General features: G+C 66.3%; 49 protein-coding genes and 1 pseudogene (1 of these 50 running past the window's edge). 31 read left to right on the forward strand and 19 right to left on the reverse strand.

Features of this window, described 5'->3' with window-relative positions; genetic code table 11:
• A protein-coding gene (ppk2, locus tag LGM89_RS27300) for a polyphosphate kinase 2 (protein ID WP_089427680.1) crosses the window boundary here: on the forward strand, positions 1 to 455 show its end. Its footprint begins 496 nt before the window's first position; 455 of the gene's 951 nt are visible here — the last part of the coding sequence; the start codon falls outside the window, past its left edge; the stop codon is at positions 453 to 455.
• A 55-nt stretch (positions 456 to 510) separates the two neighbouring features.
• Here ppk2 and LGM89_RS27305 read toward each other — a convergent pair whose 3' ends face one another.
• Together LGM89_RS27305 and LGM89_RS27310 are read right to left on the reverse strand one after the other, a co-directional pair.
• On the reverse strand, positions 511 to 801 hold the full coding sequence (locus tag LGM89_RS27305; protein WP_089497150.1) for an H-NS family nucleoid-associated regulatory protein: 291 nt from the start codon (positions 799 to 801) through the stop codon (positions 511 to 513).
• Between the two features lie 266 nt (positions 802 to 1,067).
• A complete protein-coding gene (locus LGM89_RS27310; protein ID WP_089497149.1) occupies positions 1,068 to 1,655 on the reverse strand; it encodes an IMPACT family protein in 588 nt (195 codons plus the stop codon).
• Between the two features lie 559 nt (positions 1,656 to 2,214).
• On the opposite strand from LGM89_RS27310, the gene LGM89_RS27315 reads away from it, so the two are divergent.
• From LGM89_RS27315 to LGM89_RS27400, 18 genes are read left to right on the forward strand one after another with little or no spacing between them, the layout of a single operon-like run.
• On the forward strand, positions 2,215 to 2,907 hold the full coding sequence (locus LGM89_RS27315; RefSeq protein WP_089497148.1) for a beta-ketoacyl synthase chain length factor: 693 nt from the start codon (positions 2,215 to 2,217) through the stop codon (positions 2,905 to 2,907).
• The gene (locus tag LGM89_RS27320; RefSeq protein ID WP_089497147.1) at positions 2,891 to 3,685 is read left to right on the forward strand and encodes a lysophospholipid acyltransferase family protein; all 795 of its coding nucleotides are present in this window, start codon (positions 2,891 to 2,893) and stop codon (positions 3,683 to 3,685) included. The genes LGM89_RS27315 and LGM89_RS27320 overlap by 17 nt, the downstream gene beginning before the upstream one ends.
• Positions 3,660 to 3,962: a phosphopantetheine-binding protein gene (locus LGM89_RS27325; RefSeq protein WP_089497146.1), complete on the forward strand. Its 303-nt coding sequence runs from the start codon at positions 3,660 to 3,662 to the stop codon at positions 3,960 to 3,962. The genes LGM89_RS27320 and LGM89_RS27325 overlap by 26 nt, the downstream gene beginning before the upstream one ends.
• Before the next feature lie 3 nt (positions 3,963 to 3,965).
• A complete protein-coding gene (locus LGM89_RS27330; protein ID WP_226274559.1) occupies positions 3,966 to 4,214 on the forward strand; it encodes an acyl carrier protein in 249 nt (82 codons plus the stop codon).
• Between the two features lie 16 nt (positions 4,215 to 4,230).
• Entirely contained in the window at positions 4,231 to 4,848 is a 618-nt protein-coding gene (locus tag LGM89_RS27335) for a hypothetical protein (RefSeq protein WP_179254906.1), read from the forward strand.
• Positions 4,845 to 6,530 carry an AMP-binding protein gene (locus tag LGM89_RS27340; RefSeq protein ID WP_226274560.1) on the forward strand — a complete coding sequence of 562 codons (1,686 nt, stop codon included), beginning with the start codon at positions 4,845 to 4,847 and terminating at the stop codon, positions 6,528 to 6,530. The genes LGM89_RS27335 and LGM89_RS27340 overlap by 4 nt, the downstream gene beginning before the upstream one ends.
• On the forward strand, positions 6,527 to 8,230 hold the full coding sequence (locus LGM89_RS27345) for a glycosyltransferase family 2 protein (RefSeq protein ID WP_089497144.1): 1,704 nt from the start codon (positions 6,527 to 6,529) through the stop codon (positions 8,228 to 8,230). The genes LGM89_RS27340 and LGM89_RS27345 overlap by 4 nt, the downstream gene beginning before the upstream one ends.
• Positions 8,217 to 9,812 carry an HAL/PAL/TAL family ammonia-lyase gene (locus LGM89_RS27350; protein WP_089497143.1) on the forward strand — a complete coding sequence of 532 codons (1,596 nt, stop codon included), beginning with the start codon at positions 8,217 to 8,219 and terminating at the stop codon, positions 9,810 to 9,812. The genes LGM89_RS27345 and LGM89_RS27350 overlap by 14 nt, the downstream gene beginning before the upstream one ends.
• Positions 9,809 to 10,237 (forward strand): acyl-CoA thioesterase, encoded by a 429-nt coding sequence (locus tag LGM89_RS27355; RefSeq protein ID WP_089498147.1) that lies wholly within the window; start codon positions 9,809 to 9,811, stop codon positions 10,235 to 10,237. The genes LGM89_RS27350 and LGM89_RS27355 overlap by 4 nt, the downstream gene beginning before the upstream one ends.
• A complete protein-coding gene (locus LGM89_RS27360) occupies positions 10,228 to 10,878 on the forward strand; it encodes a LolA family protein (RefSeq protein ID WP_226203633.1) in 651 nt (216 codons plus the stop codon). Before LGM89_RS27355 ends, LGM89_RS27360 begins: the two co-directional genes overlap by 10 nt.
• Positions 10,878 to 13,286 (forward strand): MMPL family transporter, encoded by a 2,409-nt coding sequence (locus LGM89_RS27365; protein WP_226274722.1) that lies wholly within the window; start codon positions 10,878 to 10,880, stop codon positions 13,284 to 13,286. Before LGM89_RS27360 ends, LGM89_RS27365 begins: the two co-directional genes overlap by 1 nt.
• A complete protein-coding gene (locus tag LGM89_RS27370) occupies positions 13,283 to 14,470 on the forward strand; it encodes a beta-ketoacyl-[acyl-carrier-protein] synthase family protein (RefSeq protein ID WP_226274561.1) in 1,188 nt (395 codons plus the stop codon). Before LGM89_RS27365 ends, LGM89_RS27370 begins: the two co-directional genes overlap by 4 nt.
• 1 nt (position 14,471) lies before the next feature.
• The gene (locus LGM89_RS27375) at positions 14,472 to 14,975 is read left to right on the forward strand and encodes a hotdog family protein (protein WP_226274562.1); all 504 of its coding nucleotides are present in this window, start codon (positions 14,472 to 14,474) and stop codon (positions 14,973 to 14,975) included.
• On the forward strand, positions 14,972 to 15,697 hold the full coding sequence (locus LGM89_RS27380) for a 3-ketoacyl-ACP reductase FabG2 (protein WP_089497139.1): 726 nt from the start codon (positions 14,972 to 14,974) through the stop codon (positions 15,695 to 15,697). The genes LGM89_RS27375 and LGM89_RS27380 overlap by 4 nt, the downstream gene beginning before the upstream one ends.
• Positions 15,697 to 16,926, forward strand: a complete 1,230-nt coding sequence (locus LGM89_RS27385; protein WP_089497138.1) for a beta-ketoacyl-ACP synthase — start codon at positions 15,697 to 15,699, stop codon at positions 16,924 to 16,926. The genes LGM89_RS27380 and LGM89_RS27385 overlap by 1 nt, the downstream gene beginning before the upstream one ends.
• Entirely contained in the window at positions 16,923 to 18,161 is a 1,239-nt protein-coding gene (locus LGM89_RS27390) for a beta-ketoacyl-[acyl-carrier-protein] synthase family protein (RefSeq protein ID WP_089497137.1), read from the forward strand. The genes LGM89_RS27385 and LGM89_RS27390 overlap by 4 nt, the downstream gene beginning before the upstream one ends.
• Positions 18,162 to 18,193: 32 nt before the next feature.
• On the forward strand, positions 18,194 to 18,616 hold the full coding sequence (locus LGM89_RS27395) for a signal peptidase (RefSeq protein WP_089497136.1): 423 nt from the start codon (positions 18,194 to 18,196) through the stop codon (positions 18,614 to 18,616).
• A 12-nt stretch (positions 18,617 to 18,628) separates the two neighbouring features.
• On the forward strand, positions 18,629 to 19,063 hold the full coding sequence (locus LGM89_RS27400) for an excinuclease ABC subunit A (RefSeq protein ID WP_413226755.1): 435 nt from the start codon (positions 18,629 to 18,631) through the stop codon (positions 19,061 to 19,063).
• A gap of 50 nt (positions 19,064 to 19,113) precedes the next feature.
• Here LGM89_RS27400 and LGM89_RS27405 read toward each other — a convergent pair whose 3' ends face one another.
• The gene (locus tag LGM89_RS27405) at positions 19,114 to 19,833 is read right to left on the reverse strand and encodes a class I SAM-dependent methyltransferase (RefSeq protein WP_226274563.1); all 720 of its coding nucleotides are present in this window, start codon (positions 19,831 to 19,833) and stop codon (positions 19,114 to 19,116) included.
• Positions 19,834 to 19,941: 108 nt separating this feature from the next.
• Here LGM89_RS27405 and LGM89_RS27410 point away from each other — a divergent pair, with 108 nt between their 5' ends.
• On the forward strand, positions 19,942 to 21,189 hold the full coding sequence (locus tag LGM89_RS27410; RefSeq protein WP_226274564.1) for an NAD(P)/FAD-dependent oxidoreductase: 1,248 nt from the start codon (positions 19,942 to 19,944) through the stop codon (positions 21,187 to 21,189).
• A gap of 68 nt (positions 21,190 to 21,257) precedes the next feature.
• Here the strand turns inward: LGM89_RS27410 and LGM89_RS27415 are convergent.
• Together LGM89_RS27415 and LGM89_RS27420 are read right to left on the reverse strand one after the other, a co-directional pair.
• Positions 21,258 to 21,910 (reverse strand): annotated as a pseudogene (locus LGM89_RS27415) (DUF2625 family protein).
• A 29-nt stretch (positions 21,911 to 21,939) separates the two neighbouring features.
• On the reverse strand, positions 21,940 to 22,797 hold the full coding sequence (locus LGM89_RS27420; protein ID WP_089463556.1) for a LysR family transcriptional regulator: 858 nt from the start codon (positions 22,795 to 22,797) through the stop codon (positions 21,940 to 21,942).
• A gap of 127 nt (positions 22,798 to 22,924) precedes the next feature.
• Here LGM89_RS27420 and LGM89_RS27425 point away from each other — a divergent pair, with 127 nt between their 5' ends.
• Positions 22,925 to 23,503, forward strand: coding sequence for a DUF4865 family protein (locus LGM89_RS27425; protein ID WP_179254905.1), 579 nt, complete (start codon positions 22,925 to 22,927; stop codon positions 23,501 to 23,503).
• Positions 23,503 to 23,673, forward strand: a complete 171-nt coding sequence (locus LGM89_RS27430) for a hypothetical protein (protein ID WP_179254904.1) — start codon at positions 23,503 to 23,505, stop codon at positions 23,671 to 23,673. Before LGM89_RS27425 ends, LGM89_RS27430 begins: the two co-directional genes overlap by 1 nt.
• Positions 23,674 to 23,749: 76 nt before the next feature.
• On the opposite strand, the gene LGM89_RS27435 is transcribed toward LGM89_RS27430, so the two are convergent.
• Positions 23,750 to 25,951: a glycoside hydrolase family 3 C-terminal domain-containing protein gene (locus tag LGM89_RS27435; protein WP_226274565.1), complete on the reverse strand. Its 2,202-nt coding sequence runs from the start codon at positions 25,949 to 25,951 to the stop codon at positions 23,750 to 23,752.
• A 472-nt stretch (positions 25,952 to 26,423) separates the two neighbouring features.
• Positions 26,424 to 27,683, reverse strand: coding sequence for an oligosaccharide flippase family protein (locus LGM89_RS27440; RefSeq protein WP_089497130.1), 1,260 nt, complete (start codon positions 27,681 to 27,683; stop codon positions 26,424 to 26,426).
• Between the two features lie 584 nt (positions 27,684 to 28,267).
• On the opposite strand from LGM89_RS27440, the gene LGM89_RS27445 reads away from it, so the two are divergent.
• Complete coding sequence (locus tag LGM89_RS27445; protein WP_226274566.1) at positions 28,268 to 30,124, forward strand: serine aminopeptidase domain-containing protein; 1,857 nt, start codon at positions 28,268 to 28,270, stop codon at positions 30,122 to 30,124.
• 169 nt (positions 30,125 to 30,293) lie between these two features.
• Here LGM89_RS27445 and LGM89_RS27450 read toward each other — a convergent pair whose 3' ends face one another.
• Positions 30,294 to 30,713 (reverse strand): hypothetical protein, encoded by a 420-nt coding sequence (locus tag LGM89_RS27450; protein WP_226274567.1) that lies wholly within the window; start codon positions 30,711 to 30,713, stop codon positions 30,294 to 30,296.
• A gap of 128 nt (positions 30,714 to 30,841) precedes the next feature.
• Between LGM89_RS27450 and LGM89_RS27455 the strand changes: the two genes are divergently transcribed.
• From LGM89_RS27455 to LGM89_RS27470, 4 genes are read left to right on the forward strand one after another with little or no spacing between them, the layout of a single operon-like run.
• On the forward strand, positions 30,842 to 32,068 hold the full coding sequence (locus tag LGM89_RS27455; protein WP_226274568.1) for a polysaccharide biosynthesis/export family protein: 1,227 nt from the start codon (positions 30,842 to 30,844) through the stop codon (positions 32,066 to 32,068).
• A gap of 59 nt (positions 32,069 to 32,127) precedes the next feature.
• Positions 32,128 to 34,401 carry a polysaccharide biosynthesis tyrosine autokinase gene (locus LGM89_RS27460; protein WP_226274569.1) on the forward strand — a complete coding sequence of 758 codons (2,274 nt, stop codon included), beginning with the start codon at positions 32,128 to 32,130 and terminating at the stop codon, positions 34,399 to 34,401.
• Positions 34,398 to 35,741 (forward strand): oligosaccharide repeat unit polymerase, encoded by a 1,344-nt coding sequence (locus tag LGM89_RS27465; RefSeq protein ID WP_089497125.1) that lies wholly within the window; start codon positions 34,398 to 34,400, stop codon positions 35,739 to 35,741. Before LGM89_RS27460 ends, LGM89_RS27465 begins: the two co-directional genes overlap by 4 nt.
• A gap of 26 nt (positions 35,742 to 35,767) precedes the next feature.
• On the forward strand, positions 35,768 to 36,937 hold the full coding sequence (locus LGM89_RS27470; protein ID WP_226274570.1) for an acyltransferase family protein: 1,170 nt from the start codon (positions 35,768 to 35,770) through the stop codon (positions 36,935 to 36,937).
• Positions 36,938 to 36,995: 58 nt separating this feature from the next.
• Here the strand turns inward: LGM89_RS27470 and LGM89_RS27475 are convergent, their stop codons facing one another.
• From LGM89_RS27475 to LGM89_RS27485, 3 genes are all read right to left on the reverse strand, one after another.
• On the reverse strand, positions 36,996 to 38,075 hold the full coding sequence (locus tag LGM89_RS27475) for a glycosyltransferase family 4 protein (protein ID WP_089497123.1): 1,080 nt from the start codon (positions 38,073 to 38,075) through the stop codon (positions 36,996 to 36,998).
• A 27-nt stretch (positions 38,076 to 38,102) separates the two neighbouring features.
• Entirely contained in the window at positions 38,103 to 39,251 is a 1,149-nt protein-coding gene (locus LGM89_RS27480; RefSeq protein ID WP_226274723.1) for a glycosyltransferase, read from the reverse strand.
• Positions 39,252 to 39,689: 438 nt separating this feature from the next.
• Positions 39,690 to 40,739, reverse strand: a complete 1,050-nt coding sequence (locus LGM89_RS27485; RefSeq protein WP_226274571.1) for a glycosyltransferase family 2 protein — start codon at positions 40,737 to 40,739, stop codon at positions 39,690 to 39,692.
• A 355-nt stretch (positions 40,740 to 41,094) separates the two neighbouring features.
• On the opposite strand from LGM89_RS27485, the gene LGM89_RS27490 reads away from it, so the two are divergent.
• Positions 41,095 to 42,387 carry a right-handed parallel beta-helix repeat-containing protein gene (locus LGM89_RS27490; protein WP_226274724.1) on the forward strand — a complete coding sequence of 431 codons (1,293 nt, stop codon included), beginning with the start codon at positions 41,095 to 41,097 and terminating at the stop codon, positions 42,385 to 42,387.
• Between the two features lie 107 nt (positions 42,388 to 42,494).
• Here the strand turns inward: LGM89_RS27490 and LGM89_RS27495 are convergent, their stop codons facing one another.
• Both LGM89_RS27495 and LGM89_RS27500 read right to left on the reverse strand, forming a co-directional pair.
• A complete protein-coding gene (locus LGM89_RS27495) occupies positions 42,495 to 44,069 on the reverse strand; it encodes a mannose-1-phosphate guanylyltransferase/mannose-6-phosphate isomerase (RefSeq protein WP_089497119.1) in 1,575 nt (524 codons plus the stop codon).
• Complete coding sequence (locus tag LGM89_RS27500; protein WP_089498145.1) at positions 44,066 to 44,644, reverse strand: drug:proton antiporter; 579 nt, start codon at positions 44,642 to 44,644, stop codon at positions 44,066 to 44,068. The genes LGM89_RS27495 and LGM89_RS27500 overlap by 4 nt, the downstream gene beginning before the upstream one ends.
• Before the next feature lie 1,224 nt (positions 44,645 to 45,868).
• Between LGM89_RS27500 and LGM89_RS27505 the strand changes: the two genes are divergently transcribed.
• The gene (locus tag LGM89_RS27505) at positions 45,869 to 47,260 is read left to right on the forward strand and encodes a sigma-54 dependent transcriptional regulator (RefSeq protein ID WP_179243726.1); all 1,392 of its coding nucleotides are present in this window, start codon (positions 45,869 to 45,871) and stop codon (positions 47,258 to 47,260) included.
• A gap of 40 nt (positions 47,261 to 47,300) precedes the next feature.
• Here the strand turns inward: LGM89_RS27505 and LGM89_RS27510 are convergent, their stop codons facing one another.
• The 6 genes from LGM89_RS27510 to LGM89_RS27535 form a co-directional block, all read right to left on the reverse strand.
• Positions 47,301 to 49,754 (reverse strand): glycosyl hydrolase 2 galactose-binding domain-containing protein, encoded by a 2,454-nt coding sequence (locus LGM89_RS27510; RefSeq protein ID WP_264172671.1) that lies wholly within the window; start codon positions 49,752 to 49,754, stop codon positions 47,301 to 47,303.
• 29 nt (positions 49,755 to 49,783) lie between these two features.
• A complete protein-coding gene (locus LGM89_RS27515; protein ID WP_226274573.1) occupies positions 49,784 to 50,851 on the reverse strand; it encodes a DUF1839 family protein in 1,068 nt (355 codons plus the stop codon).
• Entirely contained in the window at positions 50,848 to 51,822 is a 975-nt protein-coding gene (locus LGM89_RS27520; RefSeq protein ID WP_226274574.1) for an amino acid--[acyl-carrier-protein] ligase, read from the reverse strand. Before LGM89_RS27520 ends, LGM89_RS27515 begins: the two co-directional genes overlap by 4 nt.
• The gene (locus LGM89_RS27525; RefSeq protein ID WP_089497116.1) at positions 51,819 to 53,015 is read right to left on the reverse strand and encodes an acyl-CoA dehydrogenase family protein; all 1,197 of its coding nucleotides are present in this window, start codon (positions 53,013 to 53,015) and stop codon (positions 51,819 to 51,821) included. The genes LGM89_RS27520 and LGM89_RS27525 overlap by 4 nt, the downstream gene beginning before the upstream one ends.
• Positions 53,012 to 53,263: an acyl carrier protein gene (locus LGM89_RS27530; RefSeq protein WP_089497115.1), complete on the reverse strand. Its 252-nt coding sequence runs from the start codon at positions 53,261 to 53,263 to the stop codon at positions 53,012 to 53,014. The genes LGM89_RS27525 and LGM89_RS27530 overlap by 4 nt, the downstream gene beginning before the upstream one ends.
• Before the next feature lie 179 nt (positions 53,264 to 53,442).
• Positions 53,443 to 54,225: a Crp/Fnr family transcriptional regulator gene (locus LGM89_RS27535; protein ID WP_179254903.1), complete on the reverse strand. Its 783-nt coding sequence runs from the start codon at positions 54,223 to 54,225 to the stop codon at positions 53,443 to 53,445.
• A 922-nt stretch (positions 54,226 to 55,147) separates the two neighbouring features.
• On the opposite strand from LGM89_RS27535, the gene LGM89_RS27540 reads away from it, so the two are divergent.
• Both LGM89_RS27540 and LGM89_RS27545 read left to right on the forward strand, forming a co-directional pair.
• The gene (locus LGM89_RS27540; RefSeq protein WP_089497114.1) at positions 55,148 to 55,936 is read left to right on the forward strand and encodes a Crp/Fnr family transcriptional regulator; all 789 of its coding nucleotides are present in this window, start codon (positions 55,148 to 55,150) and stop codon (positions 55,934 to 55,936) included.
• Between the two features lie 2 nt (positions 55,937 to 55,938).
• The gene (locus LGM89_RS27545; protein ID WP_226274575.1) at positions 55,939 to 57,354 is read left to right on the forward strand and encodes an undecaprenyl-phosphate glucose phosphotransferase; all 1,416 of its coding nucleotides are present in this window, start codon (positions 55,939 to 55,941) and stop codon (positions 57,352 to 57,354) included.
• Positions 57,355 to 57,671: the final 317 nt, after the last annotated feature.

Consider the following 57,671-nt stretch of genomic DNA (forward strand, 5'->3'; position numbering starts at 1 on the left):
TGATGAACTTCTGTACCGACGAGGAATACGAGGAATTTTTCCGTTCGGTGCCCGAGTTCGAGAAGATGCTGGTGCGTAGCGGGATCCAGATCGTCAAGTACTGGTTCTCGATCACCGATCACGAGCAGGAAGTGCGCTTCCAGAGCCGGATCGAGGATCCGCTCAAGCAGTGGAAGCTGAGCCCGATGGATCTCGAGAGCCGCCGCCGCTGGGAAGCCTATACCGCCGCGAAGGAAGAGATGCTGCAGCGCACGCACATTCCGGAAGCGCCGTGGTGGGTCGTGCAGGCCGTCGACAAGAAGCGCGCGCGGCTGAACTGCATTCACCACTTGCTGCAGCAGGTGCCGTATCACGAGGTGCCGCACGCACCGATCGACCTGCCGCCGCGTGAGCATCACGAGGATTACATCCGTCGACCGGTGCCGGACAACATGATCGTGCCGGACACTTACTGAACGGCAGGCGCGGATTCGATACGATGACCTGGCGCGCCGCGCAATGCGGCGCGCGTTACTCCCGGATCAGGAACGCGGTGCGGTCGCGCCCGACGATCCATGTGGGTGCACGGCCGCGGCCGCTCCATGTCGCGCCGGTTGCCGGGTCGCGATACTTCGCACCGACCGTAAACAGCTTCGCGCGATCGCTGTAACCCTGGCCGAAGATTTCCCGCGCGGTCAGCGCGTAGCCGGTGACGAGCTCGCGTACTTGCGCCAGCACCGCGCGGCGTTCGCGGCTGCGTGCCGCCTTGATGCGCCGATCGAGTTCCGCAAGCTGGGCTTGCAGTGTCTGCAGTTGATGCATGCGTCCGTTATCCCGTAGTCGAGTTTTGATTATTGGCGACGCGTGACGAACCGCACGTCGGCACGCCCGGCCTTGGCGTGCCGCCTCGGCCGGTAGCGGTTGCGTGCTGCCTGCGCCGGCCTGCGGATAAAACGTGTACGGCACGAATCGCCGGGAACTCGGTGAGATTAAGTGGCGGTGCGCGGTTTTTCTATCGGACGTATCTGATTTTTCGGCGGAATTTGCAGGCGGCGGGGTGGCGGGGCGGGGACGATAGCGGCCGCTCGTTACAGATCGGGAAAGCCTGATCGCCCTTGCGTCAGGTCGAATAACTCGGTCCGCGCGTTCGCGTCGGCGGTCTCAGGCAGCTTGATCACGAGCTTGACCGTCATCCCGTACGCGCTGTCCACCAGTTCGTAGCCCGCCTGTTCGATCCAGCGGCGCACGCGCGCCTCCTCGGGGTAGCCGATCTCGATGGCGAGCCGCGTGTAGCGGATCCGCTCGACGCGCTCGGCATCGAGCAGCGCCGACGCGATTGCATCGGTGTACGCGCGCACCAGCCCGCCCGCGCCGAGCTTCACGCCGCCGTAGTAACGGACGACCGCGCCGAGCACACCGTCGAGATCGTGATGGCGCAGCACTTCCAGGATCGGCCGGCCCGCCGTGCCGGACGGCTCGCCGTCGTCCGACATCCCCGATTGGCCGCCCGCCAGCAATGCCCAGCACACGTGCGTGGCGGCTGGATGTTCGTCGCGCAGGCGTTGGAGTGCCTGCATCGCGGCGTCGCGGTCGTCGACGGGAATCGCGTAAGCGATGAAGCGGCTCTTGCGGATCTCGAGTTCCCGGATGTAGGTGGTGGCGAGCGAGTAACTCATTGAATGAAAGGCGGAAGAATCTGCGTCGGACGCATTATGGGCCATCCCGGTACACGGGTGGAGCGACGTCCGGCGGCGATGCTCGTTTCAATGGTTCGGCGGACGCGTCCGGACGCATGTGCTTCGGTGTGGCCGGCATATTCCGCGCGAGGGGAACAATTGGCGTCGGAAGTATGCCGATTTTCGAACTTCAGACAGTCATTCTCAGTGCTTCGAGTCGCCGGGGATATGGACGACGCGGATATTTTTTCGAGCGGGATGAATGAACGTCAAATATCCTGAATTCGAGCGCCGCAAAGTTGATCTTGTGTAACATCCCTGTTACAGTTCGGCCCCACTGGGACGGTAGGAGTCGCTGGCCATTAAGTCACAGTGTTTGACAATCTGCTCGCGAATCGAGCAAGGCCGGCATTTTTTCGCTTTCCTTAATATATTCATGCGGTTGGCGGGGTGCGCTCGAGAGCGCGCATGGGGTTGGCGGAAGCGCGGCGTGACTGTCTGGTACAGGGCGGCACAATATAAAAACACCTTCAGTGAAATAACCTCAACGAGAAGAAAAATGGCTGATTTGCATTGGACCATGCCAATCGCCAGGTGGACGTCGATTTCGACCGCGGAGGTGCCGGGCGTCGAAGCCCTCGATCCGATGGTGCGCCGTCGTATGAGCCGGCTGTCGCGGCTCGCGCTTCAGGCGGCTTTCGACTGCGCCCGGGAAAAAGCCGCGTTGCGCGTGGTTTTTGCTTCTCGGCACGGTGAGCTGACCCGTACCACGACCATTCTCGACAGTATTCAAGCTGCCGAACCGGTGTCTCCAACCGCATTCAGTCTCTCGGTGCTGAATGCGGCGACAGGCATATTCGGTATCGCACGACGCGACCGGTCTGCCGCGACGGCGATCGCGGCCGGGCGTGAAACCCTGGGCTTCGCATTGCTCGAAGCCTTTTCCCAGTACGAAACGTCGCCCGAAACGCCGGTGTTGCTGGTTTATGCACATGAGCCGGCCGATTCCGTTTATGCCGCCGTCGACGACGATCCGGACAGTATCGGGTTTGCCGTTCTTGTCGATTCCGACGGGGCGGCGGGTCATCTTGCATGCGAGATGGCGGCAATCGGCCCGTTGGATCAGGGTGCGACCGAGCCGGCCGGAACGCAAAGCGCAGCGGTTCTGCGTTGCCTTTCCACGCGCGGGACCACGGTCTGGCGCGGCGACGATTCACAGTGGCGCTGGAGCTGGCATGAGTGCGCGGCTTGATTACGGCTGGCGCCTGTTCGCGACCGGCGCCAGTCTCGCTTTCTTCGCCCTGTGCGGATCGGCATTCTCGGTGCTGGCAATCGCTGCGGGCCTGTGCTGGCCGCACCGGCGTTCGCGTCAACGCGCTGTGACGCTCGTTATCCATTATTTCTTCCGCATGCTGGTTGCGGTGCTGCAGCGCGTCGGCGTGATGCGGCTGGAGGTGACCGGCGTGGAACGGCTCGGCAAAGCCGATCCGGCGATCGTCGTCGCGAATCACCCGACCTGGCTTGACGTGATGGTGTTGCTGTCACTGGCGCCGAAAGCATGCTGCGTCGTCAAGCGCGGCCATTGGGGCAACCCTTGCTTCTGGGGCATCGTTCGGGCCGCCGAATACGTGAGCAACGCCGATGCGGTGGATCTGGTCGAGGCCGGCGCGCGGCAACTGGCCGCGGGCTACACGATGATCGTTTTCCCTGAGGGGACGCGCAGCCCGGGCGGTAATCGCCTGCATGCATTTTCCCGCGGCTTCGCCCATATGGCGTTGCAGTCGCGCAGCCGGATCCAGCCGGTGCTGATCGATTGCGATCCGCCGGTATTCACCAAGACCCTGCGCTGGTATCACGTACCGCCCCGTGCATTTCGCATGCGCATCAACGTGCTTGAGCCGATGGACATGAGCGGGCTGGCTTCCGGCGTCACCTCGCCGTCGATCGCCGCTCGGAGTATTGCCCGCGAAGTGGAAGTGCACATTACCCAAGGCCTGTTTCAGCATGGATACTTTAAAACTGCAAATTAAGCGGCTTCTGATCGAGATGCTCGACCTCAACGACATGACGGTCGACGATATCGACGACGACGCACCGCTGTTTTCGACCGACGGTATCGGGCTCGACTCCGTCGATGCGCTTGAAGTCGGCATCATGCTGCGCAAGCAGTTTCACCTGACGATCGCCGCGAACGACGAGCGCACGAAGGCGCATTTCCGCTCGATCAATACGCTGGCGGCATTCATTGCAGAACAACAGGCGCATCAGGCTGCACCGCAAGAAGCCGTGCTGGAAAAGGGGGAGTGAGTTGTGACCGACGCAGAAATCCTTGAGCGCATCCGCGCCATTTTTCACGAGAATTTCGCGATCGAACCGGAGCGCGTGACGCCGGACACGCATCTGTTCGAAGAACTCGATCTGGACAGCATCGACGCGGTCGATCTGGCCATCAAGCTGCAGGAAATGACGGGCCGGCGGATCAAGCCCGAAGAGTTCAAGTCCGTGCGAACGGTCGGCGACGTGATTGCCGCGGTTCACGCGCTGCTTGCGCGCGGCTGACGTGGCGGTGATGCATATGCGAGAGACCGGCATCATCCTGCCGCGCTGGACAGGCGCCGCGCTCAGGGTGATGCTTGCGCTCGCCTATCCGCTCGTCATCCTGTTTGCGTGGCAGGGGATGACGCCGCGCTACATCGGTTGTCTGCTGATCGCGATGCTGTGGCTTCAGCGCACGGTCGGCAAGGGCGCATTGGCGAACGCGCTCAGGCGGCTGACGGTGCTCGACTGGTGCGTAGCCAGCGCATTGACCGGCTTGTCGCTCGCGATCGCGGTGACCGACAGCGAACAACTGTTTCATCTCTATCCCGCATGCGTGAGCGCCGGCTTGCTGGTCGCGTTCGGTGCGACGCTTCGGCGCGGCCCGACGATGGTCGAAAAATTCGCGCGGTCCACGCATCCCGACCCAAGCGCGGAGATCGTCCGATACATGCGTCGAGTCACTCAGGTCTGGTGTGCGTTCTTCATCGCAAACGGCGGTTTTTCGGTCTATACGGCGCTGTACTGGAGCCGTGAATCGTGGGCGCTCTACAACGGACTGATCGCATACGTGCTGATCGGCACTTTGCTGGCCGGCGAATGGCTGTGGCGCAGTCTGGTCGTATCCGGCCGGCGCGACCGTGCAGGTGCCGCATGATCGCGTTGCACGAGATTCTGTCCGCTCGCGTGGATGCCGGCACGGTCGTCTGCCGCGACGGTGGCGTCGTGCTGACGCTGGGCGATTTTCGCGCTCGCGCGGACGCCATTGCCCGGGCCGTCGAGGCGGCCGACGCGCAGCGCGTCGCGATCTCCACCGATGATCCGTACGACTTCGCCTGCGCATTCTTTGCGGTGGCGGCGGCGCAGCGGGAGATCGTGATTCCCGCCAGCAACGCACCTGGTTATCTCGACGATCTCGCCCATGCGTACGACCTGCTTCTCGATGCGCCTGCGCTGGCCGCGTGCGAGCGGGTATCCGGTGCCGAGATCGCGTCTCGCACCATCGGCGAGGCTGCCGCGATCACGCTTTATACGTCCGGCAGCAGCGGCACCGCGAAACCGGTGCGGAAATCGCTCGCGCAGTTCGATGCCGAGGTTCGCACCTTGCAGCGCGAATGGGCGGATCGCGTCGGCGCGGCGGTGACGCTATCGAGCGTACCGCATCACCATATCTACGGATTGCTCTTCAGGATCCTGTGGCCGCTGGCGGCGGGGCGTTCGTTCGACCGGGCGACGGTGATCGAGCCGCTGCAGATGCAGCAGAGGCTTGCCGCCTACGGCGCCGGAGCGGTCGTGTCCACGCCGTCGCAATTGATGCGCTGGCCCGCGTTGCCGGGTTTCCCGATGCGCGCCCCCGCGCCGTGCGTGTTCTTCTCGTCGGGCGGCCCGCTGCCTGCCGATGCCGCGACGGCTTATTCGGAAGCCTTCGGCGTGGCGCCATTCGAGATATTCGGCAGCACCGAAACCGGGGGCATCGCGTGGCGGCGCCAGGACGTCTCGTCGGCGTGGCAGCCGTTGACGGGCATCGACGTGCGATGCGACGACGATGGCGCGCTGTGCGTGCGCTCCGCGCATCTCGGCCATGACGACTGGCACCGTACCGACGACACGGCGCACTTCGATGCGTATGGCCGTTTCGAACTCGCGGGTCGGCGCGATCGCGTCGTCAAGCTCGACGGCAAGCGTGTATCGCTGCCGGAACTCGAGGCACGGATACTTCGCCACCCGTACGTCGAGCAGGCCGCGGCCGTGGTGGTCGACGGCGCGACGCGTGCGCACGTCGGCGTGGTCGCGGTATTGACCGAGGTGGGCCATGCGGCGCTTGCCGCCGACGGCCGTATCGCCGTTGCCGCGGCATTGCGACATGACCTGGCCGCGTATTTCGATGCGACCGCCTTGCCGCGACACTGGCGATTCCGGCATGCGATGCCGTTCGATGCGCGCGGCAAGTTGCCGGCTGCGGCGCTCGCCGCCGCATTCGACGTCGCGCCGGAGGGGTTCGAACTGCTCGCGTCGTGGCGCGGCGCCGATGCGCTGAACTACGAGTTGCGCGTGCCGCCTGCGCTCGCCCACTTCGAGGGCCACTTTCCCGGGCTGCCGATCCTGCCGGGCGTCGTGCAGATCGACTGGGCGGCACGCCTTGCCGCACGCGACCTTCCCACCGTGCACGAGGTCCGTTCGATCGATCACCTGAAGTTCAAGGCGCCGGTACCGCCCGGCGCGATGCTGGCGTTGCGCATCGCGTACGATCCGGCGCGCGGATGCGCGCGATTCGCGTTTCGCTGCAATGGCCGCGAATGCACGTCTGGCACGCTGGTCTATGGAGCGGCGGCGAGATGAGCGGCACCTGCATCGTCATCCCGATCTACAACCATCGCGACGCGATCGGCGACACGCTCGCGCGCCTGGTCGTGCACGGGCTGCCGATCATCGTGGTCGACGACGGCAGCGACGTGCCGACGCAACAAGTGCTGGCCGGGCTGGCGCAGCGGTACGCGGAGGCCGTGACGCTGCTGCGCTTGCCCGCTAACGGCGGCAAGGGGGCGGCGGTGATGGCCGGACTGCGCGCGGCGCGTGCGCACGGATACCGGCATGCGATTCAGATCGACGCCGATGGCCAGCACGATGCCGCCGACGTGCCGAAGTTCGTCGCTGCCGCGAAGGTCGAGCCGGATGCGGTGATCCTCGGCCGGCCCCGTTTCGACGACAGCGTGCCGAAAGCCCGCCTGTACGGCCGCTACCTTACGCACGTATGGGTATGGATCGAGACGCTGTCGATGGACATTCCCGACGCGATGTGCGGCTTTCGCCTCTACCCAGTCGACGCCGTCTGCGAACTGATCGACGCGGTATCGATACCGACGCGCATGGCGTTCGACAGTGAGATCCTCGTGCGGCTGCACTGGCGGGGGCTGACTTTCAGGACGATCCAGACGCGCGTCGTGTATCCGCCCGACGGCGTGTCGCATTTCGACGTATGGCGCGACAACCTGCGCATCAGCATGAGCCATACGCGACTCGTCGCCGGGATGCTCGCACGCGCGCCGCTGCTGCTGGCCAGACGGCTAGTCGGGCGGCGCGGTGCGGCGGCGCCCGGGCACGCTCGCGCATGGTGGCGAACGCCCGAACGCGGCAGTCTCGTCGGCATGAAATTGCTGGCGCTCAGCTGTCGCTGGTTCGGCATCGGGTTCACGTCGATCTGGCTTTATCCGATCGTCGGCTATTTCGTGTTGACGAACCGCGCCGCGCGCACCGCGTCGTACGCGTATCTCGCTCGACTGCAAGACACGGACGCGGCAGCGCCGAAGCCGGGCTGGCACAGCGCGTACCGGCACATGCTGGCGTTCGCCCAATCGGGATTCGACAAATTTGTCGCGTGGTCGGGCCGGCTCGACGCATTCGACGTGCGCTTCGACGATTCGTCCGCGTTCGACGCGCTCGCGGCGAGCGGCCGAGGGGCGCTCGTGATCGGCGCGCATCTGGGCAACCTGGAGATGACGCGAGCGCTGGCATTGCGCGACGCGCATACGAAGGTGACCGCGGTGGTGTACACCGAGCATGCGAAGCGTTTCACCGGCGTGCTTGCCGGGACGAACGACGACTTCGGCAAGCAGCTGATCGAGGTGACGGACTTCGGGCCGGACACGGCGATGATGATGCAGTCGCGTATCGATGCGGGCGAGCTGCTCGTGATCGTCGGCGATCGCGTGCCGCCTCGCGACTCGGGCAAGACGGTCGACGCCCGCTTTCTCGACGCGGCAGCGCCGTTTGCGCAGGGTCCGTATGTGCTCGCGCACGCACTTGGCTGCCCGGTCTATCTGTTCTTCTGCCTGAAGGAAAGGCGGGGCTACCGGCTCTATTTCGAACCGTTCGCCGAGCGGATCGAGCTGCCGCGCCGGGAGCGTGCCGGCCACGTTGCCGAATGGGCGCAGCGCTATGCGTTGCGTCTCGAACACTATTGCCGCAAGGCACCCTATCAGTGGTTCAATTTTTTCGATTTCTGGGCGCGGCCCGACGGAGGCCCGCGTGGCGGAGCATGATTTGAAGGACATCCCGGCCGCCGCCGGCCCGCAGACGTGCCGGGCGGCCGTCGTAGTGGGCGGCCGGCATCTGACGATCGAGGACGTCGTCGCGATCGCACGCGACGGCGTGCCGGTCGCGCTGAGCGGGGAGCCCGGCTGGCGTGCGCGCATCGAGCGCGGCGCAACCTGGCTGCGCGACTATCTCGCGAGCGGGGGCACGCTGTATGGCGTCACGACCGGATACGGCGATGCATGCGTCGTCGAGGTGCCTGCGTCGCTGGTTGAAGCGCTGCCGTTGCAGTTGACCCGTTATCACGGGTGTGGAATGGGCGACCGGTTCGATGCAACGCAAACGTTGGCGATCATCGTCGCGCGGCTCAATTCGCTCGCGTTCGGCTACTCGGGCGTCAGGCTCCTGTTGCTCGAGCGGCTGGCCGATCTGGTGAACTACCGCATCCTGCCGCGCATTCCGTCGGAAGGCTCGGTCGGCGCAAGCGGCGATCTGACGCCGCTGTCGTACGTCGCCGCTGCGCTGGTCGGGGAGCGCACAGTCGTGTTCGACGGTGGCGAACACGACGCGCGAGCGGCCTGGCAAGCGATCGCGCGTGCGCCGCTGACGCTCGCGCCGAAGGAAGGGCTTGCGCTGATGAACGGCACGGCGGTCATGACGGGGCTGGCCTGTCTTGCGTTCGCGCGTGCCGACCATTTGACGAGGATTGCCGCACGCCTGACAGCGCTGACGACCGTGGCTCTCGACGGGCGGGCGGGGCATTTCGACGCGCGGCTGTTCGACGCGAAACCGCATGCGGGGCAGGCCGAGGCGGCTGCGTGGATACGCGCCGATCTGGCCGGACGCGACGAATCGCCGGCGCGCCGGCTGCAAGATCGCTATTCGGTGCGGTGCGCGCCGCACGTGATCGGCGTGGTGCGCGACGCGTTGTCGTGGATGCGTCGCGATATCGAGAACGAGCTGAACAGCGCGAACGACAATCCGCTGATCGATCCGGACGAAGGTTGCGTCCTGCACGGCGGTAATTTCTACGGCGGACATATCGCATTCGCGATGGACGCGCTGAAGGCCGCGGTAGCCAACCTCGCGGATCTGATGGATCGCCAGCTCGCGCTGCTGGTCGACGACAAGTTCAGCAACGGGCTGCCGCGCAACCTGACGGGCGCGGCGCCCGATCGTGCCGCGATCAATCACGGCTTCAAGGCCGTGCAGATTTCGTCGTCTGCGTGGACGGCGGAGGCGCTGAAACATACGATGCCGGCAAGCGTGTTCTCGCGCTCGACCGAGTCGCACAACCAGGACAAGGTCAGCATGGGCACGATTGCCGCGCGCGATTGCCTGCGCGTGCTGACGCTGACCGAGCAGGTCGCGGCCGCGCACGTGCTGGCCTCCGTGCAGGCCGTCCGCCTGCGGCTGCGCGACGATCCGGAAACGCAGCTTTCGTCCGCGCTTCGGTCGTTCATCGACGAAGTGGGCCGCGAATCGCCACCGGTGATCGAGGACCGGCCGCTCGAAGCGGAGTTGCGCGCGCTGACTGCGCGCCTTGCCGCGTGCGACCCGATCGGTGCATGGCATGGGGAGGCGGCATGAACGAATCCCGCTCGCCGTTGACGGCGACCGCTCGCGTCGAGGTCCTGTTCCACGACGTCGACGCGATGAACGTCTGCTGGCACGGTCACTACCTGAAGTTCTTCGAAAGCAGCCGTGCCGCGTTGCTGCGCATGATCGACTACGACTATCCGGCGATGCTCGCGTCGGGCTACATGTGGCCTGTCGTCGAAGCGCATCTCAAGTACGTGCGGCCGGCCACGTATGGCCAGCAGCTCGACGCGCGCGCAACGTTGCTCGAATTCGAAAACCGGCTGAAGATCGGCTACGAGATCGTCGATGCAGGCTCGGGCGAGCGCTTGACGAAGGGCTATACGGTGCAACTGGCGATCGACGCGACGACGCGCGAGCTGCAATTCGTGTCGCCGCCGGCCTTGATCGAAAGGGTGCACGCGCAATGGGCCTGAACGTATCCCGCAGACGGTTGACCGCGATGCTGGCGGCGTGCGTGGCGCTCGCCGCCGGTCACGCGGCGGCCGCGCCGGCGTCGAGCCCGGCGAATGTCGCGCTGGTGCCGGAAATCGCGGCTCGACTTGCACGTGTCGGTGCGATTCGCGCAGATTTCCGCCAGACCCAGACACTGTCGGCGATGAAGCAGCCGCTCGTCAGCACCGGATCGATGCTGTTCGACCGTGCCTCTGGCGTCGTCTGGCGTATCGAAACGCCTTACAAGGCCACCTACGTGATTACCGATGACGGCGTGCGCGAAGTGGGTGCCGACGGGCGGCTCGTCGCACCTGGCGGCAGCCGTGGCGTGGCACAGGTAGCGCGAATGATGCGTGGCATGCTCGGCGGCGACCTGTCGGCGCTGTATGCCCAATTCGATGTCGACGCGAGCGGAACGCGCGAACGGTGGCGGATGGTCCTGCGGCCGAATCAACCGCAGCTCGCGCAGGCGATCCGCACGCTGGAGATGAGCGGTGGCGCTTATCTGGGCCGGCTCGACATGACATTCGCGAACGGCAACGTGACCGTGCTCGAATTTTCCCGGCCGACGCCGGTCGACGGCCATGCCTCGGTCGAGCGCGCGTGGCTGGAGGCGCGTTGATGAACACGACGAGCGAGGGGGGCGACGTATCCGCCGGGCGAGCCAGGCGACGCTTGTTGTGCGCCGCGTGGTTGCTCGTCGCACTGGTGGCCACCGGTTACAACCTCTGGCGGTTCAGCGGACCGTCGCCGCTACAGACGAATCTGCTCGCGCTGCTGCCGGCGACCGAAGCGAATCCCGTCGCCGAACGGGCCGTCGAGATGCTGGGCGAAGCGCTCGGCAATCGTACCGTCTATCTGGTGACCGACCGGGACGCCGCGCGCGCGAAGGCGGCCGCGAAGGCGTTCAGCGCGCGGCTTGCGGGCAGCGGCGCCTTTCGTTCGGTGACGGTCGAGGTGCCGCCGTTCGACCTGTCGCAGATCGCGGCCACGTATTTGCCGGCCCGCTTCGGCCTGCTGACGGAAGCGGACCGTGCGTCGCTCGAACGCGGCGACGCCACGCTCGCCGATCGATTGACCCGGCGGCTCTATGCGCCGCCAGTCGATGGCCTGCAGACCGGCGTGGCGGACGATCCGTTCGGCTGGCTCCAGCACTGGCTCGGGAACCTGCCGCTGACCACATCGAATCTGTCGCTCGAAGACGGCATGCTGGTCGCGCATCGCGACGAGGCGACGGGCGTGCTCGTGATGACGTCGCTGGCGGGCTCGGCCTACGAGTCGAAGGTCCAGCGCGCGGTGCGCGACGCAACGGCCGACGCGGAGTATGCGCTCGCGGCCGACTATCGCGGCGTCCGGGTCGATCGGGCCGGCGCCGTGTTCTATGCGGAGGCGGCGCGCGCCAGCGCGGAGCGCGACGTGCATCTGATCGGCGCGGTTTCGCTGGCCGGCATCGCGCTGCTGCTGATGAGCGTGTTTCGTTCGCCCCGCCTGCTGGTGCTCGCATTCGCATCGACGGCCCTCGGCATCGTTTGCGCGCTGGCCGTGACGCTCCTCGTGTTCGGCAAGCTGCATTTGCTGACGCTGGTATTTGGCGTGAGTCTCATCGGCGAGGCCGTCGACTATTCGATTCAGTATTTCGTCGCCTATCTGTCCGCAGGGCGGCAATGGGACGCGCGGCGCGGAGCGGCCGCGGTGAGGCCGGCGCTCGTGGTGGCGCTGGCAACCAGCCTGCTCGGTTACGCGATCCTGATGTGGGTGCCGTTCCCGGCGCTCAAGCAGATCGCGTGCTTTGCGATCGTCGGGATCCTGAGCGCGTTCGCTGCCGTGACCGGCTTCTTGCCGCTCATGCTGACACAGGCGCCCCGGCGCGTGCCCTCCCGCGTTTTTTCCCGCGCAGTGCGTGTGCTGCGTGGATGGCAGTCGCTGCTTGCCGGCCGGCGCGCGGTGGCGGTCGCCGTACTGGTCTCGCTCGTTGCGATCCCGGGCTGGGTCGCGTTGCGCAGCGATGACGACATTCGCTTGCTGATTCAGCGCGATACCGGTCTGGCGCGTCAGGAAAACGACATCCGCGCGGCGGTCGGGCTGGCGAATACGGCGCAGTTCTTCGTCGTTCAGGGGGCGACGCCTGAAGCGGTGCTCGAGCGCTCGGAGTCGCTGGTCGCGGCGCTCGATTCGCAACGAGTCGGCCGCGTGCAGTCGGTCGCGACGTTCGTGCCTTCGGCACAGCAGCAGGCGCGCAATCGTGCGGTGCTGGAAGCACGTGTGTTTGCCGATCCTGCTGCGTTGCGCGCGACCCTGGAACGCGCGGGGCTCCGCAACGATGTTGCGGATGCGTGGATCCAGGCCTTTTCGCGTCACGCGGCGACGACGTTGTCCGTCGACGCCTGGTTGACGGCACGCTGGTCGGCGCCGTTCCGGCATCTGTGGCTCGGTCGGGTCGACGGTGCCGCGGGGCCGGTCTACGCGGCGCTGGCTATTCCCGAGCGGGTCGATGCGGCGAATGCGGCTGCACTTGCCGCAGTAGCGCACGGCCTGCCAGGCGTGTCGTGGGTCGACAAGGCCGCCAGCGTATCGAACCTGTTCGGTGCGTATCGCGTCGATAGCGGCCTCTGGCTGGCCGGCGCGCTGATCCTGGTCGCGGCGCTGCTGATGTGGCGATATGGCGTGCGCGGCGGCATCGCGACGATACTGCCGGTCGTGTTCGCGATCGGGCTGACGCTGGCGGTGTTCGGTTACGCACGGGTGCCGCTCACGTTGTTCAACTGGCTTGCGCTGATGCTGGTGCTCGGCGTGGGCGCCAACTACGCGGTGTTCCTGCGGGAAGGGTGCATGCGGGACATGACGGATCTCGGTGCGGTGTGGACCGGCGTGCTGCTGTCCGCTGCGACGACGCTGTTGTCGTTCGGCATGCTGGGTGCCAGCGCGATGCCCGCGTTGCGCAGTTTCGGCATGACGCTGGCAATGGGCATCGTATTTTCGGTGCTGTTCGCACCGCTCGCGACGCCGTTCGGGAAGGAGAGCCGGACATGAATCCGACACGCGTGGCGGTCTATCTGTCGGCGCCCGGCATGATCAACGCGCTCGGCGCGTCGACCGACGATATCGCGGACGCGCTGCGCGCCGGCATCGCGCCCGGTATGGCTGCGTATCCGGACGCCCCTGGCGGGGGCTGGGTCGGGCGCGTACGGTCGGCGCTCGAGGTGGCGCCGCCGGCGTCGCTGGCGCATTTCGATTGCAGGAACAACCGGCTGCTGCTGGCTGCGCTCGCGCAGATCCGCGCGTCGGTCGATGCCGCCGTTGCGCGTTACGGGCCTCGCCGCATCGGCGTCGTGATCGGCACCAGTACCTCCGGAATTCAGGCCGCCGAACAGGCGTTTGCCCAGCGCGCGGCAACGGGCGCGATGCCCGACGGATTCGACTACCGGCAGATGGAGATCGGCACGGCTGCGCCGTTCGTGCGGGCCGCGCTGGGTGTCGCGGGGCCGGCCTATACGCTGTCGACGGCATGCACGTCGGGCGCGAAGGCATTTGCGGCCGCGCGCCGCCTGCTGCGGCTGAATCTGTGCGATGCGGTTGTCGTGGGCGGTGCGGATTCGCTGTGCGAGCTGACGCTGCAAGGCTTTGCGTCGCTCGAATCGGTCAGCCCGGCGCGGACCAATCCGATGAGCGTCAACCGGAGCGGCATCAATATCGGCGAAGGTGCCGCGCTGTTCGTGATGTGCCGCGACGAAGGCGCGGTGCGGTTGGCGGGTGTCGGCGAGTCGAGCGATGCGCATCATATTTCGGCGCCGGATCCGGCGGGAGACGGCGCGGAACAGGCATTGCGCGCCGCGCTCACGGACGCCGGCGTGCGGGCTGCCGACATTGGCTACCTGAATCTGCACGCGACGGCGACCCGCCTGAACGACCAGATGGAGGCAAACGTGACGGCGCGGGTGTTTCCGGACGGCGTGCCCGCGAGCGGCACCAAACCGCTGACAGGGCACATGCTCGGTGCGGCAGGCGCGACGGAGCTCGGATTCGGCTGGCTGGTGCTGGGCCGCGGGCTGGCGTTGCCGGCGCACGTGTGGGATGGCGAGCGCGACCCCACGCTGCCCGCGCTCGATCTCGTGCAGACCGAGCGACGCCTGGCCGCCGGCGTGGCTGGGCAATACGTGATGAGCAATTCGTTTGCTTTCGGCGGCAGCAATGCCAGTCTGATTCTGGGGCGCTGACATGCACACTGGTTCGTTGATCGACGCGCTGCACAGCGGCGCGGATATTCCCGCCGGCGACGTGCGGGACGTGCTGCCGCATCGCGGCACGATGTTGCTGCTCGACGCGATCGGGCGCTGTTCCGAGGCCGGCATCGAGGTGAGTGCGACTGCGCGCCGCGATGCATGGTACGCCGACGGCAACGGCGCGATGCCGGCGTGGATCGGCATCGAGTTGATGGCGCAGGCGATCGCCGCGCATGTCGGCCTGCTCGCCGCCCACGCAGGCGGTCGAGCCAAGCCGGGCGTGCTGCTCGGCGCCAACCGCTATGTCGCGCATCGTTCCTCGTTCGATGCGGATACGGTGCTGCATATCGTCGCGCGTGAACTGTTGCGCGGCGACGAGGGGCACGGTGCGTACGAGTGCGCGATTCATGCCGACGGCGTGTGCTGCGCCGAAGCGATCGTCAAGGTGTACCAACCGAACGATTTTCAATCTTTTATCGAAGGGAGCTTCAATTCATGACTCGGCGAGTACTCGTGACCGGCGCGAGCCGCGGCATCGGCCGGGCCGTGGCGCTGCGTCTCGCGTCCGATGGTTTCGCGGTGACGGTGCATTGCCGTACCGGCCGTGACGATGCGGAAGCGGTGGCAGGCGCGATTCACGCGCAAGGCGGCACGGCGAGCGTGCTGCAGTTCGACGTGCGGGACCGTGCCGCTTGCCGACGCGAGCTGGAAGCGGACGTCGAGGCAAACGGTGCGTACTACGGCATCGTCTGCAGCGCGGGCGTGACGCGAGACGGTGCGTTCCCGGCGTTGTCCGAAGAGGATTGGGACGTCGTGATCGAGACCGGGCTGGACAGTTTCTACAACGTCGTCCATCCGTTGACCATGCCGATGGTGCGCCTGCGGGGCGGCGGCCGGATCGTGACGATCGCGTCCATATCGGGCGTGATGGGCAATCGCGGCCAGGTCAACTACAGCGCGGCGAAGGCGGGCCTGATCGGCGCGACCAAGGCGTTGGCGGTCGAACTGGCGTCGCGAAAGATCACGGTCAACTGCGTCGCGCCCGGGCTGGTCGATACCGGCATGCTCGACGACGTACCGCTCGAGCACGCGTTGAAGACCGTACCGATGGGCCGCGTCGGGCAGCCCGACGAAGTCGCGGCGGTGGTCGGTTTCCTGATGTCGGACGCGGCGACCTACGTCACCCGGCAAGTGATCGGTGTCAATGGCGGGATGGTGTGATGAAGCGCGTGGTCGTAACGGGGATGGGCGGCGTGACCGCGTTCGGCGACAACTGGCCGGAAATCGAAGCGCGCCTGAAGGGCGCGAGGAACGCGGTGCGGCGCATGCCCGAATGGGACTGCTACGAAGCACTGCACACGCGGCTCGCGTGTCCGCTGCCGGGCTTCGTGCTGCCGGGCACATATCCGCGCAAGAAGACGCGTTCGATGGGGCCGGTCTCGATGTATGCGGTGCGGGCGAGCGAGCTGGCGCTGGCTGACGCGGGGCTGGCCGACGATGCGTCGATCCGGGACGGTCGCATGGGCGTTGCCTATGGGTCGTCGTCGGGGTCGGTCGAGCCGATTCGCGCGTTCGGCACGATGATCGAGACCGGATCGATGCGGGATGTGACGTCGAACAGCTATGTGCAGATGATGCCGCACACCACGGCTGTCAACGTCAGCCTGTTCTGGGATCTGAAGGGCCGGATCGTGCCGACGTCGTCGGCGTGCGCCTCCGGTAGCCAGGCGATCGGTTACGCGTACGAGGCGATTGCGACCGGGAAGCAGACGTTGATGCTCGCGGGCGGTGCGGAAGAATTGTCCGGCCCGGCGGTCGCGGTGTTCGATACGTTGTATGCGACCAGCACGCGCAACGATGCTGCGAACCTGACGCCGCGCCCGTTCGATGTCGACCGCGACGGCCTGGTGGTCGGGGAAGGCGCGGCGACGCTCGTGCTCGAGGAATACGAGCATGCGATCGCGCGTGGCGCAGTCATCCATGCGGAAATCGTCGGATTCGGCTGCAATTCCGATGGCGCGCATATCACGCAACCCACGGCGGAGACGATGGCGGTCGCCATGAGGCTCGCGCTTCGCGATGCGCGGCTCGACGCCGGGGCGATCGCCTACGTGAACGCGCACGGCACGTCGACCGATCGCGGCGACGTGGCGGAAAGCCACGCAACGGCATTGGTGTTCGACGAGCGCATGCCGATCAGTTCGTTGAAAAGCTATGTGGGCCACACGCTCGGCGCGTGCGGCGCGCTCGAAGCATGGTGGACGATCGAGATGATGAAGCGCAACTGGTACGTGCCGACCCTCAACCTCGACAACGTCGATCCGGCCTGCGCGCCGCTCGATTACATCGTCGGCGATGCGCGTGCGATCGATGCCGAATTCGTGATGAGCAACAACTTCGCGTTCGGCGGGATCAACACGTCGCTGATCTTCAGGCGGGTCGCTGCGTGAGGGCATTCGACAATGCGCGGACGCGCGTCGTCGTCACGGGGCTGGGCATCGTGTCGTGCCTCGGCAATTCGCTCGACGACGTATCGGCCGCGCTGCGCACCGGCCGTTCGGGCGTGAGCGGGGTCGATGCATGGCGCACGCGCGGCTTTCGCAGCCAGGTTGCAGGTGTCGCATCCGTGGGCTCCGCTACACCGTTCGCGCGCAAGCACGAGCGCTTCATGGGCGATACGGCGCGCTTTGCCGCGCATGCAACGGCCTGGGCGCTCGACGATGCGGGGCTTGATCCCGCGGCCCTTCGCTCGCCGCGCGCGGGTGCGATTGTAGGCTCGGGCATCGGGTCGATGGCCGATTACGACGATGCGATGGCGATCGCGTATCAGCGCGGCGTCGACAAGACGCCGCCCTACGTCGTTCCGAAGGCGATGAGCAGCACGGCATCGGCGTGCGTCGCGCAGTTGTTCGGTATCGAAGGCATTTCCTATTCACCGTCGTCGGCCTGTACGAGTTCGACCCTGGCGATCGGGCAGGCCATGCAGCTGATTCGGTCCGGTTGTCAGGACATCGTGCTGGCAGGCGGGAGCGAGGCGCTGCACGACAACATGACGCTGATGTTCGACGCGATGGGCGCGTTGTCCGGCAGCTTCAACGATACGCCTGCACAGGCGTCGCGCCCCTATGCGCTCGGCCGCGACGGTTTCGTGATCGCGTCGGGTGCGGGCATCCTCGTACTCGAATCGCTCGATCATGCGCGTTCGCGTGGTGCACGGATTTACGCGGAGTTGTCCGGCTTCGGTCAATGCACGGACAACGCGGGCATGGCGACGCCCCATGCGCCCGGAATCGCGCGCGCGATGCGCATGGCGCTGGACGGGGCGGAGCGGCGCCCGGACTACGTCAACACCCATGCACCGTCGACGCCGCTGGGCGATATCGAGGAGCTGAAGGCGCTCGACGACGTATTCGGTGGCGACCTGCCCGTGTTCTCGTCGACGAAAGGGATGACGGGGCATCCGCTCGGGGCCAGCGGCGTGCACGAGGCGATCTACACGATGCTGATGATGCGCGACGGTTTCATCGCCGGGACGGCCGTGGGCGATGCACCGGATCCGGCGGTCGCCGGCAAGCCGCTTGTGCATGCCGCGCGCGAAGCGTCGATCGAGCGTGCGCTGTCGGTGTCCTTCGGGTTTGGCGGCAGTTGCGCAAGTGTGTTGTTGGACGCCTGGAAGGGCGATTGAAGTGAACGTACTGAGATGAGAGGGCAAGAACCATGAAGCAGAAGGGATATCTGGCCGGCATGCTGGTCGTGGCATCGTTGCTGGCGGGGTGCGGGACGGTGGTTCGTTCGCTGCCGTTGCCGGCGACGGCAACCGCGCCGGACGCGAGCGGTGTCGCGATCTATTTCGGCGAACAGCCGCATCCGGAGGTCAAGACGAATCTCGGTCCGCGTTCGGAGTCGGCGCGAGTGCGGCGTGCGGAAGCCGAGCAGCCGACGTGCGACCAGGCGCTGACCGAAGCGCTGAATCGTCTGCGTACCTATGCGAAGGGGCATGGCGGCAATGCGGTCATCAACGTGACGACCCGCTTTCATGAAAAGCGCTCCAGCTCGACGACCGAATACACGTGCGGCGTAAGCGGCAGTGCCGGCGCGATTGCGGTGTCGGGCGACGTCGTGCAACTGAACGCGCAATAAGGCGGGGGCGACGTGAAATACCGCATTGCGATGGCATTGCTGGGTGCGGCGCTGGCAGTGTCGCCGGCGCATGCACGGGACACGATCGGCAATTATCCGATCGCGGACGCGTTGAAGAGCGGGGACGGCAAGCTGGGCGAAGACGTCGCGCTTTATTTCGGCGACCAGTCGCCTCCGGGCATCGCCAAGTCGTACGGCTCGTTTGCGACCAACAAGAAGACCAACGCGTTCGGCAAGAGCGACGAGGAGGCGTGCCGACACGTATTTCTGTCGGCCGTGATCGAGCTTCAGGCGCGGGCTCGGAAGGAGGGCGGTAACGCTGTCGTCGGCATCAAGAGCAACTACCGCAACGTTGCGCGGTCGAGCACGACCGAGTACACCTGCGGGGCCGGGGCAGTCGTAGCCGGCGTGGCGCTCACGGGCGAGGTCGTGATGCTGAAGCGGTAAGCGGCGGCGTGCTCGTTGGCAGGAGCCGGCCGTGCGGCCGGCTCCTTCGTTCAGGCGGGCTTGCGCGCGGCGACGTTGACGAGCGTTTCGCGACGCTTGCCGGGTTGCGGCGTATACAGGCCGATGCGCTCCAGCAGGCCGAAGTCTTTCGCACGACTCCACCACAGATACGGCAACGACACGTTGCGGGTGCCGAACACGAACCCCGCGTCGCGCAGCATGGCGAGATAGCCGTCAGCGCTTTTCTGGACCTGCATCGGGTGGCGGAACAACAGCCGGATGACCCACGACTTGATATACGCGTCGGTCGATTCCGCGAACAGCAGCAGCCCACCGGGCTTCAGCACGCGGCGAAATTCGGCCAGCGCGCGTTCTTGCTCGACCAGATGGTGAAAGGTCTGATGGCAGAACACGATGTCGACGCTCGCGTCGGCGAGCGGAATCCGTGCGCAGTCCGCATGGTGCAACTCGACCGGCACCGTGCAGCGACGTGCGGCTGCCGACGCGTGCTCGAGCGAATCATCGTGGCAATCGATGCCGATGATCTTTTCGGGCGAGAATGCCTCGTTCAACAGGCGAAACGAATTGCCCTGGCCGCATCCTGCGTCGAGGATGATCGGGGCGTCGGGCAGCGGCGCTGCGACGAGCTGTTTCAGATCGTTGATGGCCACGCGAAGCACGTGATGTTCCCAGGTATGCGTGCGAAGAAACCAGATGCCGAATGCGGTTTCGGGAATATAGGCAGGGGCTTGCGTGCGGTAAGACGTCATGGGTCCCTCGGCGGTATCTTGGATTTTGAGCGCCTATTGTAGTTTGCAACGCCGAAACGTGGCGCGAGAAACATAAGACACCCAATCAATCGGAATGAAGTGGCAGACATGAATGAAATGAAATCGAACCCGGTCGACGTCGCAATCATCGGCGCCGGGCCGGCCGGTGCCCTTGCGGCGGGATTGCTGCGCAAGGCGGGACGTTCCGTGCTCGTGCTCGAGCGCCAGCACTTTCCGCGATTTTCGATCGGGGAGAGCCTGTTGCCGCAGAGCATGCACTATCTCGAAGAGGCGGGCATGCTGCAGGCGGTCGTCGAGGCCGGTTTCCAGTTCAAGAACGGTGCGTATTTCGTTCATCGCGACCGGATGTCGTCGTTCGATTTCCGCGAGAAATTTTCCGGAGGCTGGGGGACCGCGTATCAGGTCGAGCGCGCGGCGTTCGACGACGTGCTGATCCGCTGTGCGGCCGGGCAGGGTGCTGACGTACGATTCGGCGATACGGTGCGGGCATTCGAACCCGGCGAGCGCCCGCGACTCGACGTCGTCGAGGAGTCCGGCCGCGAGTATCGCGTGGAGGCGTCATTCGTCCTCGATGCGAGCGGTTTCGGCCGTGTGCTGCCGGGGCTGCTCGGCCTCGAAGCGCCGACGGGCTTGCCGACGCGCGCGGCGATCTTTTCGCATGTCGAGGACCGGCTGCCGGCGGGCTCGACCGATCGCGACAAAATCTGCATTGCCGTGCACCCCGAGCGGTGCGACGTCTGGTACTGGATGATCCCGCTGACGAACGGGCGTTCGTCGGTCGGTTGCGTTGCCGACGCCGATTTTCTCGATGTGCCGGAAGCGCAGCGCGAGCAGCGGTTGCGCGAACTGCTGCAGAGCGAACCGACTCTCGCGCGTCTCGTCGGCAGCAAGCCGTTCGTGATGCCGGTGCGCCGCATCGCGGGCTATGCGTCCAACGTCGAGCGCCTGCATGGCCCGGGGTATGCGCTGCTCGGCAATGCGGGCGAATTCCTCGATCCCATCTTCTCGTCGGGCGTGACTATCGCGATGTGCTCGGCCCATCTGGCGGTCGCGACGCTCGAGCGCCAGATGCGCGGCGAGACGGTCGACTGGGCGCGCGACTACGATGCCGCGCTGCGCAAGGGCATCAACACCTTTCGTGCTTTCGTCGAACGCTGGTATTCGGGCGCGCTGCAGGACATCGTGTTTTACGACGACAAGGCACCGGACGTGAAGCGGATGATCTGCTCGATCCTGGCTGGCTACGCTTGGGACGAATCGAACCCGTTCGTCCGGGAACCGGTGCGCGGCCTCGACGTGCTTGCCGAAATCTGCCGTCCGGACCGACGCGCTTGAGCCGATCGCGGCGTTTGCACGGCGTTACCGCGGACGATGCAACGTCGAGGCCCGAGTCCTGGCCCGGCTCACGCACGAATCCTGGATACCTTCGCGGATCCGGGGGCGACATGGAGCGCGTATAGCTCGGATACGCTGACCGCCTTGCGGCTGCTGTGTTCGACTGATCCATCTTTTGTCCACAGGAACGGATAAAAGCTGAAGCATTGATCCGTCGTCAGATGCTGAACCTCGGCTTGCCAGCCGGGCCAGCGCGAGCTCGTATAGAAGTCATGCAGCGTCTCGCCGAGCGACCAGCGCACGAAGTCGCTGTGATTTCGAGGGGCTCCCATCCCAAGGTGTCGGGTGCAAGGTAGTACACCGAACCAGTGTCTTCGCCGAGTGCGTCGCCGTTCAATGCGAGGAAGCCGCCGACGGCATCGTCTGCGATCAACAGGAAACCGGACGATCGCCCGGTGTTCCAGCCGACGATGTCTCTGAGCAGTCTGGGATGGCGTGAGCCAAGCAGACGAAGGTAGCCTCCGTCCACCAGGATGCCGCCGGTCGAATAGGCGATTGCCCCCAGGGTCGAACGCGTGGATACCTGAAGTGCTGAGAGCACTTCGCCACGCCGATCGGATGCGGGCAGTATTTCGCAACGGTGACGGGCTGCTGCCGCCCATTCGATCAACGTCGGGAGCGCTGAATCGCGTTCGTTTACCAGTTCGTCCAGCGGGTGCATATTGTTCTGCGGGCTGTTCGAGCGAAACCTCACCGCGCGCCGACCGACGACCGCAGCGCCGCGCCCAGCGTGCGCAGCGCCTGCCGGGCCCGTGCATCGGTCAGGTTCGAGTAGAGCACCACGTCGCGCGCCGGCAACGGCGGCAGCCCGTATCGCGCGCCCACGTCGACCGTCCCGACGGGCGCCACGCGATGCCCGAGCGCGGCGACGGCCAGCCCCGCGGACACCGCCGCGCCGATCGTCGCCACGCCGCCGCCGACGAACACTTCAGTCCACGCGACACCGGCTTCGTCCAGCGCGCCGATCGCCATGTGGCGCACGCTGCACGGCTCGGCCTGCGTCGCGAGCCGCAGCGGTTGCGGCGGATGGTAGTCGAAATCGGTCGCGGCCATCCAGCCGAACGACTCCGACAGCAGGGTTTCCCCATCGAGCCGCCGGCTGCCGTGCTGTAGCGCGACGGCGGCGTCGAGCTGGCCGCGATCGAACGCATCGAGCACGTCGCGCGACGCGGCGACCCGGATCTCCAGCACGAGCCCCGGTTCCGCTTCGCTCATGCGCCGAAGCAGCATCGGCAGATCGGCGCCGACGGCATGATGGCTCACGCCGATCACCAGCCGCCGCTGGCCGGCGCCGAACGCGCCGACCGCACCCTGGTGAGCCGCTACGAGCTCGCGCGCGGGTTCCAGGAACGCGGTGCCGTCGGCCGACAGGCGAACCTGCCGCGGCGTGCGTTCCAGCAAACGGCGGCCGAGGCCGTCTTCAAGTCGCTTGATCTTCAGGCTCACCGCGGACTGCGTCGTGTCCATCGCCTCGGCGGCCCGCGTGAAGCTCTTGAGGTCGGCGGTCAGCACGAACGCCTGCACGGCTTCGATGTCGAGCGTTTTCATCACGCACTCATCCATTGAGAAAATGAATCATTGAAATATTCTGCCATCGTCTTTTCAAATGATTCAAGGTCTTCTACGCTGTTCTCGAGCCGTTCGGAATCTACCTTGTCAATCCCAGGAGTCGATCATGCTGACCGCGTACTACGTGCACCGCCTGCCGGCGGACTACGACCTCGACATCATCCGCAATCGCGTGCGCGAGCGCGGCAGGCTCTGGGACGACACGCCGGATCTCGTGTTCAAGGCGTTTCTGCTGCGCGAGGCGGGCCGCTACGGTGCGACGGAAAACGGCTATGCGTCGCTTTATCTTTGGCGCAATGAACAGGCGTTCGCCCGGTTCGTCACGGACGGCCGCTATCGGGTCGTGACGGACAGTTTCGGGCGCGCGCCGATCGATGTGCAGGTCGCGCTCGATGCGCGCAAGGGCAGCGCGTCGACGGGACGCTTCGTGCGGCTGGAGGCCGTCGATATTCCGGCGGACGCCGACCTCGATGCGACGCTGGCACGGGAAGTCGAGCGCAATCGCGATGTAGCGGCGCGGCAGGGTACGGTTGCGGCCGCCGTCAGCCTCGATCCGCTGCGCTGGCGGCTGACGCGCGTGCTCGTATCGGAGCAGGAGCCGGACGACGGCGGCGCAGGTCCGGTGTATCAGGTCCTGCATCTGGCCAGGCCGTTGCTCGATACGCTCGAAGGGAGTGGGGTGTGATGGCCGGCGCTGTGTTCCGATCGCGGGCCGGGTCGGCGGGTGAGCCCTGCGGCTCGGCATCCGCGCGATTGCCGGCCGGCCTGGTGGTCGTCGCGCATCTCGCCGGGCTGGCGGCGGGGATCGCCGCGATTGCCGCGCTCGCGACGGTGCTGGCGCTGTTGTTCCGGTAAGGTGCGCGTTTGCGGATGAGTGAATACGGAAGCGCCGCGCACGACGCACGCGGCGCTTCTGTCGGGTGATGACCGCTCAGTGCCCCTGCAACCGGATATCCCGCGACGACGCACCGATGTACACCGTCCCACCCGGCACCACGCGCCAGCCGTTACGCGACGTATCCCACACGCTCTGCATCCGCGGTGACACGGTCACGTGCACACGCCGCGCCTCGCCCGGATTCAGCCGGATCTTCTCCCAGCCGACCAGCCGCTTCGGCGGCTCGTCCTTGTACGGCACGCCGAGATAGACCTGCGGCGTTTCCGCGCCGGCGACGCGCCCGTCGTTGCGCACCGTGAACGCGACGCTCAGGGCACCGTCCCATTGCTTCGACACCGACAGCCCCGAATACGCGAAGTGCGTGTACGACAGCCCGTAGCCGAACTCGAACATCGGCTTGATGTTGTGCGCGTCATACCAGCGATAGCCCATGTTCAGCTTTTCCGCATAGACGGGATCGTTGTCGAACGCGCCGTTTTGCCCCCACGTCGGCGAATCCTGATCGCGCGCGGGGAACGTGACGGGCAGTTTGCCGGACGGATTGACCGCACCGAACAGCACGTTCGCGATCGCCTTGCCGCCGGCTTCGCCCGGATACCACGCCTCCACGATGGCCGACACGTTGTCCTTCCACGGCATCAGCACCGGGTTGCCGCTCTGGACGACGACGATCGTGTGCGGATTCGCGCGCGCGACGGCTTCGACGAGTGCATCCTGGTTCGAGGGGTTCGCGAGTTTCAGGCTCTGGAGATCGCCGAAATCCTCGCCGGCCGGCTGCGCGACCACGACGATCGCGACGTCCGAGCGGCCCGCGAGTGCCGCGGCCTGGTCGATCTCCTGCTGCGTGTACGCGCGGAACGGCGACTGCTGATCGCTGTTGCCGGCATACGTGACCTGCGCGGCCGGCGCGAGCGCACGGATCGCCGCGACGATCGGCACGTCCACCTTCAGCCACGGATTGCGCCACCAGCTGCACCCGGTCGATGACCCGAACGTCAGGCCGCCGCAGCCCGCGAACGATCCCGATACGGGGTCGCGCGTGTTGCCCGAGCCGCCGCCCGACAGCACGGCCGCATCGGCATGGCCGCCGATCACGGCGATCCGCGACAGCGCCGACGCGGCGAGCGGCAACTGGTTGCCGTCGTTCTTCAGCAGAACGATCGACTGCTCGGAGGCCGCCTGCGCGAACCGGTTGCCGGCCGCGAAATCGATCGTGCCGCCGCCCTTGGCCGGATCGTCCATCACGCCGACGCGGATCATCACCGCGAGCTTGCGGCGCACCATGTCGTCGAGGCGCGCGGTCGACACCGAGCCGTTCGCGATCGCCTGCTTGACTGCCGCCGGCGTCAGGTACACGCTCGGCCCGACGTCTTCTTCCTCGTCGAGCCCGGCGTCGATCGCGGCGGCGGTGCTGTGCGTCGCGCCCCAGTCGGACTGCACCTGGCCCTGGAAGCCCCATTCGTTCTTCAGCACGTCGTTCAGGAGATGGGGGTTCTCGCACGCATAGGTGCCGTTCAAGCGGTTGTAGCTGCACATCACGCTGCCGGGCCGGCCGCGCTTCGCGGCGATCTCGAACGGCAGCAGGTAAAGCTCGCGCAGCGTGCGTTCGTCGATCTGCGTGTTGCCGCCCATCCGGCCGTGCTCCTGCTCGTTGCCCGCGTAGTGCTTGATGGTCGCGATGACTTTCTGCCGCTGCGTGGCGAGCGTGCGTTCGGCGAGCAGGTCGCCGGCCAGCAGCGGATCCTCGCCGAGATACTCGAACAGGCGGCCGCCGCGCGGTTCGCGCGCGAGGTTGGTGCCGCCGGCGAGGCCCATGCCGAATCCTTGCGCGCGCAACTGGATCGCGACCTGCTTGCCATAGTCGTACGACAGGCGGCGATCCCAGCTCGCGGCGACGGCGATCGTCGCGGGGAACGTCGTGCTGGCCTGCGACGTGCTGCCGGAGCCGGTCGCCGAATCGACCATGTTCAGGTCGGGAATGCCGAGGCGCGGCACCCCCTGGATGTAGCCGGCGCCGCCGCCCGGCACCTTTGACATTTCGTATTGCGAATGAATGAATTGCAGTTTTTCGTCGAGCGTCATCTTGCGCACGAGCAGGTCAGCGCGCCGAGCCGCCGCGGCCGACGCGAATGCGTCGGTCGCGTCGGCCTGCGCGTTGAAATCGGCGTCGCCCGCGTAGGCGGTGGTGCAGAGGGTCGCTGCCAGCACGACGGCCGGCCAGAGTGTGTCCCGCATGTTGCTCTCCATGATCGTATTGCCGGTTGTTCGGATGATGTCTGGAGCTGCGCACGTCCGGTGGATTCGCACCGGACGCAATTGGCCGGCGATGCTGGGTGGTTGCGCGTCGGCATGCCGGGCCAGGCGGGGAATCGTTACGGCCGGTTGGGCCCGATCGAACCTCGAGGACGGCGACGCGGACCGCCCGGCGCTGCCGAATCGGATGTAGCGATTCTCTGCAGCGACCAATCGTACAAATGTAGTTTGACTACAGCATCGGTGTTTCTACCGATACGTGTGATCTTTATTTCGTAGGGGCGCGTAGCGGGGCGGAAAGACGGTCATCGTTCCCGATCGAGCGTGCGCGGAGGAGTAAGAAGTACCCGTGCGCGAGCGTGCGGAGGCGGCGGGCAATCAGGGGGCGTGTGGCACGGTGCGGTTCGTTGCGCTCGCATCGAACGGAACACCGTCCGATGCCGGCCACCTCGCGCTAGCCGCGTCGCGCGACCGGACTGCCGGGAAGCGGAATCCCGGCGCGATAGACGACGGTGGCGAGCGCTGCGGCGACCGCCGCCTCGGCCGTCAGCACGGCGGCGGCTGCGCCCAGCTCGGCGAAGTACTTGGCGAGCACGGGTACCAGCACGATGTTCAGAATGCCCGATGACATCAGGATGCGCGTGAATGCGGACTTCATCCCGAGCGGCAGCATCGTCTGCACACCGAACAGGTCGGTCATGCCGGCCATGAACGGAATGAAGGCCATCCAGCGCAGCACCTGGACCGTCGGTTCGTACGAAGGGCCATACAGGATGCGTACGGCGAGCGGCGCGCCGAAGAAGATCGCGAGCGAGATGCCGAGCACCATCGCAACCTGCACGACGAACAGCTTGCGCAGGAACGAGAACGCATCGTTGCGCGCGTGCCGCATCAGGTAGTTGATGCGCGGATAGGTGGCGGCCTTCAGCGGTTGCAGCATGCTGAGCGCCGCACGGATCAGCTTGTCGCCGGCGGCGAAGTAGCCTGCCGCGACGTTGCCCGATACGAAGCCGAGCAGCACGGTGTTGGTCGACGCATAGAACGCGATGGACGTCGACGCGAGGAACACCTGCCAGCCGCCTTTCAGCGATTCCGCGATGTCGGAGAACTCCACGCGAATGAAGTCGATTTCGCGCTGCGCATAAAGGTAGATGGCCAGCACGATCGCGGACAGCGTCGGGACGGCTGCGTTGACGATCATCGCGCGGTCGATGTCCGCCGGGCTGTGCACGAGCGCGAACATCGCGGGCAGGCTGAGGATGCGGCCGATGAACAGGATCACGCTCAGCGCGCGCAGTTTCTCCATGCCCTGGAAATACCAACCCGGCGTAAACGCCACGCCGGCCACCATGCCGAAACCGATCAGCAGCAGATCGCGGTCCTCGCCGAAGCGCTTGAACAGGAAAGTCAGCGCGACCAGCACGATGAAGCAGATGACGGCGATGCCGATCTGGGCGTACAACGTCGCCCAGAAGATACGGGAGCGCTCGGCGCGGTCGTCGCGGGCGAGCGCGATGCGCGGCGTGGCGGTCAGGTCGAAGCTGTAGCTCGTGCAGTTGGTCAGGTAGGCGATGACCGCGAGCGAGAACGCGAGTTGGCCGTAGCCTTCAGGCCCCAGTGCGTGCGTCAGCAGCGGTGCGATCATGAGCGGCACCGCGTACATCGAAATCTGCAACGTCAGCAGCAGCAGGAAGTTCTTCTTGAGGTTAGACATTCGCTCGGTCGGCGCCGTGGGTGTCGCGGTGCGGCGGCATGGGGCCGCGATGCGTGTGTGCATCCGGTCGGCGCTGACCCGGATTCATGGGTGGGTGGCGCGTCCGGCGTCGCCGGGCACGGCCACATCATCGTATGGCGGCCATGATACCGGCCGCACGAGACGACTGTGTTCGCGAGCCTACCGTTCGCGGATGCCGTGCGCACGTATGCGTGGATCCCGACACCGCGCACACCGCGCGCGTCGTCCGCGCGCGTCGTCGTATCGCGACAGTGATGAATCCATTTGTAAGCTGGCGCACCGAAGGACGCTCGAACCGGGTGCTTTAATCGAGCGCACAGTTTTGGCTCACGCCGCACGGGTTCCCGGCGCAAACCGTGACGGCGTGCCGGGCACGCAACATCACCTCCCGCGGGCATGCGGGCAGGGCAACGGACGAAACAGGGCGGGCCGCGCAGGGGCGCGGCTGGGGGCGCCGCCGTGTGTTCGTCGAGCAGTCGCACGATCGTGGAATCGCTCATTTCGGTGGAGCCGCCGGAACACGCGTCCGCGTCCGATAAAAATACCGATCCGAGGAGTACCGATTGAAGCCGATTACGTTCGGCAGCTGCGTGGGGTGGCTGCACGAGGGACAGACGAAACAAGGGGTGGTCCTGTGCGAGGCATTGGGCCACGAGGCATCGTGGACGCACAAGCTCATGCGGGCGATCGCCGAACGCCTTGCCGGCGACGGCGTCACGGTGCTGCGGTTCAACTATCCGTGCAGTGGTGACTCCGCGGGCGACGATCTCGATGCCGGTCGGTATGCCGCGTGCATCGACAGCATTCACGATGCGATCGACATGCTGCGCGACCAGGTCGGTGTCGCGTCGCTGACGCTCGTCGGAATCCGTGCGGGCGCGCTGTTCGCGATGCTGGCCGCCGCGGGCAACGGCCAGCGTCCGTCGCCGCGCGTCGACGCATTGGCGGCCTTCGCGCCCGTCGTGCGTGGGCGCGCGTACCTGCGCGAGATGTCGTTCGTGCATCGCCAGTGGCTCGACATCACGTCGCCGGCCATTCGTGCCGCACATCGCGACGAACCGTGCATGAACGTGCTCGGGCACCGCTTTCCCGGCGATTTCGTCGATGCGCTGAAGGCGGTCGATCTGTGCGACGTCGTGCGCGATGCAGCGACGTTGCCCGGCGCGGTGCTGCTGATCGATCCCGATCAGGGGGACGGCCCTGCGTTGCGCGATGCACTGCTCGCTCGCGGCGTCGACGTGGCCACCGACTCGTTCCGCGAATGGTCGACGACGATGCTGGACGGTACGCGCTCGCGCCTGCCGCTCGACGCGATCGACACGCTCGCCAACTGGATCGCCGAACGGGCGCCGCGCGCGGCGACAGGCATCGACCCCGCGCGGCCGCTGGATCCGGCATGGAATGGCGAGTCGGCTGTCGCGCTCGACATGACGGACATGACCGAGCAGGTCGTCGCGGTAGGGCCGGACCGGGTGGTCGGCGTGCTGTGCCGTCCCGCGGATACGGGGCCGGCAAATCCCGTCGCTCCGGCACTCGTGATCGCGAACACGTCGACGAATCCGCGCAGCGGAGAAGGGCGCTTCAGCGTGCGCCTCGCGCGCACGCTCGCACGCGCCGGCGTGACGACGCTGAGGATCGACGTGCATGGCGTGGGCGACAGCGGGGCTGCCGCGCCCGACGACCAGGCGCCGGTCGTGTATGCACCGCAGTCGAGCGACGACGTGGCGACCGCCGCGGACTGGCTGCGTGCACTCGGCTACCCAGAGGTGATCGCAACCGGCATCTGTTCGGGCGCCTATGCGGCATTGCATGCGGCCGTGAAGACGCCGTCGCTCGGCGGCGTGATCGCGATCAACCTGGCGCGTTTCGTGTGGCCGGCCGGGCTCTCGCTGGAGGCGGTGCAGAAGCAGCGGAACAATTCGGTGCGCGGCTACTGGCTATCGGTGCGCGACTGGAAAAAGTGGAAGGGCCTCGTGCGCGAACGGCGCGATTTGCGACCGATCGTGGGGGCCGTCGCCGCCAATGCGATCGCGCGGGTCAGCGTGCCGATGAAAGAGGCCGCCGCGCGCTTCGGCTGGAAGCCGCGCGCCGGTACGCCACGCGGCGTGATGCACGTGCTGGCGCAACGCAATGTCCGGACGACGCTGGTGTACGGCGCGCTCGATCCCGGCATCGACGACGTGCGGCGCCACTTCGGAGCGATCGAGCGCGCGTTCAGGCGCTCGCGTCACGTGCGACTGCATCTCGAGCCGCAGGTCGATCACGCGGTGTACGGCGCGGTCGGCACGGACATCGTGATCGGGCTTTGCATGCAGGCGCTCGGCCGTGATTCGGCGAGGCCGGTCGTGCGCGTCTCCGATCCTGCCACGCTCGAAGCGGCCACAGGATCGTACGGGAGCGTGTCGGTCGGCCGGCCGTGACGGGCGCTGTGCCGCATGCGTTGCTCGCAGTGGCGCGTCGGGGTGCGATCGCGCCCGCGTATGAAGATGGGCGTTCGGTGGGGTTGCTCACAGACGCGCCGTTTGCCGTGGTGTCCAATCCCTTATCGATGCATGCGCGGTCATGCCGAGGCATGACCGGCCGGGTGCTTCAGTCCGGATCGGCTGGCGCGTCAAAGGGTGATTTCACGTAGGGCGATGCGTACAACGTGCCACTGCCCCCTGCGTCGTCGGCCGGTGTACTGGCCACCTGCGCGCGATGCGGGCGCGCCGGGACGAGCGGCCGGCGCAACGTGCTGTGGGCGCGCGGGTCGGGCTGAACGGCGGCGCTCGCGGCGGGACGCGTGAGCGCGGGCGCGGCATTCGCGGATGCGGGCGTGGCAGGTTCGGCGGCCGCGCGTGCGACCGCCGCTTGCGCCGAACGCTGGGGCGGCACCGGGCCCGGTAGCGTCGACGACGCAAAGGACGGGGTGTCGGCGGGGCTGCTGGACAGCGTCTGCGCACCGGCGGCACAGACGAAGCCGGCCGACACGATGCAGACGAACGACGAAAGCGATGAAGAGAAGTTCATGACGAATCGTATGGAGTGACGTGCGGTGAAGAGGGCGGTGCGGCGATGCAATGCGAGCCGCGCTGGGCAAGCGTAATGCCGGAATTCGCCGCGTTCGGCGGGTTACCGCACAGTTTTGGAAGGACATCATGTCAATCACCACGCAACCGGAATCGACGCTCGGCACGCCGAGGCCAGGCCGGACCATCGCCCGTCGCGCATCGTGGCGGTCGCGCCTGGCGATCGCGGCCGCCGCGTGCGCACTGAGCGCATGCGCGCTGTCGCCCGGCATGACTTATCACCCGCCGGCCGAGCGCGACGCGAATGCGCGCGTGAGCGCCGACGCATCGGGATCGGGCGGCCTCGACGGCGTGCAGAACGTGTCGAGCGAGGATCTGATCGAGATCACGCCGGCCTTCGTCGCGCAGCATCATGCGGGGCGGCCGGCCAACGTCGACGCGGAGATCCGCCAGCTGTTCGGCAAGCCGGTGCCGTACACGATCGGCCCTGGCGATGTGCTGGGCATCATCGTCTGGGACCACCCCGAGTTGAACCTGCCGACGACGCAGACGGTCGGTGGCGGCGACGGGGTCGGCGCCAGCTCGGTCGCGACGGGCTACACGGTCGATGCGAACGGCAACGTGCAGTTCGCTTACGCGGGCCTCGTTCACGTGGCCGGGTTGACCGAGGCGCAGGCAGGCGCGCTGCTGATGAAGCGGCTCGGCGAATACGTGCGCAAGCCGCAGCTCTCGCTGCGCGTGCAGAGCTACCGCAGCAAGCGCGTCTATCTCGACGGCGAGGTGCGCACGCCGGGTCTGCAGATCGTCAACGACATGCCGATGACGCTGCCCGAGGCGATCGACCGTGCGGGCGGTTTCACCCCGACGGCAGACCGCTCGCAGGTTTCGGTGACGCGCGGCGACAAGACCGTGAACGTGAGCCTGCCCGCATTGATTTCGGCGGGCGTGAATCCGTCGAACATCCTGCTGCGCGACGGCGATCTCGTGCGCGTGCGCGCGGCGAGCGACGCGAAGGTGTTCGTGCTCGGCGAGGTGTCGCGCCCCGCGACGCTGACATTGACTGACGGCCGGATGAGCCTCGGCGAGGCGCTCGGCGACACGGGCGGCGTCAGTCAGTACACGTCCGACGCGCGCCAGGTGTTCGTCGTGCGCCGTGGCCCGGACAACCGACCGCGGGTGTACCACCTCGACGGCAGTTCGCCCGCGTCGTTCGCGCTCGCCGACCAGTTTCCGCTCGAGCGGCGCGACGTCGTGTTCGTCGATGCGTCGTCGCTCGTGCGCTGGAGCCGCGTCGTGAACCTGCTGATTCCATCGTCCGCGCAAGGTGCGCTGACGGCGAAGGCCATTTCGCCGTGATATTCGCGGCGGATTTTGTGACCGCGACGGTGCGTCGCGCCATACGGGACTGAGGCTGTATGAATACTTCGACCCTGCCTGACTCGCACAGCGGGCGCATTCCGCGGCCGTCCCATTCGGTGCGCCGCTACTGGAGCGTGCTGTATGGCGGCCGGCGCCTGATCCTTTGCACGGCGCTTGCGGGCGCGATTGCCGGAGGCCTGTATGCGCTGTGCGCGGCCCCCGTCTACCGCACCGACATCCTGTTCCAGGTCGAGCAAAGCCAGACCGACTCGAAGCAGACGTCGCCGCCTGGCGATCCATCGTCGGTGTTCGATCTGAAGACGGATGCATCGACGGAGATCGAGGTGCTGAAATCCCGCGCGGTGCTCGATCGCGCGATCGACAGCACCAACCTCGCGCTCGACGCCCGACCGCATTACCTGCCGCTGATCGGCTGGCGATTCGTGAATGCCGCCGACGGGTTGTCGTCGCCGTTGCCGGGCGGATACGTGTACGGCACCGAGCGCATCGACGTGCCGACCTTCGACGTGCCGAAACGACTGCTTGGCAAGCGCTTCGCGTTGACCGTCGGCGATGACGGCGCCTATACGCTGCAGCGCACCGGCCTGTTCGGCCGGAAAGGGCCGATGTGGCAGGGCCGTATCGGCCAGCCGTTGCACGTCGAGACGCCGGAGGGCGCGATCGACGTGTTCGTGCGCGGTGTGGCCGGCGAGCCCGGCGCACGCTTCGACCTGACGCGTTACAGCGACGAGGAGGCGTCCACGTGGCTGCAGAAGAACGCGCTGATCTCGGAGCGCGGCAAGCAGTCGAACATGGTTGGCGTGACGCTCGACGGCACCGATCCCGTGCAGGATAGCCGCGTGCTGAACGCGATCGGCGACGCGTATCTGGCGCAGAACACGCAACGCAAGTCCGAGGCGGCCGACAAGCTGATCCGCTATATGGACGGCCAGTTGCCGCAGTTGAAGGCCCAACTGGAGGCGGCGGAAAACCGCTTCAATGCATTCCGTGCATCGCACGGGACGGTCAATACGAGCGACGAAGCGCTGGCACTGCGGCAACAGGCAGTCGACATCGAGACGCGCGTGCAGACGCTGCAGCAGCGGCGTGAGGAACTGATGACGCGCTTCATGCCGAAGCATCCGGCGGTTGCCGCCGTCGATGCGCAGCTCGCCGATGCGCAGCGTTCGCTCGACACGACACGCAAGCAGATCCAGCAGCTGCCGACCGTGGAGCAGGGCGTGCTGCAACTGCAGCGCGACGTGGCCGTGGATACCGCGCTGTACACGAACTTGCTCAATACGCGCCAGCAGATGGTCCTCGCGCGTGCCAGCAAGACCGGCACCGTGCGGATCGTCGATACGGCGAAGATCGCCGAGCAGCCGATCGGTCCGCATCGCGGGGTTGCGGTGGTCGGTCTCCTGATGGTGGGCCTGCTGGCTGGCGCGGCGATCGTGATCGCCCGGCAGCGTGTCGTCGGCACGATCGGCGACGCGGAAGAAATCGAATGGGCGACGGGGCTGCCGGTGTTCGCGACCGTCCCGCACAGCGCGATCGCGGCGGCAGCGGAACTGCGGTCCAAGGCCGGCCGGCCCGGTCCGCGCACATCGATTGCGCCGGTCGGCGCGCAGGACGCCGCGCTCGAAAGCCTGCGCGGTCTGCGCGCGTCGCTGCAATTGGCGATGCCGGCCGCGTCGAATCCGGTCGTGCTGATCTCCGGGCCGACGACGGGCGTCGGCAAGTCGTTCGTCGCTGCGAATATCGCGTCGCTCGCCGGTGCCGCGAAACGGCGGGTCCTGCTGATCGACGCCGATCTGCGCAAGGGTTCGCTGCACGACCGGTTCCGCTATAGCCGTGCGCCGGGGCTGTCGGACGTGGTGGCGGGCACCCATGCGCTCGACGAGGCAATCAAGCGCGGCGTCACACCGGGCCTCGATTTCATTGCGATGGGCAGCGTCGTTCCCGATCCGGGCGAACTGCTGCTGCAGCCCGCGTTCGCCGAATTGATCGGGCAGCTCGCGTCGCGCTACGACATGGTGGTGCTCGACGGCCCGCCGCTGCTGCCGGTCGCCGATGCGCTGGTGCTGGGGCGTCTGGCGGGCACGGTGTTCCTCGTCGCGCGTAGCGGCGTGACGACGCTGACGGAGCTCGACGAAAGCGCGCGACGGCTCGAGCACGCGCATATCGATGTGCGCGGCGTGATCCTGAACGATTACCAGGGCGCGCCGGGGCGGTACGACTACGGCTACTCGGATACGAATACGCATCAGGCCGCGTCCGGATACGCCGGAGCGATGGCGCAGCGGCAAAGCGTGGAGCGCGCGTCGTGAGCGGGCGAGCGGGCAGCACGGGGGGCGGGCCGCGGGAGCGGGCGGTAACACGGCGCAGAGCGGCAAGCAGGAGCGATCACGCCGGCGGTTATACGGGCTATTGGTGGGAAGATCCGGCGCGGCTCGTGCTGATGTTCATCCTGCCGCTGTATGGCCTGCTTTCACTGAGCCTGCTCGGTGACCAGAAATCGATCGCACGGATCTATTTCGACAGCTACTACGCGTTTGTCGGCGCGTTGTTCCTGATCGCGCTGACGGCGGCGGCGTGGCTCGCGACGACCGAGGTTCGGACGCGGCGCGGGCCGCCTCCCGCCGCAGTGACGCTGTCGCCCCGCGTGCTCGATTTCGTCTTCGCGCTCGCGCTGTTCGGTTATGCGCTGTTGCTGAGCGGCATCCTGTTGCATCCGGCGCTGCTGATCGCGTTCGTGCGAGGCGAAGCGAATGCATATGACATGCTTGAACTGAAAGGGCGCATCACGGGCCTCAGCACGTTCACGCAGGCCACGGCACCGTTTGTCGTGCTGTATTTCTATGTGTTCAGGACACCGGTAAAGGGCCTGAATCGCTACAAGATCTATTTCGCCGTGCTCGCGGTGCTGACGCTGCTGCGCAGCTTCATCTTCGCGGAACGGCTTGCACTGATCGAGATGGTGATGCCGCTTGCGCTCATGGTCGTGCGGTTCCGGCTCGGCGGACGGTATGCTCGTCTGCTGACGCTCGGTCCTTATGCGGCGATTCCGTTGCTGTTCGGCCTGTTCATCGCGAACGAGTACAACCGGTCGTGGGAAGCCTATTACGTCAACATCTACGACAACCTGTTCGATTTTGCCCTCGAGCGTCTGGGCCTGTATTACTCGACTGCATTGAACAACGGCGCAGGAATCGTGAGTGTGCTGGGCTGGAACCAGGGCCACCCGATGTTCACGTTCGACTGGCTGCTGCGCTTCCCCGTCATCGGCGCGACGTTGCAGCCGTGGCTCGACTCGAGCGACAGCATCAACCTGTTCCTGAACAGCTACGCCGACCCCGAGTTCAACAATCCGTCAGGAATTTTCGTCCACTTCTACGAGTGGGGATGGTTAGGTTTGCTCGATGCGATCGTGCTCGGCTGGGCGATTGGCCGAAGCTATGCGGGCTGGCGGACCGGAAACGGGTGCTGGTGCTGCATCCATGCGGTGCTGTTCGTCTCGGTCATGGAAATCATGCGAACGCCGAACCTGTTCAGCGGGCGGAATTTCGTGCCGGTCGTCCTGTTGATCGGCGTATTCCGCTGGTTTGCCAGGGCACCGGCACGCGCGACGGGGCATGCCGCGCCGAATCGACATCATCGAGTCGCTTGATCATTTTTCGGTTGCCGCTACCGTCCATGGCTACACATAAACAGAAATTCGAAACGCTGGACGGATTGCGCGGTATCGCGGCCATCAGCGTGATGTTCATGCATTTCCTCGAGGATCTGCCGATTCCGATACTGCAGAGCGCCTATCTTTCGGTAGACGTATTTTTCATGCTGAGCGGATTCATCCTCACGTACTCTTACGGCGAAAGACTGCTTCAGGGAGCGTGGCAGGGCGCGTATCTGAAGCGACGCGTGATTCGTCTGTATCCGATGATAGGCATCGGGATGACGATAGGGCTGGTGAGTCTCGTCGTCATGCGAATTCAATCGTCGGCGGCGTTTTCGTTGGGCAACCTGGCGGCAGCCGCCGGGCAGAATTATTTTTTCGTTCCGTATTTCGGCCGTTTCCTGGTATCCGGATTTGCCGGCGCCGCGGGTCACGGCTTGCCGGCGGTAGACGATCCCGGCGCGTTTCCGCTGAATCCTCCGGCGTGGTCACTGTTCTTCGAGCTGGTGGCGAGCGTCGCGCTGATCGCCGCAATCAGGATGAGCGAGCGGCGCCTGATGAGGCTGGCATACGCGTGCTTCGGTGCTTTCGTCGTGTACGGCGTGCTCGTGGGCCTCGACAACGGCAAGGTCTCGATCATCCTCAATCAGGGTTGGTCGGCCGACAATTTCATGGGCGGATTCTTCCGGGTCGGCTACGGGTTCCTCCTGGGCGTGGCAATCGGAAAGATGTACGAGGCGAATCTCCCGGCGAAGCCGCATTGGTTCATCGCCAGGCTCGTCAAGAACGACTACATGCTGTTTGTCGCCTTCGCGCTGGTCATTGCGTTTCCGACGTCGGTCAAGGGAACGTATTCGGCGGCGATCCTGCTGTTCGTCGCCCCCGCGTTGGTCTATCGCGGTGCGACGCTCGCGCCGAGCGGCAAGACGATTGCACGGATCAGCGCGTTCCTCGGCTGGATCTCGTATCCGCTTTACTGTGTGCACTATCCGGTCGGCAGGCTGGTGTTCGCGTATGCGCCGCAGGCCGAGAGCCACATTGTCAGAACGGCGATGCTTGCCGCGTTGCTGTCGATGGCGGCCGCAGCTGTCCTCGCGAAATTCGTCGAGGAACCGATCCGGTCGTATCTGGGCACGCGCTTGTTTGCGAATGGTCGGATCGCGAACGGCAGCGCGATCAGCGCAGGATAAGCAGTACGGCCGGCCGGGCACGCCGGCGTCCGTTGCGGCGCCAGCGTGCGATGAAACGCTACAGCCCCTCGAAGATCTCCGTCATCATCTCGGCGCTTCGGCGCCAGCGATATTTCTCCGCGTGCAGGCTGCCCTTGCGTTTGAGCTCGGCCCTGAGCTCGGCCGAATCGAGCAGGGTCCGCAATTGCCGTGCGATGTCGTCCTGGGAATACGGATCGCAGTACAGTGCCGCATCGGCACAGACTTCCGGCAGCGCGGCCGATTTGCCGACGACCGCCGGACAGCCGCAGCGCATCGCCTCGAGAGGCGGTATGCCGAAGCCTTCATAGATCGACGGATACAGGAAGCACGCCGCGTTCTGATACAGCGCCTTCAATTGCTCGTCGCTGATGTAGCCGACGTACTTGACGTTCGGTTCGGCGGCCGACAGAGGATCCTGCTTGCCGAATACGGTGGCGTTCTGCATGCCGACGATGACGAGATCGACCGACGGATCGTCAATCTGCCGGAAAGCCGCGATCAGCCGCCCGAAGTTCTTGGTCGGATTCATGCTGCTGACCGCGAGCACGAAGCGGCCGGGTGTCAGCGCATGCTTGTCGAGCACGCTCGTGTCCGCTTCCAGCGCATCGAGATGATCCGCACCGAGCGGCACGACGCTGATCTTCTCCGCGGGCACGCCGCAATGATGCGCAAGGCGATCCCGTGAGAAATAGGAGTTGGTCAGCACGCATACGGAGGTTCGCGCGAGGATCCAGAACATGATCCGGTACCACACGCGAAACGGGCGTGAGAAATGTGCGGGCGTGTCGAACACCGCCGCATCGTGCATGTAGATGATCTGGTTGCCGATGAAAACGGATGCCGAATTGCTGAGATTGACGATGCGGCCTCGGCGAGCGAACAACGGGAGCACCAACTGCTCCCAGACCACGCCCTTGTAAAAGCCGACCTTGACCGTCCTCGCGCCGCTGACCTCGACGCCGGGTTGCGGAGGCACCAGCACGGTCACCGGATCCTGCGGCTGAAACTTGATCAATGCGGCAATCAGCTCGCGCGCGACGCGCTGCACCCCGGTCGTCTTCTGCGTGGTGAAGCGGCCGTTATAGACGAGTTGCTTCGGTTTATTGAAAGTGATCATGTCAACGAGAAGATATCGAATTCGGAATCAGGCTTTGACGTGATCCGGTGCGACCGGCTTGAAGTCGCGCGTGTCGACACGCGGCTCCTCGGTATCCAGTCCGTAGAGCGCATTCCACTGCCGGAAAATCGCGTTCATCGAAAACCGCTGAATCGCCCGTTTTCGGGCTGCCGCGCCCATTTGCTCGCGAAGCTGCCGGTCGTCGCGCAGCGTCGTCAGATACGTGGCCATCTCGGCGGCGTTCGACGCGACGTAGCCGGTCACGCCGTGAATCACCACGTCGCGATTGCCCACGACGTCCGTCACCACGGCCGGTATGCCGGCGACCTGCGCTTCGATCAGCGCGACCGGCATGCCTTCCCAGCGGGAAGTCTGGACGTAGATGTCCAGTTCCGATGTCAGCGCGAGCGCACGTGCGCGGGGTATCCAGCCGCTGCAGACGACGGCTCCGCGCTGGGCGGGATCCGGAATCTCGGCCGCGTTGCCGCCGATCCAGAGAAACTCGACGTCCGCGTCGTGCAGCATGTCGGCGAGTCGCACGAATGCCTGATGATTCTTCTGGTACGACGCCCGACCGCTCATCCCGATGACGACCTTGCGATCGTCGCGCATTCGACGCGGCGGGATCTCCGCCACATCGACACCGTTTTCCACCAGGACCGTCGATTTCGCGCGGACCTTTCCCCTGATCTCGGCGAGCTCGCTGCCCGAGCACGCGACGATGGTGCCGCCGATGTGCGCCGCGATGCGTTCGAAGCTCAGATAGGCGTACTGCTTCATGCGCGATACGTCGCGACGCAGGAACGAGAGTCCGTGCGGCGAGTAGAGCACCTTCGCGTTCGGGGCAGCGATCCGGGCGGCGATTCGCCCCAGCACGCCGGCCTTCGACGAGTGCAGATGAATCGCGGTCGGCTTGCAGTCGCGCAGGCTCCGGACCAGCGCACGCACGCTCCGCAGATCCTGTTTGACGCTCACCTCGCGCGCCATGTCGACGTACACGAGCTTCACGCCGGGCAAGAACAGCGTCGAAAAATCGGTCGGGGTTTCCGGTCGGATCGAGTGCAGAACCGTCACGTCGACGCCGGTCGCTGCGGCATGGTTGGCGAGATGGGTCAGCATCGAAAGCACGCCGCCACCGAATGCTTCGGCGATATGAACGATCTTTTGTTGGGTCATCTGTGGGTCCAGCGATTCGCTCGCAGATTCATCGCACGTCGTGACGATGAGTCGCCGGCGAATCTTGCGGTCTCGATATCCGGTTCGTGAAACTATGCATTCCTGATTGATAAATGCATGGCAGTCGCGGCCATTGGATCCTGCTGTCACAGTCGCTGGTTGGCGCCGACGAGGCAGCGTGACGGTTTCCGCCGATGAAATGCCGAGTCGACGTTGCCGCAGGGCGCCGGACACGATGCAGCGTGAGGAATCCATACCGCGACATACGTGCAGGCGCGATGCCTCCGAACATCGAAACCGGCGTTCGACTACGACGACTGGAGCCGGGACAACGACGAAGTCCGGTCAGTGCGCGTGAATCCACTGGTCCGGATCATTGTGCAGCGCATGCGCGACCCACTGGGTGCGATGGCTTACCGAATGCGCGATTCGGCGACGCTATCGCGCGTCGGCGTGATGGCCGGATGACTTCCGCACGCGCGCGAGCGGATTGGAGATATAGCGAATCGCGCGGTTGCTGAGCGTTGCCGACGGCAGCAAGCATGCGAGCGACAGCCCGGCTACGGCCGCTTTCTTGGCAACGCCCCAGAACGGGTTGCGCAGCACGGTTTGCCAGTAGCGTCCTGATTCGCACAGGAACCAGCGCCAGCGCCGCACGAGCGGGGCGTGATAGAGCGTGCTGGCGAAGCGGGCCTTCTCGATCGCGAAGTCGAGCGGCGCGATCGGCAATGCTTCGTGCAGCCGCGTGGCGGCGAGCATGCGCAGCGTCGCCCACCGGCGTTCGGCTTTCAGCGCGCCTGTCGCGGCGTCTTCCGAATTGGTGAGCGCAAGCGCCGGCGTGTCGACGGACGGGCGCGTCCCTGGCTGCTGGTGGACGCGATAGCCGCCGAGCGTCGCATCGATCATGTGCACGTTGCCGAGCAACGCGATACCGTAGATCGCGTAGAAATCCGCACCGTGTAGATTGTCCGGGGTGACAGGCACCGGAAAGATGCGCTTGAGCGCGTCGACCCGATACGCGTTGCCCGATGCGGGCGGCGACGGGTACAGCCAGCCCGCGCGCAACAGGCGGCCGCAATCGGTGTCGACGGCCGACTGCGGTACGCTGGCCCCGGTCACCGCACCGTCCCGCGCGATCACGTCGAGCCGGAAATGCACCTTCACGAAGTCGCCGGATGCGAACGCGGCCAGCACGCGGGCCGCGGCGTCGGCATAGAGCAGGTCGTCGGCGTCGAGCAGGATCACGTAGCGCGTCGTGAGATGCTCGATCGCGCGGTTGTATGCGGCGACCTGACCGCGATTCTCCTGGAACACCGCCGTCACGCGCTCGCCGTACGAGCGAATGATGTCGCGCGAATCGTCGGTGGAACCGTCGTCGACGACCAGCACGCGGATGCCGGGCGCGCTTTGTGCGAGCGCCGAATCGATCGCATCGCGCAGGTACGCGCCGTGGTTGTAGTTGCAGATTGCGATGGTCAGGGTGGTCATGAACGGATTCCGGACGAGCGAAGTGCGGACGATCCGGGTGTCCGGCGCGCAGGGTGCGGTGCCCCGGAGCACGGTCGCATCGCATGGCGGCCATGATACGCGTCGTCGATCGGCATTCGGTTCGCGAGCCTACCGTTCCGCGATCCGCTTCAGCGAAAGCGCGATGAAGCGTCAACGGCAAGCCGGATACCCGATACGCCGCGCGGGCAGGATGTATTGGTCTGTTGACGCACTGAAGCGCGGCGGGTTCGAATGGTCCAATCGACGGTATCGTCGGAGGACAACTCGGTCGGCACGCAGCGATTCGGATGCGCGGGCCGGCACGTTCGAAGTCATTCCAGGGAGTCGACTCGATATGCGTAGATCACGTGGCACGTTTCTCGCGCGCGCAGCGCTCGCCGCCATGTGTGCGGCAGGCGGGCTGGCGGGGCCGGGCGGTGCCGCGGCGGCATCCGGCACGTCCGCGCCTGGTGCGCTTCATGCGACTGTACCGGATGCGGTCGTTCGTCCCGCTGCGGACGCGGCCGATCAGGCCGACATGCTGCAACATGCGCTGGACGCGTTGCAGCCGGGCCAGCGACTGGTGTTCGCGCCGGGCCGGTATGTGGTCGGCCGGTCGCTGGTCGTGCGGCAGCGGCATGTGGTGTTGTCGGGCTACGGCGCGACGCTTATCGCGACCACTCCCGGCGACCAGACGATCGAGATGAGCGGGGACGGTACGACGCTCGTCGGCTTCCGGCTCACCGGAACCGGCACGACACGCCTCACGACGCCGGAGTCGTCGAAGGTCGAGGTGACGGGGCGCGGTGTGCAGGTGCTCGACAACGTCATCGACGGCGGCGCGGGAGGCGGGATCTTCGTGTTCGGCGGCGCGGACGTCGCGATCGTCGGCAACGAGGTGCTGTCGACGCTGGCGGACGGTATTCACATGACGCACGGCTCGCGCAACGTGCTGGTGCAGGGCAACGTCGTGCGCGGCACCGGCGACGACATGATCGCCGTGGTGAGTTATCAGGCGGAAGGCGTGCTGACGCGCAACGTGCTGATTACCGGCAACTCGCTGGAGGGCAATCCGTGGGGGCGGGGCATCACGGTGGTCGGCGGTGCGGAAGTCACCATCTCGAACAACGTCGTGCGCAACGTACAGGTGAGCTCCGGCATTCTGGTCGCCCAGGAAGACAGCAATCGCACTGCCGGCTCGTCCGACATCCGCATCGAGGGTAATTCGATCGCGGATATCCAGACGGCGACGGATCGGGCCGATGCTCGCCCGGTCACGCAGCAGGCGGCGATCGAGGTCAGCACGTGGTCGGGTTCGGTGTCGCGCGTGACCGTGATCGGCAATCGCGTGTCGCATGCGCGATTCGACGGCATTCGCCTGTGGGGAAACGTGTCGGGCGTGCGGCTCGCGGACAATCAACTGTCGGGGATCGGCGGAATGCCGGTCCGGATCGACCGTGCGCACGATTGCGCGGCCGGCCGGCAGGTGGGGGCATCGGCACAGCAGGCGAAGGGCACGCCATGTGCGGGCGCCGCGCTTCAGCCGCTCTCGGCGGCAGGCGGCGCGATCGGCGCGGACACGTCGGTGTTGCCGCGCGTGCGCGAGTCCCTCAGGCGGCCGCGCTGGCCGCAAGGCGGCCTCCACTGATCATGCGTTGCGTGGGCCGGCGGCGCCAGGCGAAGAACAGGCGGCCGCCCGTTGTTCGCGCGGCGGCGGGTGTTGGCGTCGCACACGCCGTCGCAATCCGCATGCACTTACCGGATGACGTCGCGTTCCGCGGCTTCCTCGTCCGGTTCGCGGGAGGCGAGCGACGGGTGCGGCGGCGCGGTCCCGACGACTGCCCGCCCGTACTGATCCTCGAACCGCACGATATCGTCCTCGCCGAGATAGTTGCCCGATTGAACCTCGATGATTTCGAGCGGAATCCGGCCGGGATTCTCGAGCCGATGCACTTCGCCGACGGCGATGTAGGTCGATTCGTTCTCGCACAGCAGGAACGTCTCGGTGCCGCGCGTCACCTTCGCGGTGCCGCGCACGACGATCCAGTGCTCGGCGCGGTGATAGTGCATCTGCAGCGACAGCTGCTTGCCGGGTTCGACCACAATCCGCTTCACCTGGAAGCGCTCGCCGAGATCGATCGAATCGTAATGGCCCCACGGCCGCTGCACCTTGCGGTGCTCGCTCACCTGCGGGCGCCGGTCGCTCTTCAGGCGCGCGACGATGTTCTTCACGCGCTGCACGTCGTGCTTGTTCGCGACCAGCACGGCATCGGCCGTCTCGATCACGACGACGTCCTTCATCCCGACGCACGCGACGAGGCGGCCTTCCGAACGCACGAGGCTGTCCTGCGTATCCTCGAAGACGATCGAGCCGCGCGCGACGTTGCCGTGATCGTCCTTCGGCATGATTTCCCAGATCGCGTCCCACGTGCCGACGTCCGACCAGCCGGCCGCGAGCGGCACCACAATGCCTTCGATGCCGAGTTCGGTGTGTTCCGCGAGGCGCTCCATCACCGCATAGTCGATCGAATCCGATGGGCACGCATCGAAGGCGGCCGCATCGACCCGGAAAAACGGATCGTCGGCGACGCCCGCGCGCCACGCGCTGTCGCAAGCGGCATGGATGTCCGGCGCGAGTGCGCCGATCGCTTTCAGCCAGACCGAGGCGCGCGTGACGAAGATTCCGCTGTTCCACCAGTAATCGCCCGATTGCAGGTAGCGCTCGGCGAGCGTCGCATCGGGTTTTTCGACGAAGCGTCCGATCGCGTAGCCGCCGTGGCTGCCGTGGCGGCCCGAGCGCGGCTCGCCGACCTGGATGTAGCCGTAGCCCGTCTCAGCGCGACGCGGCAGCACGCCAAGCGTGACGATCGCGCCTTCCTGCGCATAACGCGCCGCGCGTGCGACCGCGTCCTGGAACGCGGCGACATCCGCGATCACGTGATCGGCCGGCATCACGGCGAGGACAGGATCGTTCGCGAGCGCGTTCGCATCGAGCGCGGCCAGCGTCAGCGCGGGCGCCGTGTTGCGCGCCGTGGGCTCCAGCAGGATGCGGGCAGGCGCCGAGCGGCCGTGTACCTGCTCGGCGCTCATGAAGCGATGTTGTTCGCCGCATACGAGTAGCAGCGTGTCGCCGAGCGACGCGTTCGCGATGCCGTTCAGGCGGCGCGCCGTCGCCGACAGCGGCGACTCGTTCGAGACCAGCTCGATCAGCTGCTTCGGATACTGCTCGCGCGACAGCGGCCACAGCCGCGTGCCGGAACCGCCGGCGAGAATCACCGGCAGGATATTCGGCAGATCGGGTTCGGGAACCGGGTGAAGGGCGCGGGTCATCGGTTCGCTCCGGTATCGGCGGGCAGCCGGGTGTGAGGGCGGCCGTCGGCGCGCGTATCGTCGTCGCGCGAGAACGAAACGGCGCGCGACAGCAGGTGACGCAGCGCACCGGCCGTACGGTCGGCCGGCCGGATCAGGCCGACGAACGGCGCCCCTAGTTCGAGATACGGACCGTAGGCCTTGCGGAATCCGAACCGTTTGTAGAACGCCTGACGCGGCGCGGGGACGTGCATGCGCACCGCGGTGTCCGGCCATGCGGCCTGCGCAGCGGTGAGTGCGCGCTCGATCAAACGCTCGAGCGTCTCGTCGTCGCGGCAGCTTTCGCTCGTCAGCACCTTGTCGATCATGACGTCCGGATCGATGTCGTCGCCGGGCAGGATGCGCGCGTAGGCGGCGACTTCCGTCGTGTCGCCGTCGCTCGCGCTCGCATAGACGTGCAGCGCGCCCGCGTCCTTGCCGTCGATGTCGAGATGCGTGTGGGCGTCTTCGACCACCAGCACGGCGTTGCGCGCGCGCAGGATTGCATAGAGATCGACGGCGCTCAGATGTTCGAATTCACAACAATGCCATTCCATGATGCTGTCCTCGCGTGATGCCTTCGGCATGCCGCGCTGCACGAACGCGATCGTTCCGTACGGCGTGGCGATCTTCATCATCCGGATGCGCGCTCCGGCGGTCTGTTCGAAAGCGTACTCACGCTCCGGATTCGCAAGTCCGGCGCGCGCTATGGGGCGGTGTGCGCGACAAGCGAGCGTCGCAATGTGCGACAGCACACATCGTCGGGGCCGCTGCCTTTTCATAATTGATTCATCGTGGCGGGCTGCAATGAAGTGCGACTGGCCAGCATCGCACGCGAACGAGGCAGCGGGGCGCGGGACCGAGGATTGCGCGTGCCGCCGACGGGCCGCTCGCGTACCGTATCGTCGGCAAGCTGCCGACCGCATGCGTGGACGGCCGCCGCGACCTACCGTTGGGCCTGCATCCGGTCGAACCGCGGGGGTGTCCGGTCGCGTGGGAATGGCCATCATGCTGCGCCGCGAGACGCGCGTGCCGGCCCCGCGTATTTCAAACTCGTCGACGGCGATTCGCGCGAAAAGCGCCAGCAGGCGCGATACCGTTGATTACGGCGTGATTACGACGTGTAACGGTGGGACGGCCCTCGCGCCGGCGCAATGGGATGGGGTTATCCGGGGGCGCGCGCGATTATGTGGTGCGAGGGACACGGTGCCGCCACTTTGACGAGATTTCGACGGAAATTACGGGTAATCGACGGTATCAATCTTGCGGAAAAGTAGTATTTGCCACTGATTGACGGGAAAGGTCATAGATAATCAAATCTCAGTGTTCAAAAAGGGGGCGGTGCGGAACGGCCGGCGCCGTAACGGCTTGATTCAGGTTTATCTTTTGCTAACAAAACCGGCCCGAAACGGGGTGTAAATTCAGGTGCGATGAAATGGGGCAGTCAATCCGGGCGCGGTTTGGCGGCCCTCCGGTTCAGCATCGGCGCGATTGTCGTGTACGACGCGATGCCCATGCGGACGGCTTTTGTTTGCCGACGTGCCCCGCCTGGCGGCGGGTTGCTTCAAAGCCGGAATGTCGTGGCTCCCGTAGCCGCGTGTTCCGTTCGAGTTCGATGACAACGAGACGGGATGATATCCGGCTCGATCTCCGGGGGTTCTCGCCGTGTGCAGTTTCGATCTTCGCCAAGGCTGCGGAAACGCAGCGCGGAAAGGCGGCCATGCGCCGCCTGCCGCCGCGCACGCGAACGGTTCGCGGAGTGCAGAAAATGATGGTTTGTTATGAATATGCCAATAACGCGCGATAAGAGCGCCGGCGTGGGGAGCAGTAACGGGCAGCGTCCGCTGATTTACTGGACGCAATCGCCGTCCGTGATGCTGCGAAAGGAATTGTCGCGCCGCGACTGGAAGGTGTCGGTCGTCGCGCATGCGAGCGAGTTGCGCGACACGTCCGGCGAAATTACCTGCGGCATTCTCGACCTGAGCGGCGGCCATGCCGATGCGATCGGCAGCATCGCGTCGACCTGCGCGTCGATGCGCGATGTCGTCTGGGTGGCGCTCGTGGATGTCGGTCAGACCACCTCGCCGAACGTGCGCGCGCTGTTGCGCGACTACTGCTTCGACTACGTGACGTTGCCGGCGTCGCATCAGCGGATCGCCGATACGGTCGGCCATGCCTACGGCATGGAATGCCTGTTCGCGCGCGATCGCGAACAGCTCGAATCGGAGGAAAAGGGCATCGTCGGCACCTGCAGCGCGATGCTGCGGCTGTTCGATACGGTGCGTCGTTTCGCCCGCACCGACGCGCCGGTGTTCGTGTTCGGCGAAACGGGAACCGGCAAGGAACTCACGGCCGTCGCGATCCATCGCCATTCAGCGCGGCGCAACGGCCCGTTCGTCGCGGTCAACTGCGGCGCGATTCCGCCGCATCTGCTGCAATCGGAACTGTTCGGCTATGAGCGCGGTGCGTTTACCGGCGCGAACGCGCGCAAGATCGGCTACGTCGAAGCCGCGAACGGCGGCACGCTGCTGCTCGACGAGATCGGCGACCTGCCGCACGAGAGCCAGGCGAGCCTGCTGCGGTTTCTGCAGGAACGCTCGATTCACCGTCTTGGCGGCAGCGAGCCGGTGCCGGTGGATGTCAGGATCGTGTCGGCGACGCACGTCGACCTGCGCGATGCGATGGAAGAAGGACGCTTTCGCGCCGACCTGTTCCACCGTCTGTGCGTGATGCGCATCGACCAGCCGCCGTTGCGCGCGCGCGGCAAGGACATCGAACTGCTCGCGCACCACATGCTCGAACGCTTCCGCGGCGATGCGCGCCATCGCGTGCGCGGGTTCTCGACGGATGCGATTACCGCGCTCTACAAGCACGACTGGCCGGGCAATGTCCGCGAACTGATCAACCGCGTGCGCCGTGCGGTCGTGATGACGGAGGGGCGCCTGATCACCGCGCGTGACCTCGAGCTCGAATACTGTCTCGATGCGGCGTCGCCGTCGGTGGCCGACATCCGCAAGTCGATCGAGCGCGAGGCGATCGAAACCGCGTTGCTGCGAACGCGCGGGCGCGTTGCCGCTTCGGCGCGCGAACTCGGCGTGTCGCGCGCGACACTGTATCGCTGGATGGAGGCGTACGGTATCGAGCGGCCGCGCGGGACGGGCTCGTCCGATTGATACAGGGCGGCACGACGCTCGCGGGGCCGCGAGCGTCGTGTCAACCGGCCTGCGTGGCTCGCACCGCGCGCGCGGCGTTCACGGCGCGGATTTCCACCGCGGGCGGGACATTGTCGCCGCCCGCCACAGGCTTCCCGTCGATGCGCAATGGAACGAGCGCGATGCGCGCCGGCGTGCCGGGCGCGAGATGGAACCAGTCGTCGCCTGGCATGAAACCCGGCGCGTCGATCTGCACATGGCGCGCGACGTGTCGCGTGTCGACGTCGACGTGCCAGGTCTCGCCGGTGCGCGACACGCATGCCTCGATCCCGAGTTCGCGACGTGCCAGCACGGCCGGATGCGTGCGCGACACAAAATGGAACGCCTGCGACAGCAGCGCGCCGTCGTCGGCCCGCAGGGTCGCGACGACCGTATCGTGTTCGCACGGGCCAAAACGGTATGCATAGGTCCAGTCGAAGAAGCGGCCGAGCAACTCGGCCGAGCCGAGCCGCACCGTGTCGTGCGCGGCGATCCGCACCGGGCAGCCGGCCCGCGCGACCGGCGTACGGCCGTCGCGCAGCGCGACCAGCTCGATTGACGCCGACAGCGGCGCCGGGCGCTCGTTGACGACGTGCACGTCGAGCCCGTTCAGCCCTTCGTCGATGAGGAGCACCTGGATCGGCTGCAGCACCTGACGCAGCGCATACCATGCCGATTTCGGCCGGTGGGCGGCGTCGATCACGCCCCATCCGGCGCCCGGCATCACGTCCTGGAACTGCCAGACGAGCGCGCCGGCGCAGCGCGAGCCGGTGCGGCGCCATTCGGAAAACGTCTCGCGCATCAGGTCAGCGATCACCGCGCGCGACAGCTCGAAGTAGCGCGCCGGATCCTCGCGCCGCAGCCGGTCGGGCACGACGTCGTACAGCGTCTGCAGATAGTGGTCGCGGACATCGTCGAAATCCCACGACGTGCCGGGGTCGCGCGGCACGGCCGCTTTCCACCGCGGCTCGTGCACGCCGGGCCAGCCGAGTCCGGCGAGTGTCGCGTCGCACGGCACGTTCGCGAACGCGAGGCATTCGCTCGCAAAGCGCACGTCCGCGCGTCGCGCGTCGTCGAGCGGACGCAGGTACGCACCGACGCCGTAGTAGTGCGACACGCGTTCGCGCGGCGTGAACGGCAGTACGCCGCCGTCGGGCGAATCGGGCACGTACGGGACATCGGGACGGAGCGCGGCCGCGTGGCCGGCCAGCCGGTCGGCCGTCAGTTCGAGGAAGCGCTGCTTCGGCCCGAGCCCCGACATCGCGGCCTGTTGCGCGATCTCGCTGCCGCCGCACAGCACCGCCAGCGACGGCGAAGCGCCGTGACGCGACAGGAACTGGGTCGCTTCGCGATCGACGTTGGCCGCGAACGCCGGATCGTCGAGCGCGTAATCGAAGTTCGCGAAACCGAAGTCCTGCCAGACCAGCAGCCCGAGCCGGTCACACCCCGCGTGGAACGCGTCGGCCTCGTAGGTCATCGTGCCGCCGACGCGGATCATGTTGAAGCCGGCGTCGCGTGCGAGCCCGAGCAGGCGGCCGTAGGTCGCGTCGTCCGTGTGTAGCGCGAGCGGCGCGGCGCTGCTCCAGCATGCGCCGCGCGCGAACACGGGCACGCCGTTGATGCGCAGTCCGAAACCCTTGCCGTCGGCGCCGGAATCGATCTCGATCGTGCGGAAACCGGTCGAGCCGAGCGGCCGGCGCGCATCGCCGATATGCAGCACAACGTCGTAGAGCGCCGGTTCGCCGTGCGTATGCGGCCACCAGCGACGCACGTTCGGTATTGCGACGTGCGTACGCAGCCGGTCGGCGCCGTCACGTTCGAGCGTCGCATGATGTTCGCCGCACGACAGCCGCGCTGCGAACGTATCGGGCAGCGGCGCGGCGAACGTCAGTTCCGCATCGAGCCAGCCCGTGTCGCCTTCGACGCGCGCCTGCAGCTTGCAGTCGGCCAGAACCGGCCCGTCGGCCGGATCGAGCACGTCGACGGGCCGCCACGGGCCGGTGGGCACATACGGCGGAAACCAGCCCGGCATGTGCCCGAACAGCGACGTGCGGATCGTGCGCAGCCCGGCCGGCTCGGCGAGCCGCGTGCGCCAGCGCGCACGGCGCGGTGCGCGTGCGTCGCGCAGGTGCGGCGCGAGTGCGCGGAAACAGAGGGTCAGCCGGTGGGTGCCGTTGAGCGACACGGGCACGTCATGCGTGACGAACATGCTGTCGGAGCGGAGGATCGGCGTGTCGTCGAGCCACGCTTGCGCGAGCGTGGCGAGGCCGTGAAAGCGCAGGATGCGCGGCCCGCGCCCGCGCAGCTCGACGCGGTACCAGTGGTCGCGCTCGTCGAGCGATGCAGCTTCGTCGAGCCGGCCGGCCACCGCGAGCGCCTGCGCGACCGTGCCGGGCACCGGCGCTGTGATCCAGTCGCCGCCGTCGACCGGGAGGTCGCGCGGTTCTCGCACGGCGCCTGCGGCCGTCGCCAGCATCGACCACGCGGGCAGGGCGCGCGCGCGCGTCACCGCATGGCCGGCACGGGCGCCGCGATGTCGCTGGACTCGCTGCGCACGGGCTTCACGTGCCGCAACGGCGCGCAGATCTGCCGCGCGCACGCGACGACGTCCGCGTAGGCGGCCTCGATCGCCTCGAGCGTCGAGTCGCCGCGCTCCTCCTTGCCGCGCGCGCACGCGCGTGCGAGCCGGAATTCGAGCACCATCGCTTCGGATGCGATGCGGTCGCACGCGGCGCGGATCTCGGCGAACGGCCCGACGCAACCGCTGGCCTGCAGCCAGCGCGCGTAATGGCCGAACAGCTCGAAATTCGCGCCGAGCTGGCGCACCGAGTTGAACGAGTACGCGTGGAAATGCTCGAGCGGCGAATCGGCGAGCGTTCGCGCATCGGTCTGCAACTGCCGCCGGAACGCGGCGATCGGGTTGACGACCGGCAGGCGCCGCAGGTGGCGCTGCAGCGCGGCGAGCGACGTTTCGCACAGCTCACGTTCGTCGAGCGGCGCAAACCGCCGCTTCGCGCATTCCACGTAAGGCGGCAGCGTCATCGGCGAGCTGTCGCCGACGAGCCCGTTGTAGTCGAAATCCTCGGCCACGTAATAGCCGCTGTTGTGGAAGTAGCCGATCTGGCGCTTCGCGCGGTCGATCGCATCGATGCCGATCGTCGTCTTCGTGTGCTGCGTGCGGTAGCTGCTGCCGCGCGTATCGGGCAGGAACCACGCGTCGACCTCGACGATCATCAGGTGGCCGCGCGCAACCTGCGTCTCGATGTGCTGGTCGAGCGGTTCGTAGATCGAGTGCTCCTGCACGACGATGCCGTACAGCCGCTCCAGTTCGTCGTGCGGAAACTTGAAGAACGTGAACTGGTCGCCCTCGAAATCGAGCGCGATCGTAAACGGCAGCGCCGCGTATGGATTGAAGCCCCACCACCGGAGCACCTCGAGCCACATGTCGACGTAGCAGTTGGTCTGCTTCCAGACCATCTCCTGGCTATGCAGCGGATGCGGCCGGTAGTGGCGCGCGCGGTGGCGCACATCCTCGAACGACGCGTGTTCGCCGTCGCGGGACACGAATCTCATGGCGTGCCCCACAGCACGTCGCGGACTTCGCGCGGCCACGCCTCGATGTCGAAGCCGTGATGGCGGAACAGCGCGAGCGTGAGCCGTTCGAGGCCGAAGCCGACGCAGCCCGTGTGCGCGACGTCGCCCGTCGCGGTGCGGATATCCCACAGCAGCCCGAAATGATCCATGTGGTAGTTGAAGCTCAGGCACGCGGTCTGGCGATCGTCGTGCTCGATCGGGATCAGCAGCTCGAACTTCAGGTTCTGCTCGCGCTGGCTGTTCGCGACGATCTTGCCGCCGCGCCCGAAGAACGGATCGTTCGCGAGGTCGATCGCGTTGGGCAGGCGCAGCGCGTCGATCATCCGCGTACCGCGTTCGATCCAGGTCTCGCGGAACGCCACGATCTGCTCGGGCGTGCCGATCCGCACGTACTCGCGCATCCGGAACAACTGCATGCGGGTCGGGTCGAGCGACGGCTCGTGACGGAAGCAGTACGAGAAAACGTCGACGATCCGGCCGTCCGCCGGCAGCGCACCCGCGCGGGCGACGACGGGGTAGACCGGGTAGCACGCGGCGGGCGTCATCACGACGTAGGTCGGCTTCTGGCTTTCCGTCCAGTCGTCGCCGCGATCGAGGCACTGCAGTACGCGCTGGTGCTGGTGTTCGTCGCCGCAGAACGCGTGCACGCTGCCCGCGAGTTGCGGAAAGCTCTTCATGTATTCGCTGCGCTCGAACTCGGTGCGGCTCATCGCCGGCGGGAAGCGCAGCACTTCGGCCTGCTGGTCGGCGCCGAGGCGCGTGACGAACGCGTCGAGCGCTTCGACGACGCGCTCGAACCGTTCGCTGCGGCCGAACAGGCCCTGGATGCCGGTCGAGACCAGCAGGCCCGCGTCGATCAGTGCGTCGCGCAGCGGGTTGACGCCCGCGCGGTCGATCGGTGCATCGGCGGGAGCGGAGGCGGCGGAGGGCACGGCAAGGCGATCGTTCACGTATGTTTCTCCAGCGTCGCAGGACGCAGCGCGAGCAGCAGGTTCGAGGTGTTGACGGCAATGCGGTCGTTGCTGATCATCAGCGGCGCCGCATGCAGGTCGCGAATGTGGCGGCCGATGCTGAACGGCGTGCCCTGCTTGTAGCCGGCCATCCCGCAGATCATCATGGCCTGGTGCGCGACTTCCAGCGCGGTCGTCGACACGTAGGTCTTCAGCGTGTTGATCTCGGCGGCCCGGGCCATGCCGGCCGACCACGAGCGTGATGCCGGATTCGCATGAAGGCGCAGCACGGTGTCGACGCGGGCCTGCATCGCCTGCATCAGCGCGAGCGATTCGGCGATGCGTCGCGACGCGGGCGACGGCGCGCCGTCGGTCTGGCGTGCCTGCGCGCGGAAGAACTGGTGCGCGCGATGGAATGCATCGCCGGCCACGCCGATCCAGACCGCGGCCCACAGGATGTGGGACACCGGCACCATCGTCTCCTCGGCGATCGTCGCGAACGGCACCGGCAGGCACTGGACGGCGGCGCCTTGCGCATCGAGCTCGAAGCCGTTGCTGCAGGTGCCGCGCATCCCGAGCGTGTCCCATTCGCCGCGGCGCGTGAGCGTGTAGCCGTCGCGCAGCAGCGTAACGAGTACCTGCTCGGAAGCCGGCGCGTCCGCATCGCGTCGTGCGGTCGCGAGGATGCCGTCCGCGTAGTCGCCATACGAGATCGTCGGCGCCGATTTGCGCAGCCGGAACTCGCCACCGCTGGCTTCGAGCGCGCATTGGCTCGCGCGCAGGTTGCCGCCGACGCCGTCTTCCGACGTGGCCGATGCGAGCAGCCACTGGTGGCGCACGAGCTGCTGCAGGAACAGCTTGTGCCAGCCTTGGTCGGCGGCATGATCGACGATGCAGGCGACCTGGATCTGGTGCATCGCGAACACCATCGCCGACGAGGCGCAGGCCTGGCCGAGAATCGAGCAGGCCGACGCGATGTCTTCCAGCGACGCACCCGCGCCGCCGAGATGGGTCGGCACCATCGCGCCGAGCAGGCGGCGCGCGCGCATCGCCTCGATCGCCTCGACGGGGCAGCGCGCGTCGCGGTCGACCGCGTCCGCGTGCTGCGCGGCGATCTGCGCGACGGCATGCGCGGCCTCGTCGAGCCGACGCGTATCGCTGTCGCTCGCGAGTTCGGGAAGCAGCGCGCTCATGCCGAATGCTCGGTGCGTTGCAGCGTGGTGATCGTGTCCGCGAGCGCGTCAATGCTGCGGAACAGGTTGCGGTTCAGCATCTCGTCGGGAATCTCGATGTTGAATTGCTTCTCGATCGCGAGCATCAGCTGGATCGTGTCGAGTGACGAAAGGCCCGCTTCGTAGAGGTCGTCCCCGTCGCCGATCGAATCGATCGCGGCTTCGAGATGGGCGACGTGTTTCAGGATGGTTCTGATTTCTTTTTTCACGTGCTGCTCCGGCGTGCGTGGTGTCGTCCGCTCGGGCAGACGCGCGACACGCGCTGACGTCCCCCCGGCAGTCCGGCATCAGTAGACCATTGGCAGACACGGCGTTCTGTTCGCCACCCTACAAACGGCTGACCCGGCAGGCAGGCGGCGCGACAGCGACGCCCGATGCGGCATGCCGATCAGGCGCGCGACGCGGCCGGCACGCCCGAATCGGCCGACAGGATGCGCTTCATCTCGTCGCGCACGATCGCGCGGCAGCCGCACGACATTTTTTCGAGGCCGGCGAGATCGGCGAGCTCGATCGAGCTCCGGTACTGCCGGATCAGGCCCAGCTTCTGGATTTCGCCCGCGGCATCGGTGACCGTTTCGCGCCGCACGCCGAGCATCTGCGCCAGCATGCTGTGCGTCACCTGGATCTCGATGCTGCGGGTCCGGTCGTACGCGAGCAGGAACCATCTGCATAACTGATGTTTGAGCACGTGATGACGGCTGCAGAACGTGATCTGCGAGACCTGCGCCATCAGCAGCCGCACGCAGATGAACACGAGATGACGGATCACCGGCGAGGCGTCGAACGCCGCGGCGAACATGCGCCGGTCGAGCCGGTAGACGAAACCGTCGCGGCAGGCCACGGCGCGACAGGGCATCCGGCCGCTGCCGCCGATCACGTCGTCGCACACCACGCTCTCGCTGCCGATCTCCGCGACTTCCAGCGTCATGCCGCCGGACGACACGTACTGCAGCGAAATCGCGGTCGTGACGGGCAGGTAGACCGCGGTGAGCATTTCGCCGGGCTCGCAGAGCACTTGCCCCGATTTCAGGTGGACGAGTTGAAGGTGCGGGGCCAGCGTCGCGAGTTCGTCGCGGTCGATGGCCGCGAGAAAGCGGTTCGCGTCGAAGCTGTGGGAAAGCTCGATCATGCCGTTCGCGTACGCGACGGCGTCAGGGGCCTGGTGAGTCACGGCGCATCCTCGTAGGGTGGCGGTCACGCGTCGTCGCGGCGATATCCCGGGAATGGGGAATTCGCACGATCGTGCGGACTTGTGTTCGTCAAAAATGGAGTGACGATACTGGCAAAAAGGCTAGCACGCCATTGAAATCGATCAATTGCATATTGCGTCATTTCACAAAGTTTGACGATTTAGACCGGCTGCAGACGTTATCCGGTTTTAGTGAATCATTACGGTGGAATTAATCATCCGGAAATGGAATGGGGCGCCTGTCATTCATTCGATGTCAACCGGGAATCAATTCTTCGGCGATGTGCGTCGTGTAACGAAACTGGTTGTCGGGCATTGAACACTCTTTGACAAATAAATGGTTCCAGCAATATTACTCATGGAAATCAATGGTTTGACGACGGAGTGTGCGGTGGCGTACAAAGCGGAAAATTAGTGCGTCGATTCAGATTTGAGACAGTTTCAAACGACCGTGTGAGGCGTGGTGCCGCAGCGGAGCGGTGTCCGGTACATCACGGAAACAATTGAAAATCGACTGTAAGTATATGAGCGGCAAGCCAGGTAGCCCGGTCGCACCGGCCTTGGGTCAACGCGAGGGAATTGATCAGTCAAATGGCGCGCAGTGTCCGCCGCCGGGAAGAGTGTCCGGAAATGAGACGCTTTTTTTGTCTTTTTGCCGGTAATTCGGTCGATCTAATTCCGGCGTGATTCATATATTAAGGACGGGCATGGTTTGGCACGTAAATCGCTTATTCGGGCTGGCGCGTTGAAACGGGACGGTCGACTCGATCCGGCGGCGAGAAGCCGATGGTCGGTTGGAATCAGGGTTGTGGCCGCAACTCCAGTCAACGTCCGGGCGCGCATCGCGATAACGAATTCCGTGCACGCGGCTGCAGGCGGTGCGGACGATAAAAGGGATACAGACATGCTTCATCTTCACTCGAGCTACTCGGCGAATGCCATCCTCGATGCCCTCCCCGAGGACAGCATCCGCACCATCGCACCGCATCTCGAACTGGTCAGGATCAAGGCCGGGATGCTCGACCGGGTCGGCGAGCCGATGCGCCACGTGCATTTCCCGACGACGTCGATGATGTCGGTGCAGCATTTGATGGAGGACGGTGCGATGGTCGAGGTGGCACAGGTCGGCCGCGAAGGCGTGGTCGGGCTGGCGACGATGGTCGGTGGCGCCGCGGCGTCGCAACGGGTCGAGGTCCGCATCGGCGGGATGGCCTATCGCGTGCCGAGCTGCGTGGTGCGTGCCGAATTCGAGCGCTCGCCGGAAACCTACCGGCTGCTGCTCAACTACTGCCAGGCGGCGATGGCACAGATCTCGCGCAGCGCGCTGTGCAACCGGCATCATTCGGTCAGCGAGCAGCTCAGCCGCTGGCTGCTGCTTGCACATGACCGCATCGACGGCGACGAACTGGCCGTCACGCAGCAGACGATCGCGAACATGCTCGGCGTGCGGCGCGAAGGCGTGACGGAAGCGGCAGGCAACCTGCAGGAAGCCGGGCTGATCCGGCAGCGCCGCGGCCGCATCACGGTGCTCGACCGCGACGGCCTCGAACATCACGCGTGCGAATGCTACAACCTGATTCGCGCGGACTATCGCAGGCTGCTCGGCACGCGCGGGACGGCGAGGCCGACACCGACACCGGTTCGGCCCCGCATGCCGGACGCGCATCGCGGGTTCCCGGCACATGGTGCGTGACGATGCTATCGAAGTCCGGTGGGACGAATTCGCTGCGGCGTTCTGTGATCGCAGTTACCGACGCCGTGCTCGTGCTGACAGGCGCGCTTGCCGCGCAGGCGGCATCGGGCCTTGCGTGGCGCGAGCTGTCCGACGCGCAGCGCGGCGCGATTGCGCTGCTGTGCGTGCTGACCGTGGCCTTGCTGCCGCGCTATCTGCGCACGGTGCGTGGCGGCATGGCGCCGCAAGGCGGCACGCATGCACTGACGCAGACGATCGTGGCGCTCGTCTGCGCGAGCGTGCTGACGGTGACCGCCGCGATGTGGATCATGAATCGCGGCGGCACGATCACGACACCCTGGATCGTGCGCACGGTGCTGGCCGGCGACGTTGCGTTGCTGCTCGGCCGCGCCGCGCTGCTGGCGCTTGCGCTGACGCGTGACGACCCGCGCGCGCGGCAGCGCCGCGTCGCGGTGGTCGGCGCAACGGCGTACGGGCGTGTCGCGGTCGAGCGGATGCAGCTGGCGCCGCAGGGGCCTTTCGTGGCGGCGTGTGTATTCGACGACGATGCCCAGGCTGCCTCCGGCGGCATCGGTGGCGTGCCGGTGATCGACGACTGGAACGCGTTGCGCGACCTGATTCGCGGCGGCGACATCGACGAGGTCTGGCTCACGCTGCCGATGTCGCACGAGTGGCGGATCCAGCGCATCGTCCGCGAGTTGCGCGACGAGTTCGTGGAACTGCGGCTGTTGCCCGACGTGCGGCAGATGGCGGTGGTCGATCGCTCGGCGACCGACGTGCTCGGCATGCCGGCCATCAACCTCGCGACCACGCCGCGTTCGGCGCCGGAGCTGTGGGCGAAGTTCGCGTTCGACCGGCTGTTCGCATTCGGCGTGCTGATTCCGTTGCTGCCGCTGCTGTCGCTGCTGGCGATCGCGGTCAAGCTGTCGTCGCCGGGGCCCGTGTTGTTCAGGCAGCGCCGCAAGGGTGTCGACGGCCGGGAGTTCGACATTCTCAAGTTCCGGACGATGCGCGTGCATCGCGCCCAGCCGGGCGTGCTGCGGCAGGCGTCGCGCAACGATTCGCGCATCACGCGCGTCGGCGCGTTCCTGCGACGTACGTCGCTCGATGAACTGCCGCAGTTCTTCAACGTGCTGTTCGGGCAGATGTCGGTGGTCGGCCCGCGCCCGCACGCGATCGAACACGACGACCTCTATCGACAATTGATCGACTGCTACATGTATCGCTACCGCGTGCGGCCCGGCATCACCGGATGGGCCCAGGTGAACGGCTATCGCGGTGAAACGCGCAAAGTCGAGGCGATGGAGGCACGTGTGAAGTTCGATCTGTTCTACATGCAGCACTGGAGCTTCTGGTTCGACATGAAGATCATCCTGCTGACGGTCGTGCGCGGCTTCATCGGACGCAATGCATTCTGAGGATCACGAATGATTGAGGAGGCGCCGCGCGAGCGATCGTCCCGACAGAGTCATGCCGGTTCGTGCGCGCGGCCGAAGTGTTGTGGTCGTGCCGGAATTTGCTGCGCTGCGGTCGTGCCGGCGAGCGTCCGAGCGTGCACCGCAGGTCCGGATTACGCGTCCGGCCCCAGTTTCCGCACGGCTGCCGCTGCCTGACCGGCACGCTGATTCCGGTCAACACACGCGTGTTCAATGGGTTTATCCTGCGTCGAATGCGTCCGGCGCTTCGTGTCGTCGGGTGCACATCCGGACACGGTGGCAGGCGGTGACGCCGGCTC

The sequence above is a fragment of the Burkholderia sp. AU31624 genome, assembly GCF_020420065.1.
Taxonomy (GTDB): Bacteria; Pseudomonadota; Gammaproteobacteria; order Burkholderiales; family Burkholderiaceae; genus Burkholderia.

Bases quoted from the DNA above. Each gene is read 5' to 3' on its own strand.
- LGM89_RS27345 (WP_089497144.1), top strand. From the start codon at position 6,527: ATGAGCGGCACCTGCATCGTCATCCCGATCTACAACCATCGCGACGCG.
- LGM89_RS27340 (WP_226274560.1), top strand. From the start codon at position 4,845: ATGATCGCGTTGCACGAGATTCTGTCCGCTCGCGTGGATGCCGGCACG.
- LGM89_RS27310 (WP_089497149.1), bottom strand. From the start codon at position 1,655: ATGAGTTACTCGCTCGCCACCACCTACATCCGGGAACTCGAGATCCGC.
- LGM89_RS27420 (WP_089463556.1), bottom strand. From the start codon at position 22,797: ATGAAAACGCTCGACATCGAAGCCGTGCAGGCGTTCGTGCTGACCGCC.
- LGM89_RS27320 (WP_089497147.1), top strand. From the start codon at position 2,891: ATGAGTGCGCGGCTTGATTACGGCTGGCGCCTGTTCGCGACCGGCGCC.
- LGM89_RS27385 (WP_089497138.1), top strand. From the start codon at position 15,697: ATGAAGCGCGTGGTCGTAACGGGGATGGGCGGCGTGACCGCGTTCGGC.
- LGM89_RS27525 (WP_089497116.1), bottom strand. From the start codon at position 53,015: ATGAGCGCGCTGCTTCCCGAACTCGCGAGCGACAGCGATACGCGTCGG.
- LGM89_RS27360 (WP_226203633.1), top strand. From the start codon at position 10,228: ATGGGCCTGAACGTATCCCGCAGACGGTTGACCGCGATGCTGGCGGCG.
- LGM89_RS27365 (WP_226274722.1), top strand. From the start codon at position 10,878: ATGAACACGACGAGCGAGGGGGGCGACGTATCCGCCGGGCGAGCCAGG.
- LGM89_RS27480 (WP_226274723.1), bottom strand. From the start codon at position 39,251: ATGACCCAACAAAAGATCGTTCATATCGCCGAAGCATTCGGTGGCGGC.
- LGM89_RS27485 (WP_226274571.1), bottom strand. From the start codon at position 40,739: ATGACCACCCTGACCATCGCAATCTGCAACTACAACCACGGCGCGTAC.
- LGM89_RS27545 (WP_226274575.1), top strand. From the start codon at position 55,939: ATGCTATCGAAGTCCGGTGGGACGAATTCGCTGCGGCGTTCTGTGATC.
- LGM89_RS27490 (WP_226274724.1), top strand. From the start codon at position 41,095: ATGCGTAGATCACGTGGCACGTTTCTCGCGCGCGCAGCGCTCGCCGCC.
- LGM89_RS27470 (WP_226274570.1), top strand. From the start codon at position 35,768: ATGGCTACACATAAACAGAAATTCGAAACGCTGGACGGATTGCGCGGT.
- LGM89_RS27380 (WP_089497139.1), top strand. From the start codon at position 14,972: ATGACTCGGCGAGTACTCGTGACCGGCGCGAGCCGCGGCATCGGCCGG.
- LGM89_RS27495 (WP_089497119.1), bottom strand. From the start codon at position 44,069: ATGACCCGCGCCCTTCACCCGGTTCCCGAACCCGATCTGCCGAATATC.
- LGM89_RS27410 (WP_226274564.1), top strand. From the start codon at position 19,942: ATGAATGAAATGAAATCGAACCCGGTCGACGTCGCAATCATCGGCGCC.
- LGM89_RS27430 (WP_179254904.1), top strand. From the start codon at position 23,503: ATGGCCGGCGCTGTGTTCCGATCGCGGGCCGGGTCGGCGGGTGAGCCC.
- LGM89_RS27335 (WP_179254906.1), top strand. From the start codon at position 4,231: ATGCGAGAGACCGGCATCATCCTGCCGCGCTGGACAGGCGCCGCGCTC.
- LGM89_RS27500 (WP_089498145.1), bottom strand. From the start codon at position 44,644: ATGGAATGGCATTGTTGTGAATTCGAACATCTGAGCGCCGTCGATCTC.
- LGM89_RS27375 (WP_226274562.1), top strand. From the start codon at position 14,472: ATGCACACTGGTTCGTTGATCGACGCGCTGCACAGCGGCGCGGATATT.
- LGM89_RS27355 (WP_089498147.1), top strand. From the start codon at position 9,809: ATGAACGAATCCCGCTCGCCGTTGACGGCGACCGCTCGCGTCGAGGTC.
- LGM89_RS27425 (WP_179254905.1), top strand. From the start codon at position 22,925: ATGCTGACCGCGTACTACGTGCACCGCCTGCCGGCGGACTACGACCTC.
- LGM89_RS27510 (WP_264172671.1), bottom strand. From the start codon at position 49,754: ATGCTGGCGACGGCCGCAGGCGCCGTGCGAGAACCGCGCGACCTCCCG.
- LGM89_RS27440 (WP_089497130.1), bottom strand. From the start codon at position 27,683: ATGTCTAACCTCAAGAAGAACTTCCTGCTGCTGCTGACGTTGCAGATT.
- LGM89_RS27505 (WP_179243726.1), top strand. From the start codon at position 45,869: ATGAATATGCCAATAACGCGCGATAAGAGCGCCGGCGTGGGGAGCAGT.
- LGM89_RS27435 (WP_226274565.1), bottom strand. From the start codon at position 25,951: ATGCGGGACACACTCTGGCCGGCCGTCGTGCTGGCAGCGACCCTCTGC.
- LGM89_RS27540 (WP_089497114.1), top strand. From the start codon at position 55,148: ATGCTTCATCTTCACTCGAGCTACTCGGCGAATGCCATCCTCGATGCC.
- LGM89_RS27455 (WP_226274568.1), top strand. From the start codon at position 30,842: ATGTCAATCACCACGCAACCGGAATCGACGCTCGGCACGCCGAGGCCA.
- LGM89_RS27460 (WP_226274569.1), top strand. From the start codon at position 32,128: ATGAATACTTCGACCCTGCCTGACTCGCACAGCGGGCGCATTCCGCGG.
- LGM89_RS27325 (WP_089497146.1), top strand. From the start codon at position 3,660: ATGGATACTTTAAAACTGCAAATTAAGCGGCTTCTGATCGAGATGCTC.
- LGM89_RS27370 (WP_226274561.1), top strand. From the start codon at position 13,283: ATGAATCCGACACGCGTGGCGGTCTATCTGTCGGCGCCCGGCATGATC.
- LGM89_RS27475 (WP_089497123.1), bottom strand. From the start codon at position 38,075: ATGATCACTTTCAATAAACCGAAGCAACTCGTCTATAACGGCCGCTTC.
- LGM89_RS27450 (WP_226274567.1), bottom strand. From the start codon at position 30,713: ATGAACTTCTCTTCATCGCTTTCGTCGTTCGTCTGCATCGTGTCGGCC.
- LGM89_RS27405 (WP_226274563.1), bottom strand. From the start codon at position 19,833: ATGACGTCTTACCGCACGCAAGCCCCTGCCTATATTCCCGAAACCGCA.
- LGM89_RS27305 (WP_089497150.1), bottom strand. From the start codon at position 801: ATGCATCAACTGCAGACACTGCAAGCCCAGCTTGCGGAACTCGATCGG.
- LGM89_RS27515 (WP_226274573.1), bottom strand. From the start codon at position 50,851: ATGAGATTCGTGTCCCGCGACGGCGAACACGCGTCGTTCGAGGATGTG.
- LGM89_RS27395 (WP_089497136.1), top strand. From the start codon at position 18,194: ATGAAGCAGAAGGGATATCTGGCCGGCATGCTGGTCGTGGCATCGTTG.
- LGM89_RS27315 (WP_089497148.1), top strand. From the start codon at position 2,215: ATGGCTGATTTGCATTGGACCATGCCAATCGCCAGGTGGACGTCGATT.